Annotated in this window: 57 protein-coding genes (2 of these 57 running past the window's edge); 30 read left to right on the top strand and 27 right to left on the bottom strand. The window is 61.7% G+C overall.

The genetic code is table 11. From position 1 onward, the window contains the following. Nucleotides 1-314: the start of an MBL fold metallo-hydrolase gene (locus PAF12_RS15345; protein WP_271107887.1), read on the bottom strand. 736 nt of this gene lie to the left of the window's left edge; the window shows 314 of its 1,050 coding nt (coding positions 1-314); it begins with the start codon at nt 312-314; its stop codon lies beyond the left edge, outside the window. Beyond that, complete coding sequence (locus PAF12_RS15340) at nt 311-1,999, bottom strand: acyl-CoA dehydrogenase (RefSeq protein WP_271107886.1); 1,689 nt, start codon at nt 1,997-1,999, stop codon at nt 311-313. Before PAF12_RS15340 ends, PAF12_RS15345 begins: the two co-directional genes overlap by 4 nt. A 134-nt stretch (nt 2,000-2,133) precedes the next feature. On the opposite strand from PAF12_RS15340, the gene PAF12_RS15335 reads away from it, so the two are divergent. Next, on the top strand, nt 2,134-3,081 hold the full coding sequence (locus tag PAF12_RS15335) for an L-threonylcarbamoyladenylate synthase (RefSeq protein WP_271107885.1): 948 nt from the start codon (nt 2,134-2,136) through the stop codon (nt 3,079-3,081). Here the strand turns inward: PAF12_RS15335 and PAF12_RS15330 are convergent. Continuing rightward, complete coding sequence (locus PAF12_RS15330) at nt 3,078-3,641, bottom strand: YqgE/AlgH family protein (protein WP_271107884.1); 564 nt, start codon at nt 3,639-3,641, stop codon at nt 3,078-3,080. The genes PAF12_RS15335 and PAF12_RS15330 overlap by 4 nt on opposite strands. A 116-nt stretch (nt 3,642-3,757) precedes the next feature. Here PAF12_RS15330 and PAF12_RS15325 point away from each other — a divergent pair, with 116 nt between their 5' ends. Next, nucleotides 3,758-4,522 (top strand): protein-disulfide reductase DsbD domain-containing protein, encoded by a 765-nt coding sequence (locus PAF12_RS15325; protein ID WP_271107883.1) that lies wholly within the window; start codon nt 3,758-3,760, stop codon nt 4,520-4,522. Nucleotides 4,523-4,524: 2 nt separating this feature from the next. Here the strand turns inward: PAF12_RS15325 and argF are convergent, their stop codons facing one another. The 5 genes from argF to PAF12_RS15300 form a co-directional block, all read right to left on the bottom strand. Then, entirely contained in the window at nt 4,525-5,451 is a 927-nt protein-coding gene (gene argF, locus PAF12_RS15320; RefSeq protein ID WP_271107882.1) for an ornithine carbamoyltransferase, read from the bottom strand. A 123-nt stretch (nt 5,452-5,574) separates the two neighbouring features. Then, nucleotides 5,575-6,051, bottom strand: a complete 477-nt coding sequence (locus PAF12_RS15315) for a GNAT family N-acetyltransferase (protein ID WP_271107881.1) — start codon at nt 6,049-6,051, stop codon at nt 5,575-5,577. Next, nucleotides 6,044-7,222, bottom strand: a complete 1,179-nt coding sequence (locus PAF12_RS15310; RefSeq protein WP_271107880.1) for an aspartate aminotransferase family protein — start codon at nt 7,220-7,222, stop codon at nt 6,044-6,046. Before PAF12_RS15310 ends, PAF12_RS15315 begins: the two co-directional genes overlap by 8 nt. 167 nt (nt 7,223-7,389) lie before the next feature. After that, nucleotides 7,390-7,785: a VOC family protein gene (locus PAF12_RS15305; RefSeq protein ID WP_271107879.1), complete on the bottom strand. Its 396-nt coding sequence runs from the start codon at nt 7,783-7,785 to the stop codon at nt 7,390-7,392. Beyond that, nucleotides 7,782-8,600 carry an ABC transporter permease gene (locus tag PAF12_RS15300; protein WP_271107878.1) on the bottom strand — a complete coding sequence of 273 codons (819 nt, stop codon included), beginning with the start codon at nt 8,598-8,600 and terminating at the stop codon, nt 7,782-7,784. Before PAF12_RS15300 ends, PAF12_RS15305 begins: the two co-directional genes overlap by 4 nt. A 109-nt stretch (nt 8,601-8,709) precedes the next feature. Between PAF12_RS15300 and PAF12_RS15295 the strand changes: the two genes are divergently transcribed. After that, nucleotides 8,710-9,324 carry a GcrA family cell cycle regulator gene (locus PAF12_RS15295; protein ID WP_271107877.1) on the top strand — a complete coding sequence of 205 codons (615 nt, stop codon included), beginning with the start codon at nt 8,710-8,712 and terminating at the stop codon, nt 9,322-9,324. A 33-nt stretch (nt 9,325-9,357) separates the two neighbouring features. Continuing rightward, nucleotides 9,358-9,609 (top strand): sulfurtransferase TusA family protein, encoded by a 252-nt coding sequence (locus PAF12_RS15290; RefSeq protein ID WP_271107876.1) that lies wholly within the window; start codon nt 9,358-9,360, stop codon nt 9,607-9,609. 12 nt (nt 9,610-9,621) lie between these two features. Here PAF12_RS15290 and PAF12_RS15285 read toward each other — a convergent pair whose 3' ends face one another. Genes PAF12_RS15285 through PAF12_RS15270 form a run of 4 tightly spaced genes read right to left on the bottom strand, consistent with a single transcriptional unit; the run spans nt 9,622 to nt 17,130 of the window. Further along, nucleotides 9,622-11,901 (bottom strand): NADP-dependent malic enzyme, encoded by a 2,280-nt coding sequence (locus tag PAF12_RS15285; protein WP_271107875.1) that lies wholly within the window; start codon nt 11,899-11,901, stop codon nt 9,622-9,624. A 53-nt stretch (nt 11,902-11,954) separates the two neighbouring features. Next, nucleotides 11,955-15,017 carry an efflux RND transporter permease subunit gene (locus tag PAF12_RS15280; RefSeq protein WP_271107874.1) on the bottom strand — a complete coding sequence of 1,021 codons (3,063 nt, stop codon included), beginning with the start codon at nt 15,015-15,017 and terminating at the stop codon, nt 11,955-11,957. Then, nucleotides 15,014-16,108: an efflux RND transporter periplasmic adaptor subunit gene (locus PAF12_RS15275; RefSeq protein ID WP_271107873.1), complete on the bottom strand. Its 1,095-nt coding sequence runs from the start codon at nt 16,106-16,108 to the stop codon at nt 15,014-15,016. Before PAF12_RS15275 ends, PAF12_RS15280 begins: the two co-directional genes overlap by 4 nt. After that, nucleotides 16,105-17,130: an efflux RND transporter periplasmic adaptor subunit gene (locus PAF12_RS15270; RefSeq protein WP_271107872.1), complete on the bottom strand. Its 1,026-nt coding sequence runs from the start codon at nt 17,128-17,130 to the stop codon at nt 16,105-16,107. The genes PAF12_RS15275 and PAF12_RS15270 overlap by 4 nt, the downstream gene beginning before the upstream one ends. Before the next feature lie 331 nt (nt 17,131-17,461). Here PAF12_RS15270 and arfB point away from each other — a divergent pair, with 331 nt between their 5' ends. The 4 genes from arfB to PAF12_RS15250 all read left to right on the top strand — a co-directional run bounded on the left by arfB (nt 17,462) and on the right by PAF12_RS15250 (nt 20,433). Beyond that, on the top strand, nt 17,462-17,887 hold the full coding sequence (arfB, locus tag PAF12_RS15265) for an alternative ribosome rescue aminoacyl-tRNA hydrolase ArfB (RefSeq protein WP_271107871.1): 426 nt from the start codon (nt 17,462-17,464) through the stop codon (nt 17,885-17,887). Further along, nucleotides 17,880-18,320, top strand: a complete 441-nt coding sequence (locus tag PAF12_RS15260) for an NUDIX hydrolase (protein ID WP_271107869.1) — start codon at nt 17,880-17,882, stop codon at nt 18,318-18,320. The genes arfB and PAF12_RS15260 overlap by 8 nt, the downstream gene beginning before the upstream one ends. Before the next feature lie 68 nt (nt 18,321-18,388). Then, nucleotides 18,389-19,813 (top strand): inorganic phosphate transporter, encoded by a 1,425-nt coding sequence (locus PAF12_RS15255; protein WP_271107867.1) that lies wholly within the window; start codon nt 18,389-18,391, stop codon nt 19,811-19,813. Nucleotides 19,814-19,890: 77 nt separating this feature from the next. Next, nucleotides 19,891-20,433, top strand: coding sequence for a murein L,D-transpeptidase family protein (locus PAF12_RS15250; protein WP_271107866.1), 543 nt, complete (start codon nt 19,891-19,893; stop codon nt 20,431-20,433). A gap of 75 nt (nt 20,434-20,508) precedes the next feature. On the opposite strand, the gene dnaJ is transcribed toward PAF12_RS15250, so the two are convergent. The 3 genes from dnaJ to PAF12_RS15235 form a co-directional block, all read right to left on the bottom strand. Beyond that, on the bottom strand, nt 20,509-21,672 hold the full coding sequence (dnaJ, locus tag PAF12_RS15245; RefSeq protein ID WP_271107865.1) for a molecular chaperone DnaJ: 1,164 nt from the start codon (nt 21,670-21,672) through the stop codon (nt 20,509-20,511). A 67-nt stretch (nt 21,673-21,739) separates the two neighbouring features. After that, nucleotides 21,740-23,656: a molecular chaperone DnaK gene (gene dnaK, locus PAF12_RS15240; RefSeq protein ID WP_271107863.1), complete on the bottom strand. Its 1,917-nt coding sequence runs from the start codon at nt 23,654-23,656 to the stop codon at nt 21,740-21,742. Nucleotides 23,657-23,941: 285 nt separating this feature from the next. Continuing rightward, nucleotides 23,942-24,766: an ABC transporter permease gene (locus tag PAF12_RS15235; RefSeq protein WP_271107862.1), complete on the bottom strand. Its 825-nt coding sequence runs from the start codon at nt 24,764-24,766 to the stop codon at nt 23,942-23,944. Nucleotides 24,767-24,883: 117 nt separating this feature from the next. Between PAF12_RS15235 and cysQ the strand changes: the two genes are divergently transcribed. The 9 genes from cysQ (at nt 24,884) to PAF12_RS15190 (ending at nt 35,030) form a co-directional block, all read left to right on the top strand. Then, a complete protein-coding gene (cysQ, locus tag PAF12_RS15230; protein ID WP_271107861.1) occupies nt 24,884-25,687 on the top strand; it encodes a 3'(2'),5'-bisphosphate nucleotidase CysQ in 804 nt (267 codons plus the stop codon). Then, nucleotides 25,687-26,487 carry a 3-deoxy-manno-octulosonate cytidylyltransferase gene (locus PAF12_RS15225; RefSeq protein WP_271107860.1) on the top strand — a complete coding sequence of 267 codons (801 nt, stop codon included), beginning with the start codon at nt 25,687-25,689 and terminating at the stop codon, nt 26,485-26,487. Before cysQ ends, PAF12_RS15225 begins: the two co-directional genes overlap by 1 nt. Further along, on the top strand, nt 26,484-27,701 hold the full coding sequence (locus PAF12_RS15220; protein WP_271107859.1) for a glycosyltransferase family 2 protein: 1,218 nt from the start codon (nt 26,484-26,486) through the stop codon (nt 27,699-27,701). The genes PAF12_RS15225 and PAF12_RS15220 overlap by 4 nt, the downstream gene beginning before the upstream one ends. Nucleotides 27,702-27,796: 95 nt before the next feature. Beyond that, complete coding sequence (locus PAF12_RS15215) at nt 27,797-28,690, top strand: UTP--glucose-1-phosphate uridylyltransferase (protein WP_271107858.1); 894 nt, start codon at nt 27,797-27,799, stop codon at nt 28,688-28,690. Between the two features lie 5 nt (nt 28,691-28,695). Continuing rightward, nucleotides 28,696-29,697: a UDP-glucose 4-epimerase GalE gene (galE, locus tag PAF12_RS15210; protein WP_271107857.1), complete on the top strand. Its 1,002-nt coding sequence runs from the start codon at nt 28,696-28,698 to the stop codon at nt 29,695-29,697. Continuing rightward, nucleotides 29,687-30,925, top strand: a complete 1,239-nt coding sequence (locus PAF12_RS15205) for a glycosyltransferase family 1 protein (RefSeq protein ID WP_271107856.1) — start codon at nt 29,687-29,689, stop codon at nt 30,923-30,925. The genes galE and PAF12_RS15205 overlap by 11 nt, the downstream gene beginning before the upstream one ends. Nucleotides 30,926-30,947: 22 nt before the next feature. Next, nucleotides 30,948-31,967: a glycosyltransferase family 2 protein gene (locus tag PAF12_RS15200; RefSeq protein ID WP_271107854.1), complete on the top strand. Its 1,020-nt coding sequence runs from the start codon at nt 30,948-30,950 to the stop codon at nt 31,965-31,967. After that, on the top strand, nt 31,964-33,643 hold the full coding sequence (locus PAF12_RS15195; RefSeq protein WP_271107853.1) for a beta-1,6-N-acetylglucosaminyltransferase: 1,680 nt from the start codon (nt 31,964-31,966) through the stop codon (nt 33,641-33,643). The genes PAF12_RS15200 and PAF12_RS15195 overlap by 4 nt, the downstream gene beginning before the upstream one ends. Beyond that, entirely contained in the window at nt 33,636-35,030 is a 1,395-nt protein-coding gene (locus PAF12_RS15190; RefSeq protein WP_271107852.1) for a hypothetical protein, read from the top strand. The genes PAF12_RS15195 and PAF12_RS15190 overlap by 8 nt, the downstream gene beginning before the upstream one ends. A gap of 9 nt (nt 35,031-35,039) precedes the next feature. Here PAF12_RS15190 and PAF12_RS15185 read toward each other — a convergent pair whose 3' ends face one another. From PAF12_RS15185 to PAF12_RS15145, 9 genes are read right to left on the bottom strand one after another with little or no spacing between them, the layout of a single operon-like run. Then, a complete protein-coding gene (locus PAF12_RS15185) occupies nt 35,040-35,414 on the bottom strand; it encodes a hypothetical protein (protein ID WP_271107850.1) in 375 nt (124 codons plus the stop codon). Continuing rightward, entirely contained in the window at nt 35,408-36,475 is a 1,068-nt protein-coding gene (gene flhB / locus PAF12_RS15180) for a flagellar type III secretion system protein FlhB (protein ID WP_271107849.1), read from the bottom strand. The genes PAF12_RS15185 and flhB overlap by 7 nt, the downstream gene beginning before the upstream one ends. Then, complete coding sequence (locus PAF12_RS15175; RefSeq protein WP_271107848.1) at nt 36,475-37,230, bottom strand: flagellar biosynthetic protein FliR; 756 nt, start codon at nt 37,228-37,230, stop codon at nt 36,475-36,477. The genes flhB and PAF12_RS15175 overlap by 1 nt, the downstream gene beginning before the upstream one ends. Beyond that, on the bottom strand, nt 37,230-39,317 hold the full coding sequence (locus PAF12_RS15170; protein ID WP_271109717.1) for a flagellar biosynthesis protein FlhA: 2,088 nt from the start codon (nt 39,315-39,317) through the stop codon (nt 37,230-37,232). The genes PAF12_RS15175 and PAF12_RS15170 overlap by 1 nt, the downstream gene beginning before the upstream one ends. Nucleotides 39,318-39,319: 2 nt before the next feature. Beyond that, nucleotides 39,320-39,625: a hypothetical protein gene (locus tag PAF12_RS15165; protein WP_271107847.1), complete on the bottom strand. Its 306-nt coding sequence runs from the start codon at nt 39,623-39,625 to the stop codon at nt 39,320-39,322. After that, complete coding sequence (gene motA / locus PAF12_RS15160; protein ID WP_271107846.1) at nt 39,625-40,491, bottom strand: flagellar motor stator protein MotA; 867 nt, start codon at nt 40,489-40,491, stop codon at nt 39,625-39,627. The genes PAF12_RS15165 and motA overlap by 1 nt, the downstream gene beginning before the upstream one ends. A gap of 9 nt (nt 40,492-40,500) precedes the next feature. Then, entirely contained in the window at nt 40,501-41,034 is a 534-nt protein-coding gene (locus tag PAF12_RS15155; RefSeq protein ID WP_271107845.1) for a MotE family protein, read from the bottom strand. After that, on the bottom strand, nt 41,027-41,374 hold the full coding sequence (locus PAF12_RS15150; RefSeq protein ID WP_271107844.1) for a hypothetical protein: 348 nt from the start codon (nt 41,372-41,374) through the stop codon (nt 41,027-41,029). Before PAF12_RS15150 ends, PAF12_RS15155 begins: the two co-directional genes overlap by 8 nt. Continuing rightward, entirely contained in the window at nt 41,371-41,829 is a 459-nt protein-coding gene (locus PAF12_RS15145; RefSeq protein WP_271107843.1) for a flagellar basal body-associated FliL family protein, read from the bottom strand. Before PAF12_RS15145 ends, PAF12_RS15150 begins: the two co-directional genes overlap by 4 nt. Before the next feature lie 82 nt (nt 41,830-41,911). Here PAF12_RS15145 and fliF point away from each other — a divergent pair, with 82 nt between their 5' ends. The 10 genes from fliF to PAF12_RS15095 all read left to right on the top strand — a co-directional run bounded on the left by fliF (nt 41,912) and on the right by PAF12_RS15095 (nt 51,235). Further along, on the top strand, nt 41,912-43,543 hold the full coding sequence (gene fliF, locus PAF12_RS15140; RefSeq protein ID WP_271107842.1) for a flagellar basal-body MS-ring/collar protein FliF: 1,632 nt from the start codon (nt 41,912-41,914) through the stop codon (nt 43,541-43,543). Beyond that, nucleotides 43,540-44,085 carry a hypothetical protein gene (locus PAF12_RS15135; protein ID WP_271107841.1) on the top strand — a complete coding sequence of 182 codons (546 nt, stop codon included), beginning with the start codon at nt 43,540-43,542 and terminating at the stop codon, nt 44,083-44,085. Before fliF ends, PAF12_RS15135 begins: the two co-directional genes overlap by 4 nt. Then, nucleotides 44,086-44,343 (top strand): FliM/FliN family flagellar motor switch protein, encoded by a 258-nt coding sequence (locus PAF12_RS15130; RefSeq protein ID WP_271107840.1) that lies wholly within the window; start codon nt 44,086-44,088, stop codon nt 44,341-44,343. Further along, the gene (locus PAF12_RS15125) at nt 44,340-45,008 is read left to right on the top strand and encodes a flagellar type III secretion system pore protein FliP (protein ID WP_271107838.1); all 669 of its coding nucleotides are present in this window, start codon (nt 44,340-44,342) and stop codon (nt 45,006-45,008) included. Before PAF12_RS15130 ends, PAF12_RS15125 begins: the two co-directional genes overlap by 4 nt. Nucleotides 45,009-45,106: 98 nt before the next feature. Next, nucleotides 45,107-46,123, top strand: a complete 1,017-nt coding sequence (locus PAF12_RS15120; protein ID WP_271107837.1) for an Hsp33 family molecular chaperone HslO — start codon at nt 45,107-45,109, stop codon at nt 46,121-46,123. After that, nucleotides 46,120-46,794 (top strand): CoA pyrophosphatase, encoded by a 675-nt coding sequence (locus tag PAF12_RS15115; protein WP_271107836.1) that lies wholly within the window; start codon nt 46,120-46,122, stop codon nt 46,792-46,794. Before PAF12_RS15120 ends, PAF12_RS15115 begins: the two co-directional genes overlap by 4 nt. Then, nucleotides 46,791-47,948 carry a CCA tRNA nucleotidyltransferase gene (locus tag PAF12_RS15110; RefSeq protein ID WP_271107835.1) on the top strand — a complete coding sequence of 386 codons (1,158 nt, stop codon included), beginning with the start codon at nt 46,791-46,793 and terminating at the stop codon, nt 47,946-47,948. The genes PAF12_RS15115 and PAF12_RS15110 overlap by 4 nt, the downstream gene beginning before the upstream one ends. Further along, on the top strand, nt 47,945-49,819 hold the full coding sequence (locus PAF12_RS15105) for an ABC transporter ATP-binding protein (RefSeq protein WP_271107834.1): 1,875 nt from the start codon (nt 47,945-47,947) through the stop codon (nt 49,817-49,819). Before PAF12_RS15110 ends, PAF12_RS15105 begins: the two co-directional genes overlap by 4 nt. A 28-nt stretch (nt 49,820-49,847) precedes the next feature. Beyond that, nucleotides 49,848-50,006, top strand: coding sequence for a hypothetical protein (locus PAF12_RS15100; protein WP_271107833.1), 159 nt, complete (start codon nt 49,848-49,850; stop codon nt 50,004-50,006). After that, nucleotides 50,003-51,235, top strand: coding sequence for a class I SAM-dependent RNA methyltransferase (locus PAF12_RS15095; protein ID WP_271107832.1), 1,233 nt, complete (start codon nt 50,003-50,005; stop codon nt 51,233-51,235). The genes PAF12_RS15100 and PAF12_RS15095 overlap by 4 nt, the downstream gene beginning before the upstream one ends. Before the next feature lie 176 nt (nt 51,236-51,411). On the opposite strand, the gene pncB is transcribed toward PAF12_RS15095, so the two are convergent. Both pncB and pncA read right to left on the bottom strand, forming a co-directional pair. Next, nucleotides 51,412-52,728, bottom strand: a complete 1,317-nt coding sequence (gene pncB / locus PAF12_RS15090) for a nicotinate phosphoribosyltransferase (RefSeq protein ID WP_271107831.1) — start codon at nt 52,726-52,728, stop codon at nt 51,412-51,414. Continuing rightward, entirely contained in the window at nt 52,725-53,321 is a 597-nt protein-coding gene (gene pncA, locus PAF12_RS15085) for a bifunctional nicotinamidase/pyrazinamidase (RefSeq protein ID WP_271107830.1), read from the bottom strand. Before pncA ends, pncB begins: the two co-directional genes overlap by 4 nt. Before the next feature lie 151 nt (nt 53,322-53,472). Between pncA and PAF12_RS15080 the strand changes: the two genes are divergently transcribed. From PAF12_RS15080 to PAF12_RS15070, 3 genes are all read left to right on the top strand, one after another. Beyond that, nucleotides 53,473-54,393 (top strand): rhodanese-related sulfurtransferase, encoded by a 921-nt coding sequence (locus tag PAF12_RS15080; RefSeq protein ID WP_271107829.1) that lies wholly within the window; start codon nt 53,473-53,475, stop codon nt 54,391-54,393. A gap of 114 nt (nt 54,394-54,507) precedes the next feature. Continuing rightward, nucleotides 54,508-55,434, top strand: a complete 927-nt coding sequence (locus tag PAF12_RS15075) for an AEC family transporter (RefSeq protein ID WP_271107828.1) — start codon at nt 54,508-54,510, stop codon at nt 55,432-55,434. A gap of 243 nt (nt 55,435-55,677) precedes the next feature. Further along, nucleotides 55,678-56,295 carry a hypothetical protein gene (locus PAF12_RS15070; protein WP_271107827.1) on the top strand — a complete coding sequence of 206 codons (618 nt, stop codon included), beginning with the start codon at nt 55,678-55,680 and terminating at the stop codon, nt 56,293-56,295. Between the two features lie 31 nt (nt 56,296-56,326). On the opposite strand, the gene PAF12_RS15065 is transcribed toward PAF12_RS15070, so the two are convergent. Then, nucleotides 56,327-56,553, bottom strand: a protein-coding gene (locus PAF12_RS15065) for an IS5 family transposase (protein WP_271107826.1); it runs 531 nt beyond the window's last position. Within the gene, nt 56,327-56,553 belong to an annotated coding region that runs on past the window's edge; the region does not span the whole gene.

Below are 56,553 nucleotides of genomic sequence, written 5' to 3'. Positions count from 1 at the left end.
TGATCCATGAACCAGCCTGCCAGACCCAGATGATCCGGGTGGTGATGGGTCGCGATGACCCGGTGAACCGGACGCCCTTGCAGCGGTTCGTCCAGCAGAACCTGCCAGATCGCGCGGCTTTTGCGGCTGTCGAAGCCGGTATCGACGACCGTCCAGCCGTCACCGTCCTCGAACGCGTAGACATTGACATGGTCCAGCTTCATCGGCAGCGGCTGGCGCATCCACAGGACACCGTCCGCGACTTCTACAGCGTCACCCTGGGCAGGTGGCTCCGCCCAGGGGTGAGAGATGCCGTCTGCCACGCTGACGCTCACGCCAGTCCCAGTGCCGCATCGCTGACCGCGTTCAGATCGGCGACCCCGGCCTCCAGCTCGGCCAGATCGGCGGCATTACGCGGCAGAATGCGGTCGATATAGATGCGCGCCAGAAGCTGCTCATCCTCGCCGCCGGCCATCGCCGCTTTCATGTGGAAATGCCCGCCGAGTACGCGCGCAAAGGCAGACAGATACGCCATCGCCCCGGCGAAACGGTCATCCATATCCATCTCCACCAGTTTCGTGGTCGCTTCGGAGAGGTTTTGCGCCGCGCTCCACAGGGCTTCCGCCCGTTCCGGACAGATTTTGCTGTTGCCGCGCGCATTGTCCATGATCTCGTCCAGAAGCGCCTGCGCCGCCGTGCCGCCATCCATCATCTTGCGCCCGACGAGGTCCATCGCCTGAATGCCGTTGGTGCCTTCGTAGATCGGCGTGATCCGAACGTCCCGGAGATATTGGGAGGCTCCGGTTTCCTCGATATAGCCCATGCCGCCATGCACCTGCACAGCCGTATCTGCTACACGGCATCCCACATCCGTGCCGTGGGTCTTGGCGATCGGGGTCAGAAGTGCCGCACGCGCCGCCCAGTCGGCATCCCCGGTCGCATCGGCCATATCAAGGGCCGTCGCACAGGCGAGGCAGATCGCACGGGCCGCAAACACCTCTGCCCGCGAGGTGGCGAGCATCCGGCGCACATCGGCATGCCGGATGATCGGACCGAATTGTTCGCGCTCGGCGGCATATTCCGTCGCCTTCTGCAGCGCCGCCTCTGCAACGCCCACGCCTTGCACACCGACACCCAGCCGGGCGGCATTCATCATGGTGAACATCGCGGCCATGCCGCCATGCTCCTTGCCGATCAGCCAACCCTTCGCGCCCTCATAGCTCATCACGCATGTGGGCGAGCCGTGAATGCCCATCTTATGTTCCAGGCTGACGGTTTTCAGGCTGTTCGCCTCACCCGGATTGCCGTTCTCGTCCGGCAGGTATTTCGGGACCATGAACAGGCTGATCCCCTTGGTGCCCTGCACCCCGTCCGGCAAGCGGGCCAGCACGGCATGACAGGTGTTTTCCGTCACATCGCTGTCGCCCCAGGTGATGAAAATCTTCTGCCCGGTGATCGAATAGGTGCCATCGCCATTCGGTTCGGCCTTCGATTTCAGCGCACCGACATCCGAACCGGCCTGCGGCTCGGTCAGGTTCATGGTGCCGTTCCATTCGCCCGAGATCAGCTTGGGCAGATAAAGCGCCTTCAGTTCGTCGCTGGCATGATGCTCAAGCGCCTCGATCTGGCCTTGCGTCAGCAGCGGGTTCAGCTGCAACGCAAGACATGCCCCCGCCATCATGTCGGCAACCGACATATTGATCGCCTGCGGAAGCCCAGCCCCGCCATATTCCGGGTCGGCGGAAAGCCCGATCCAGCCGCCCTCGGCAATGGCCTGAAACCCTTTGTTGAAGCCGGGGGAAGAGCGCAGGACGCCATTCTCAAGCCGCGCGGGATGCTGATCGCCTGCCTCGTTCAGCGGGGCGAGCACTTCGGAGGTCATACGCCCCGCCTCCGTCAGAATGGCGTCAACCATGTCCGGCGAGGCTTCGGTGAATTTCTCCGTCCCGGAAACCTCGGGAAAGGAAACGACGCTGTTCAGGATAAAGCGAATCTGTTCGACTGGTGCGTGGTACGGCATCTGCTCCCCTCCCCGGCTTGCTCTGGCGAAAACCGGCGTCTATGACATCAAACGATCTGCACAGATTACAAGCCGGACGCGCCCCGGCAACCCATCCTGTCCCGAAACCCTGCGTAACTCCGCCCAGAAACCTGATGACCGAAGAAACCCGACTGCTCGCCCCGGAGGCCGAACATATAGCTTATGCGGCGATGATGCTGGCACGGGGCAAGCTGGTCGGGATGCCGACGGAGACGGTTTACGGGCTGGCGGCGGATGCCCGCAACGCACAGGCAGTGGCAGCGATATACGCGGCAAAGGGGCGGCCGAGCTTCAATCCGCTGATCGTCCACGCCCCCGATCTGGGGGTCGCTTCGCAGATCGGGGAATTCAGCGGCGAGGCATTGCGGGTAGCGGAGAGCTTCTGGCCGGGGGCGCTGACCCTCGTGGTTCCGCTTCGCCCCGATGCCGGGATTGCCTCGCTCGTGACCGCTGGGCTCGACACGGTCGCCATTCGCGTGCCCGCCCATCCGGTCGCGCAGGACCTGCTGCACAGCTTCGGTGGTGTCGTCGCCGCACCATCCGCCAACCCTTCCGGCAGGATCAGCCCCACGACCGCGCAGCATGTGCTGGATGGGCTGGGTAACAAGCTGGCAGTCATTCTGGATGCCGGGCCTTGTCCCGTCGGGCTGGAATCCACGATCATCGGCTGGCAGGACGGTGTCCCGGTTCTTCTGCGTCCGGGCGGTTTGCCGGCGGAGGTCATTGCAGACTGCCTCGGTCGCGCGCCTTTGCCCCCTGCCGCAAACCCCGACCGGCCTGCTGCACCGGGCATGCTGTCCAGCCACTACGCCCCCACTGCATCGGTACGGCTGAACGCTTTCGAGGCGGAAGCGGGAGAGTTTCTGATCGGCTTCGGCCCTGTTTCCGGCGATGCCAGCCTTTCGCCTTCGGGCGATCTGGTGGAGGCGGCGGCACGGCTGTTCGACATTCTGCATCTGGCGGATGCGGCCGGACAGCCGATTGCCGTGGCCCCGATTCCCGATCACGGCCTCGGCCGCGCCATCAACGACCGGCTGAGGCGCGCCGCCGCGCCCCGTTAGGCCCGGCCTGCCGCGCCTGACAATAGCAGCGGATCGACGCCAAGCGCCCGCAAAGCCCTGAGCCAGACCGTGTCCGGATCACCGAAAGCATAATCCGGGTCCATTTCCCCGGTCAGCCAGCCATTCGCTCGGATTTCGCTGTCAAGCTGACCCGGTCCCCAACCGGCATAGCCAAGCGCCAGCATCGCACGCTCCGGGCCCCGCCCCCTTGCCAGTTCAAGCAGGATGCCGCGCGTCGTCGTCACCTCAAGCCCGGAGCCGACCTGTATGGAGCCCTCCTGTGTCTCATCGCGCTCAGGATGCAGGACAAAACCACGCACGGGCTCGACCGGACCGCCGGTCCGCACTGACAGATCGGGGGCGTTTGCGGCGTCCTTGATTTCCAGCATCTCCAGAAGCTGTGCGAACTTCATGCCCTTGATCGGCTGGTTCAGAACGATTCCCATTGCCCCGTCATCGCCATAGGCGCAGATCAGCACGACCGAATGCGCGAAACGCGGATCGGCCATGTCTGGCATGGCAATCAGGATCTTGCCGGTCAGGTCGCTGTCGGGGTTCATATCGTTCTCCTGCCCTCTAAGATCAGTTGCGCGGACCGGATCTGCAACCCCGCTGGACTTCGCCCGTACCGAAAAGGTGATTTCAGCCGACACCCGAGACGGGGTAATCAGGCGGCATGAGATATGCGCTGATCCTGTCCGTTCTTGTCGCCTTGCCCGCCCATGCTGCGGACGATCTTCCGCAAGGGCTGCAATCGGCGCGCCTGCTGCCGGGCTGGACCGACACCGACGGAAACCGCATCGCGGCGCTTGAACTGGTGCTGGAACCCGGATGGAAAACCTATTGGCGCAGCCCCGGCGATACCGGGCTGCCGCCGGAATTCGACTGGCAGGGCAGCAATATCGGCGACGTCGCGTTTCACTGGCCCGCCCCGGAGGAGATCGAATCGGCGGGGCTCAGAACGCTTGGTTATCACGACCGGCTGGTGCTGCCGTTTACCGTGACCCCCGCCGAGAGTAACGCGCCGGTCGGGCTTTCGGCCGAAGTGACCTTCGGTCTGTGCGAGAATATCTGTATCCCGGCGAAGCTGACCCTTGCTGCACCCTCTGCCGGTAACGCGCCCGATCCGGTGATCGAGACCGCAATCGCGCGCGCGCCAACTCCCGGCACGCCGCTGCCCGCCTGCACCATCGGCGAGATCGAGGATGGCATGGTCGTCACCCTTTCCTTGCCCGATCCCGATGCGCTTGTCGCCGTGGAATATACCGGCGATCCCGATATCTGGATCTCTGCCCCGCAAATATCGGCGGACGGGACCGAGGCGGCGGCGGATCTCGTCGCGCCCAGCGGCAAACCCTTCCCGCTCGATCCCACGCAGATCGTGCTGACCAGCATCACCGATGACGGCGCGACCGAGTATCAGGGCTGCGCCGCCGGATAGGCTCAGACGCCGAGACACCACCTGACGACGGCCTTCTGCGCGTGCAGACGGTTTTCGGCTTCGTCGAAGATCACCGAATGCGGGCCATCCATGACCGCGCTCGTCGCCTCATCATTGCGATGCGCGGGCAGGCAATGCATGAACAACGCATCCGGCTTTGCCTTCGCCATCAGTTCCTCATTGACCTGATAGCCGCGAAGCTGGTTGTGCCGCCGCTCCTTCGCGGATTCTGGGTCGTGCATCGAGACCCATGTATCGGTCACAACCAGATCGGCGCCGTTCACTGCTTTATAAGGATCACGCTCGATCTCGGCTTTGACGCCCTGATCGCGTGCGAAATCGACCCACTCCCGCTCCGGGTCCAGCGTCTGCGGCCCGGTGAAGGTGAAATCGAAGCCGAACTGCCCTGCCGCCTGAAGATAGCTTGCGCAGACATTGTTGCCGTCGCCCGACCAGACGACTTTCTTGCCGGCAATCGGGCCGCGATGCTCTTCATAGGTCAGCACATCGGCCATGATCTGACAGGGATGGGTGCGGTTGGTCAGCCCGTTGATGACCGGCACCGTGGCGTATTCGGCCATTTCCAGCAGCGTCGCTTCCTCGAAGGTGCGGATCATGATCAGATCGACATAGCGCGACAGGACACGGGCGGTATCGGCAATCGTCTCCCCATGACCAAGCTGCATTTCCTTGCCCGACAGCACCATCGTCTGCCCGCCCATCTGACGCACACCGACATCGAAGCTGACGCGGGTCCGGGTGGAGGGCTTTTCGAAGATCAGCGCGACCATGCGTCCGGCCAGCGGCGTGTCATCGTCAACCGTCCCTTTGGGGCGACCGTTGCGCGCCGCCTTCATGGCATGGGCTTTGTCGATGATGCTGCGAAGTTCTTCTTTGGGCGTCGTATGGATATCGAGGAAATGGTTCATTTGCATGTCTTTCAGCGTGTCGGGCCAGCAAGCCCGGATCGGGGGGCGGGGTCAAGGGGGCCATAGCCCCGGCCGCATATTCGCGCGGCTTCCCGTCATGTTTCGGAGATGGTCAGCGCGACCCTATCGTCGCCGGGTCATGACGCGGACAGGCTGACCCTCGGCATCGGGGCGGATCGCATCGCCCTGAAAACCTGCCTTTTCATAGGCCCGGACAGCGCGAAGGTTGTGCGGTGCAGGATCAATGGCGAGCGTCGAGGCATCGGCCAGAAGCAGATCCCCAAGTGCGCGCAACCAGGCCCCGCCATGACCTTGTCCCTGCGGACCACCAAAGACGTCGATGGCCAGCGTATCCTCAGGCAGATCGGTAAAATGCGGCGCAGGCCAGTGATTGGCCGGGTAATACTGGGCGTAACCCAAATCGATCCCATCCCGGCAGGCGATGACCTGATGCATGACCGGGTTTTCCATATCCTCACCCATCAAGGCGATCTGGCGATCCGGACCCGGCCACCATTCCGCCACCAGCGGTTGCCGCAGCCATTCCGCCAGCATTGGCAGATCGGCCGCGACGACGGGTCTGAAGCTGTAATCAGCCATCGAGGCTCCCTGCCGCCTTGTCGAGCCGCGCGACTGCCTCGGTAATCTCCTCATCCGTGATATTCAGCGGCGGCAACAGACGCAGCGTGTTGTCGGCAGCGGCGACAGTCAGGATATGCTGCGCATAACCCGCATTCACCATATCGCCCGGCGCGACCTTGCATTTCAGGCCCAGCATAAGCCCCTGCCCCCGCACCGCGTCAAACACATCAGGATGCGCGTCCACCAGCCCTTCCAGCTTCTGCCGCATCAGCGACGCCTTGCGCCCCACCTCCGCCAGAAACGCATCTTCTGCCACGATCTCCATCACCCGAGCGCCCACGGCACAGGCGAGCGGATTGCCGCCATAGGTGGACCCGTGAGAGCCCGCGACCATTCCCGAAGCGGCGTCTTCCGTCGCCAGAACCGCACCGAGCGGGAAGCCGCCGCCGATCCCTTTCGCAACCATCATGATATCCGGCGCGATCCCGGCATATTCATGCGCAAACAGCCGCCCGGTCCGGCCCATGCCGCATTGCACCTCGTCCAGGATCAGCAATGCGCCGACTTCATCACACAGTCTGCGGATTTCCTTGAGGTCGCTGTCCTCAAGCGGGCGAATGCCGCCTTCACCCTGTATAGGCTCCAGCATGACGGCACAGGTCTGATCGCTGATCGCTGCTTTGAGCGCCTCCATATCCCCCCACGGCAATTGCCTGAAACCGGGCATCAACGGGCCGAAACCCTTCACCATCTTCTCCGACCCCGCAGCCGCAATCGCCCCGGTGGAGCGGCCGTGAAAAGCCCCTTCAAACGTCAGGATCTCGATCCGCTCGGGCTGACCCCGGTGATCCCAGAACTTCCGCGCCATCTTGATCGCAAGCTCGGCGGCCTCCGTCCCGGAATTGGTAAAGAAAACCGTATCGGCAAAGCTGTGCGCAACCAGAAGATCAGCCAGCCGTTCCTGCTGCGGGATCTTGTAAAGGTTCGAGACATGCCAGATCTTGCCCGCCTGATCGGTCAGCGCAGCCACCAGATCGGGGTTCGCATGACCCAGCACGTTCACCGCAATCCCCGCACCCAGATCGAGATATCGCGTCCCGTCCGCCGTGATCGCCCATGAGCCTTCGCCACGCTCGAACGCCATCGGCGCGCGGTTATAAGTCGGCAGAACATGCGGAAAGTCGGACATCGGAAGGCTCCTTCAACTGGCCTTGAACGGATTAGCAGATGGAATTGCCACGTTTAGCCGCCGGACATGCGGGATCGCGCGCCTCAGCGGCGTCGGGGACGGGAAAAAAGGGCGGTCCGTACGATCATGGAATGTTGAATGCGTCAAAACCGCCCGCCGGGCAAGGGTTATTTTCGCTGCCAGAGATCCCAGCGATTGCCCCAGAGGTCGCGGAACTTGGCGACCCGGCCATATTCGGTCTCGCGCGGCGCTTCCTCGAAACGGACCCCAGCGGCGATCATCCGGCCGTAATCCGCCTGATAATCATCGCTGTGCAGAAAGAACCCGACCCGCCCGCCGGTCTGATCCCCGATCCGGTCCGCCTGCGCCTGCCCGTCCGCGCGCGCCAGCAGGATCGCACAGCCGCCACTTTTCGGCGCGACGACAACCCATCGTTTCGGGCGGCCATCATCGGTCAGCGACGGCACATCCTCGACCAGCCGGAAATCGAGCGCGGTCTGAAACCACCCAATCGCCCGGTCATAATCATCGACAACAAGCGTGACGAGGGCGAGATGACTCACGGTTTCATCCGATACCCGCTGCGCAGCAGATACAGGCAGGTGCCGCAGACCAGCAGCACGGAGAACAGGCAGATCGCGAACCCCAGCACGGGGCTCGAATCACTGACCCCGGTGAAACCGTAGCGGGCACCGTCGATCAGGTAGAAAATCGGATTCGCATGGCTGATTGCGCGGAAAAACGGCGGCAGCGCCTGAATGGAATAGAACGTGCCGGACAGAAAGCTCAGCGGGGTGACAACGAAATTCGTCAGCGCCGCCATCTGGTCAAATTTCTGCGCCATGATCCCGCCGATCAGCCCCAGCCCGCCCATCAGCAGCGCACCCAGCCCGATGAACACCGCAGCCACCAGCGGATGCTGCGGCAACTGCCCGATCATGACCATCATCCCGATCCCGATCACCAGCGCCACAAGCGCCGCCCGTGCAACCGCGCCGATCAGATAACCCGTCAGGATCTCCCCTGCCGACAAAGGCGGCATCAGCGTATCGATGATATTCCCCTGCATTTTCGAGCTGATCATGCTGGAGGAGGTGTTGGCAAAGCTGTTCTGGATTACCGTCATCATCAGGATACCCGGCCCGAGAAAGGCGATATAGGGCAGGCCCATGATCTCCCGGTCGCCCCGGCCAAGCGCTATGGAAAACACGACCACGAACAGCCCCGCCGTCATCAGCGGCGCGAACACCGTCTGTTGCCAGACGGACATGAAACGGCTGATCTCACGTTGGGCGAGTGTCCATAGCCCAAGCCAGTTGATACGGCCAAAGCGGCGCGCGCCCATAGGCCGGCGGATAATCGGATCGATTTCTGTCATGGCTCGCTTCTTGAATTGGCAGGCGTGGCAGGATATTTCACGGTATTCCCGGTGTGACCGGGCAAGTCTGGAATTGCAAGATGGGCGGGGGACCGCCGGAAAGGCTGAAATGTCCTGGACCGACGAGCGCGTGGAAACCCTGAAGCGGATGTGGGGCGAAGGCCAGTCTGCCAGCCAGATCGCGAAAGAGCTGGGCGGCGTCACCCGCAATGCGGTGATCGGCAAGGTTCACCGGCTCGGCCTGTCGAATCGGGACGAGGGCGAATCGGATGCCGCAGCTTCCGCCGAACCGGCAAAGGCAGAGGCGAAGGCCAAGCCCGCTGCAAAGGCCAAAGCGAAGGCGGAGCCTGCAAAGGCGGAGGCAAAGCCGAAAGCCGCTGAGCCGGAGCCCGAGCCCGCGACGGAATCGGCCTCTCCGCCGCCGCAGCCTTCGTTCAACGCGCGCCGCCAGATCGTGCCCGCCGGCCAACCCCTGCCGCCGCAGCCCTCGGCCAATGAAATCAGCCCGGAAGCCTTGGCCAATGTCCGCGAGGTCGAGAAGAAGGCCCGCAAGCTCTCGCTGATGGAACTGACGGAGCGGACCTGCAAATGGCCCATCGGTGACCCGGCGACGGAGAAATTCTGGTTCTGCGGCCTGCCCTCACAGGCAGGGAAGCCTTATTGCGAGGCGCATGTCGGCGTAGCCTTCCAGCCGATGAGCTCTCGCCGCGACCGCCGTCGCTGAGCGACGACTGGCCGCGTGGCAGGCGGGTGCAGCATGACAGAGATTGACGCGCGCGGTCTGCTCTGCCCGCTTCCGGTGCTCCGGCTGCGCAAGGTGTTGCTGGGGCTCGAACCCGGCGCGCGTGTGGCGCTGATCGCCACGGACAAGATGGCGATGGTCGATGTTCCGCATTTCTGCGCCGAGGCCGGGCATATTTTGATCGCATCGACTGCCCAACCCGACGGCGCCACACGGTTCGAGGTTCAGCGCGGCGACCCGATGGATTGCCGCGCGAGACCAGCGTAGCGTAAGCGCGGCCTAACGCACCTGCCCCAAACGACCAGCCGCAATCGCTGCCATATTCAGAATGTCGTTCACGGTAGAGGAGGTCGAGCAGATCTGGATCGGCTGATCCACCCCCGTCAGGATCGGCCCGATGACCGTAGCACCCGCCATTTCCTGCATCAGCTTCACGGAGATGGAGGCAGAGTGCCGCGCCGGGACAACCAGCACATTGGCCGGTCCGGTCAGGCGGGAGAACGGGTATTTCGCCGCCTGCTCCATATTCAGCGCGACATCCACGGTCATCTCGCCCTCATACTCGAAATCGATCCGGCGGGCGTCGAGGACATGGGTCGCCTCGGCCATCTTCTCGGCCCGCTCACTGACCGGGTAGCCGAAATTCGAGAAGGACAGGAACGCCACGCGCGGCTCCAGCCCCAGATGGCGGGCGACATGCGCGCCGCGCACGGCAATATCGGCAAGGTCCTCCGCTTCCGGCCATTCATGGACCAGCGTATCCCCGATCAACACGATCCGGCCCTTATGCAGCACGGCGGTAATCCCGACGGTCCCATCCTGCGGGCGCACGTCGAAAACCTGCCCGATCTGCGACAGCACATGGGCGTTCTTCCGCGTCGCCCCCGTCACCAGCCCGTCGCCATGACCATGCGCCAGCATCAGCGAGGCGAAGACATGGCGGTCGCGATTGACCTCCTTATGCGCGTCCTCGCGGTCCACCCCCTTGCGCTGCAAACGCGCGTAGAGAAAATCGTGATAGGCGTCGAGGTGGCGGGTGTTGGCGGCGTTGACAACTGTCAACTCTCGAACCGCCTCGCCAAGACCCGCAGCCTCCAGCTTCTTGCGCACATCGTCGTCGCGCCCAACAACGATGGACGAGCCCATCCCGCCACGCTGCCAAGCCACAGCGGCGCGAAGCACGCGCGGATCGTCGCCCTCGGCAAAGATCATGCGGGCCTGATGCTGCCGGGCGCGGGCATGGATGCCTTGCAGGATCGCGGCGGTCGGGTCCATACGGGCCTGAAGCGCGTCGCGATATGCCTCCATGTCGATGATCGGACGGCGCGCGACGCCGGTGTCCATCCCGGCTTTTGCCACGGCAGGCGGTACGACATGGATCAGGCGCGGGTCGAACGGCGTCGGAATGATATAGTCGCGCCCGAATTGCAGCTTGCGCCCATAGGCCACGGCGACCTCGTCCGGGACGTCCTCGCGGGCCAATTCGGCCAAAGCCTGCGCGCAGGCGATCTTCATCTCGTCATTGATCGCGCGGGCATGGATATCGAGCGCGCCGCGGAACAGATAGGGAAAGCCCAGCACATTATTCACCTGATTGGGATAATCGCTGCGACCCGTCGCCACGATGGCATCGGCGCGCACGGCATGGGCGTCTTCCGGCGTAATTTCGGGGTCGGGGTTGGCCATGGCGAAGATGACCGGGTTATCGGCCATGCTCTCCACCATCTCAGGCGTTACCGCGCCCTTGGCTGAAACGCCCAGAAACACGTCCGCGCTCTTCATCGCCTCGTCCAGCGTGCGGGCCTCGGTCACGACGGCATGGGCCGATTTCCACTGGTTCATCCCTTCGGTGCGGCCCTGATAGATCACGCCCTTGGTGTCGCAGATGATGCAGTTGTCGTGCCGCGCGCCCATGGCTTTCAGCAGTTCCAGACAGGCGATGCCCGCAGCACCAGCGCCGTTCAGCACGATCCGCACATCCTCGATCCGCTTGCCCGACAACTCCAGCGCATTGATCAGCCCTGCCGCACAGATCACCGCGGTGCCGTGCTGGTCATCGTGAAAGACGGGGATGTCCATCAGCTCTTTCAGGCGGCTTTCGATGATGAAGCACTCAGGCGCCTTGATATCCTCAAGATTGATGCCGCCGAAACTCGGCCCCATCAGCTTGACCGCGTTGATGATCTCATCGGGGTCTTCGGTGTCGAGTTCGATATCAATCGCGTTCACATCGGCAAAGCGCTTGAACAGAACCGCCTTGCCTTCCATCACCGGCTTGGAGGCGAGCGCGCCAAGGTTCCCCAGCCCCAGAATCGCGGTCCCGTTCGAGACGACGGCGACGAGATTGCCCTTGGTCGTGTAGTCATACGCGGTCTCGGGCCGCTCCGCGATGGCCTCTACCGGCACGGCCACACCCGGCGAATAGGCCAGCGACAAATCCCGCTGTGTCGCCATCGGCGTCGAAGGCACGACGTCGAATTTCCCCGGACGCGGCTCCATATGATAGGAAAGCGCCTCTTCCGACGTGATACGGGCGGTGCGGGGTTTGTTGTCGCTCATCGGTCCTCCGGCCTTGGTGGGCCATGTCTACGCAAGCACCGGGGAAGCCTCAATCACTTTGCCGGTTTTGCCTGCGGAAGCCGCACGCGATAAACCGCGCAGTACAGCGCCGGGACAAACAGCAGCGTAATCAGCGTCCCGACGATAATCCCGCCCATCATCGAAAACGCCATCGGTCCCCAGAACACCTGCCGCGAAATCGGAATGAGCGCGAGGCTGGCGGCAGCGGCGGTCAGCAGGATCGGACGGGCGCGGCTGTCGGATGCCTCGAACACAGCGTCCCACTGGCTGCGGCCCTTTTCCAGCAGGCTCTGGATTTCATGGACAAGGATGATCGAATTGCGGATCAGAATACCGGCAAGCGCCAGAATGCCCAGGATCGCAACGAACCCCATTGGCACAGCGAATCCGACCAGAACCGCAACGACGCCGATCAGACCCAGCGGGGCGGCGGTGAACACGATCAGCGACAGGCGGAAGCTCTGCATCTGCGCCATGATCAGAAACGCCATCGAAAGCAGCATGAGCGGCACGACCGCCGCAATCGGCTCCTGACTTTCAGCGGAGGTTTCGACGGTGCCGCCGACCTCGATGCGGATGGTTGGCGGCAGGGTATCCCCAAACGCCGCGACCCGCTCCGCCATAGCGGCCACCAGCGTGGCGGGCTGGTCGCTGCCGTCAATATCCGCCTTGACGGTGACCGTTGGCAGGCCGTTTCGCTGCATGATAAGCGGCTGCTCGGTCCCGTATTCCAGCGCCGCAAGGCTGGCGAGCGGTATCGCCTCACCGTTGCCCATAGCGAATTGCAGGTTGCGCAGCGTGTCGATGGAGTTACGCTCATCCTCATCCCCCCTCGCGATCACGTCGATCAGGTATTCGCCATCCCGCAACTGCGTGATTGTCACACCTGAGAACATCAACGCCAGCGCCCCGGAAATATCCGAAGAGCTGATGCCAAGCCGACGCATCTGATCCTGCCGCACCAGCAGTTTCACCACCCGGGCCGGTTCGTTCCAGTCGAGCGTCAGATCCCGCAGACGCGGCTCTTCCGCCAGAACGGCGGCCAGTTCACGGGCGGCGTCCCGCGTTTCCTCTATGTCCGGTCCACTGACACGGTACTGAACGGGCTTGCCGACCGGCGGGCCGACCTCCAGATTTTTGACGTAGAGGTCTTCGCCCAGAAACTCATCTGACGCGAGTTGGTTGATCTTGTCGCGCAACCTGTCACGCGCATCAAGACCCGGCGTCTGTATGACGATCTGGCCCATATACGGCCCCGCAGTCGGCACGTCCAAAGCCAGCACGAAGCGCGGCGCCCCCATCCCGACATATGAGGTCCAGAAGCTGACGTCCTCCTCCTCAGCCAGATAGCGTTCGAGCCGGTCCATGACCTCCCGTGTCGCTTCGATCGAGGAGTTATGGCGCAGTGAGACATCAACAATCAGCTCAGGCCGGTCCGAGGTCGGGAAAAACTGCTGCTCGACAAAGCGCATGCCCCAGATCGAGGCACCGAAGGCAATCGCGGTGATCAGGATCGTGACCCATTTGAACCGCATCGCGACGCGCAATGTGCGCCGGAATCCTCGCCGCATCCAGCCGATTTTCTCGGCATCGTGGTGCATTTTCTTCGGCAGGAAAGTCACGCCCAAAAGCGGGGCGAACAGCACGGCGACGATCCAGCTTATGACCAGCGACACGGCGATCACCACGAACAGTGAGAACGTAAATTCCCCCGCATCGGAGTTGTTCAGCCCAATCGGAATGAAACCCGCGACCGTGACCAGCGTGCCCGACAGCATCGGAAACGCGATTGAGGTCCACGCATAGGAGGCAGCGTCGCTGAGCGTTTCGCCGAGCTCCAGCCGGGAAATCATCGTCTCGATCGCGATCATTGCATCGTCGACCAGCAACCCAAGTGCGATGATCAGCGCCCCGAGCGAGACGCGTTGAAGCGTGATCCCGAACTGTTCCATGATGACAAAGGTGATCGCCAGCACCAGCGGGATTGTCATGGTCACAACCATTCCGGCGCGAAAGCCGAGGCTGATGAAGCTGACCAGCAGAACAATGGCGACCGCCTCAACAAGCGCCCGGACGAAATGGCCCACAGCCTCGTCAACCACATGCGGCTGATCGGCGACCTTCGCCATCTCGATCCCGATGGGCAGGTCGGCGGCGATGTCGGTCATCAGCGTATCGACCTGCTCGCCGAATGTCAGGATATTGCCGCCCTCTTTCATGCCGATCTGTAGCCCGATGGCAGGCTGGCCATTGTAGCGGAACAGCGACTGCGGCGGATCCTCATATCCCCGCCGTACCTCCGCGACATCGGCAAGGTTGAAGAACCGGTCGCCGACACGAAGATTGACCGCCGCAATGGCACCCGCATCGTCAAACTGGCCGCCAACCCTGACCAGAATCTGCTCGGGGCCGGAGACGATCATCCCCGCGGGCGAGATTGCGTTCTGCCCGCTGAGCGTGGCGACCACCTGCTCCTGATTAAGACCCAGCGATGCGAGGCGGGAAGGAGAGAATTCGAGATAGATTTCCTCGTCCTGTTCGCCCAGAAGCTCGACCTTCCCGGCAAGCGGCAGTGCCTGAACCTGATCGCGAATATCCTCCACCCGATCGCGCAATTCTCGCGGCGTGAAGCCATCCGATGTGAAGGCATAAATATTGCCAAACACGTCACCGAAATTGTCATTGAACTGGAACCCGGCAAATTCGGGCGGGAAATCCGGCCTGATATCGGCCATCATTTCCCGGACCCGCTGCCAGACTTCCGGCACGTCACCGCCGTTCACATCCGGGTTGAGTTCAACGTAAACGACCGCCTGACCCGGCACGGTGACCGAGCGGGTGAATTTCAGTTCATCAAGCTCTTCCAGCTTGCTCTCGATCCGTTTGGTTACCTGATCCAGCGTATCGTCGATTGTGGCGCCCGGCATCGACGCACCGATAACCATGACCTTGATGGTGAAGTTCGGGTCTTCCTCACGGCCGAGATTGAGATAGGACATCGTGCCAGCCAGCATCGACACGACCAGCAGGAACCAGACGAAGCTGCGATGCCGCAGCGCCCAGTCGGAGAGGTTGAAGCCGGACGCATGCTTCATGGATCGACCTGCCTTCCGACCTCTTGGCCCTCGCTGAGTGAGTTGACGCCACGGGTGACAACCTCCTCCCCAACCTCGATGCCGGAATCGATGACCGCGAAACCACCCAGCTTCAGCCCGACCGAGACACGTCGCATGGTCACCGTCGCAGAAGCACCGCTGCGTTTGACGATCCAAACCGCCGGGTCATCGTCATCGCCGGTCAGCGCGGATGCAGGCAGGGTCACCACGCTGCCCTCGCCACCGCCATATTGCGCACGGACCAGTGAATTCAGACGAAACTCGGATGAGTCCTCCATCGTCAGATGCACACGACGCGTCCGCGTTGCGGCATCGGCAAGCGGATCTATCCGGTGAATGAACCCGCTGGTGCGCGTGTCCGGATCGGCTTCCAGCCAGATCGATACGGGCGTTCCGACAGACAGCGTGGCCAGAATGGCTTCGGGCAGGTCGATGATCGCCTCGCGCGTATCGACCTCCGACAGCGTCAGAACAGGCGTCCCGGCAGCAACGACGGTGCCCGGATTCTCGAAAACCGCGGACACGACGCCGTCAAACGGCGCGGCGAGCTTGGCGAAACCTTCCGCATCCTGAGCACGGGCAAGGTCAGATTTTGCCTGCTCCAGCCCCGCTTCGGCGGCTTTAAGTCCCCGCTCCGCCTGCTCCAGCTGCGCTGTGCTGGCGACGTTGTTTCGCGCCAGATCGCGCGTTCTGTCCGCCGCCGCACGCGCGGTCTCAAGCGTCACCTCCGCATTATCTACCGCCGCGCGCGCTGCCCTGACATTATCCTGCAGATCGTCGGGCCTGAGGGTTGCCAGCACGTCACCAGCCGAGACCTCGTCCCCAACCTCGACCGGGCGCGACGACAACCGTCCCAATGTCTGAAAACCGAGCTGCACCTCCGTCCCGGAAATGACAACGCCGGGGAAGCTGCGCCGCTCCGACGGGACATCTTCGACGACGACCGACACGACCGGGCGCGGCAAGGGTGGTGCCGCAGGATCGTCATCGCTGTCTGACCACGGCAGATCAATCGCCGCGGCTGGTCCGGCGACGAACATCGACGCGATCAGGATCAGCCGAGGGATCACTGGCGTCCCCCATCCAACACCCGGCGACCGGGATAGAGAAGCTGCGAGCCCGCACCGACGACGATCTCGTTTGCATCAAGACCGCCGCTGAGCAGCACAGAGCCATTGTCAAAACGCTCCAGTTCAACCTCGCGAAGCTGGGCCTTACCATCGGCATCAACCACCCAGACTGCTGGCGATCCATTGGTGGAGCTCAGCGCCGTCCAAGGGATCTCAACCGCCTCTCCCGTGCTGAGTTCGATCACGCCACGCACCGCCGCCCCCAGCAATGCCACGTCATCCGGCGCGTCCTGCACAACCGCCCTGACCCGCACCGAGCCGGAAACCTCATCCACCAGCGGCGAAATCTCCGTCACCTGCCCCACCATCGGGGGGGCATCGACCTCCAGCGTGGTCAGGTCCACGCGCGCATCCTTCGCGGCATCAAGATGTGGCAGGTCCGGGGACAGAAACTGAGCCTCGATCCCGCCACTCGCCGCGAGTGACAGGATCGCTTGCGCCGCGCCCACCACCTGCCCCGGCTCTCCGGTTCGCGCGGTCACCACGCCTTCGAACGGTGCGCGCAGTTCGGTATCCTCCAGCGAACGTCTGGCCTGATCAAGCGCGGTCTGCGCCTGTCGTGCCCGGGTTTCCGCCGAACTGAGTAACTGACGCGCATCGTCGCGCGCCGCACGCGTTCCAACCCCACGATCAAGCATCGCCTGCGCACGGTTGGCCGCTTGCCGGGCCTGTTCTTCCGCTGCCCGCGCCGCATCCAGTGATGCCCGTGCCGCGTTGAATGCCTGCTGCTTTTGTAAGGGATCAATCCGTCCGAGCACCTCGTCCCGGCGGACCTCATCCCCCTCATCAACAAAAATATCGGTGATCCGGCCGCCCTCGCGGAACCCCAGATCGACACTGTCGAGCGCCTCAAGCGTTCCGGTCAGACGCACATCCAACCCGATCTGCGTCGGCTTCGCTTCGATGAATTCGACCCGGATGGGCTGCGCATAAGCAGGACCAAGACAAAAACCTGTCGCCAAAACTGCCGAAAACGCGGCGGCGACACGCGCAATAGCGTGATGGGCCAAAATTATGCCTCCAAATCGTGGGAGCGACACTCGCGCGATTTTGTAGGATATGAAAGCCGTGGCGACCTTACTTGACGCATGGGAAACCGGCAAAATCACTACAAATTTATGTGCGCAGCAACGGCATTGCATCCATTGGTAGAATGACCGACAAGAATGTCACGTAAATGTTGTTTTGATCATATAGGATAATCTTCATAACCCCGATGAGAAATTTGTGAGGAAACAATTTGTCGCGGTTCGAGTTAGGGATATTGAACAAAAGATCGAGCACTGCCGCAGAATGCTGCATATCAACCATCAGATCGCCGTCGAGGAATGGGAACTCAGCGAGAATTTCACCCGCTCCCAAGGTCCCGGCGGACAAAACGTGAATAAGGTTTCAACAGCCGTCGAGTTGCGATTCGAAGCGGAACGGTCGCCCAACCTGCCTGATCCCGTGAAACGGCGCCTCAGGCGGATTGCCGGTCGCCGATGGACGCAGGATGGTGCGGTCCTGATCGTCGCGCAGGACACCCGCAGTCAGGCACGGAACCGGGAGATTGCACGCGAGAGGCTGGCGGATCTGATCCGCCGCGCAACTGTCGCGCCCAAACCGCGTGTCCCGACTAGGCCGACACTTGGCAGTCAGCGGCGACGGCTCAAGGCCAAGACGGAACGGGGACAGGTCAAGGCACTACGGGGCCGGGTGAGGACAAACGATGAATGACATGATGCGGGACGTGCTCGATCTGGTGCTGGGGCGGCGTCCGCCAGCACTTCAGGTCGGCGCGATTTGCGTACAACCCAAAACCGGGCGCGTGCTGCTGATTACCAGCCGCGATACCGGGCGCTGGATCATCCCGAAGGGCTGGCCAATGAGCGGGCGCAGCGCCGCAAACGCCGCCCTGCAGGAAGCCTGGGAGGAAGCAGGCGTGCGCGGCGAGGTGGAGGCCAGTTCCTGCGGTCGTTACGCCTATGACAAGAAACAGGATAACGGGCTGAGCATTCCGGTCGATGTGCAGGTCCATATCGTGAATGTCGATCGCCTTGAGGCCGACTATCCCGAACGCCACCAGCGCGAAAGGCAATGGTTCTCGCCCGAGAAAGCTGCCGAGCTTGTGAACGAAGAAGGTTTGAAGGCGCTTCTGCGCAGTTTTTAAGTTGTTCTTTTGTTTATTTGCAGGTCATCAGGGCTTGCTTAGCTATAGCGGAGGCCTATCTTCCCGCAATGCAGACAGGCCGCGACTACCGTATTCTTGACAAGGACCTCTCCCGGATCGGCAACAGCGAAGGGGCCGGCTGGATCGCCGGTCGCCCGCTGCAGCGAGCCGGGCTGGTTCTTGGCGCGCTGTCGCTGGTGGTGTTTGTCGTTTCGCTGGCAGGTGCCGGGCTTCCGTTCAACGGGCCGATCATGGCGGGCTGCATTGCCGCCGCTTATCTGGGCCTGAATATCGGTGCAAACGACGTTGCCAACTCCGCCGGTCCGGCTTTCGGGGCGGGTGCGCTGCCAATCGGGCTAGGCCTCGCAGCGGTGGCGGCGGCTCAGCTTGCCGGTGCGCTGCTGGCGGGTGATCGCGTGACGCATACCGTCGCCTATGAAATCGTGAATTATGGCGGCGGCGCTGCAAACGCGGCATCGCCTGCAAAGATCATGGTCGCGGCGCTGACCGGGGCTGCAATCTGGATCACCTTCGCGAACTGGGTCCGCGCGCCGGTTTCCGCCACGCATAGCATCGTGGGGGCGGTCACCGGGGCCGGGATCGTCGGGATTGGCGCTGGTGCGGTCAACTGGCAGAATGTCATGCAGATCACGCTGGGCTGGGTCGGCGCCCCGCTGATCTCCGGGCTTCTGGCATCCCTGATCCTCGGATTGCTGCGCTGGCGCGTTCATTTCGCAAAGCAGAGAGAGGAAGCAGCCCGGCTCTGGCTACCGCTGCTGCTCGCGACGGCAGCGACCATTTTCGCGCTTTATATTCTGAACCTGTCCGAGACACGAAGCCTCAGCGTCCGGCAGTTCCTGCTGGCCCTGACCCTTGGCACAGCCGCGTTCTTCGGTGCGCGGTTGCAGATCAACCGTCAGGTCGCGGCCAGAAAGGGCGAAAAGCAAACGCTGAAAGACATGCTTTCCGGACCGCTTGTGATCACGGCCCTTCTGTCCGGCTTTGCCCACGGGGCGAACGACGTCGCCAATGTCGCCGGGCCGCTGACGATTATATTCGCCGACGTTCGCGGCGCAGAATTGCCGCTTTCGGTCATCGGGCTTTCCGGGCTGAGCATCGCGCTCGGCTCCGTCATCTTCGGGCGCAGGCTGGTCCGCATGGTGGGCAGTTCTATCACACGGCTGAACCCGCTGCGTGCTTTCTGTGCCACCCTCGCCGGGTCAACAACGGTACTGGCGTTTTCCTCAGTAGGACTGCCCGTCTCGACCACTCATTGCGTGGTCGGCGGCATATTCGGCCTAGGCTTCTACCGCGAATGGGAGGATCGTTTCCGCCGCAAATCGCGCGAGCGCCTGCCGGTCGAGGAGTTGCAGCGCAGAAGGCTGGTGCGCCGCAGCCATGTCTGGACCACCCTGGCGGCATGGGCGGTCACCGTCCCGGCATCGGGGGCGGTCGCGGCGTCCATCTTCGCCATTATGTCATTGATCGACTGAGCGATCTGCCTAGCGAGAATCCGTCGACTATGCTAGGTATGTGTGCATAACGCGACCAACAGCGTAACGAGGCGATGATGATTCGAGCAATCCGGGCCACCCTGGGCGTGGTTTTCCTGACTATTCTGGCAGCATGTGGCGGCAGTGACAGCGCGTCCACCGGGCCTGCGGCTCCGCGGTTCCTCAGCTATGACGGGCCGAAAGTGACGCAGATCGTGGTGAACAAATCCGACCGGATGATGTTCCTGCTGAACGACCGTACCGTCCTGAAGGCGTACAAGATCGGCCTGGGCAATGAACCGATTGGCGCGAAGCAATTCGAAGGCGATGGCAAGACGCCCGAGGGGATTTTCTTCGTCGACCGCTACAATCCGCGCAGCCAGTATCACCTCTCCGTCGGGATCAATTATCCCCGACCGGAGGACGAGGCGCGTGCGATGGCGGCAGGACGAAAGCCGGGCGGCGATATTTTCTTCCACGGTCGCGGTCCGGATGGCTGGAAGGCGCTGCGCGAAGGCAAAGAAGACTGGACCGCAGGCTGCATCGCGGTTGAGGATTCCGACATCGAAGAAATCTATGCGATGGTGCAAAAAGGCACTCAGGTCGTCATCAACCCATAAGATACGGCGTGACATTATGCAAAAAGGGCCCGGAAACCGGACCCTTTTTTGTTTTCATACCGGTGATGGCGCAGATCAGGTGCCGGTCATTCCATCCCAGAAATGGCGGACCTTATCGAAAAATCCGCTGGATTGGGGGGAATTATCCGCCTTGATCTCATCAAACTCACGCAGCAGTTCACGCTGCCTCGCGGTCAGATTGACCGGGGTTTCCACAACCAACTCAATCAGCATATCACCCGGCTCAGCCGCAGCACGCGAACCGTGCCGCAGCGGCGGCATACCCTTGCCGCGCAGGCGCATCTGACGTCCCGACTGGCTTCCCGCAGGCACCTTCACACGGCTGCACCCGCCGTCGATTGTCGGCACCTCGACCTCGCCGCCGAGCGCGGCTGTCGCCATGCTCACCGGGACCTGACAAGCCAGCATCTTGCCGTCGCGCAGGAATATCTCATGTTCGCTGACGCTGACGAAAATATATAGGTCTCCGGGCGGCCCACCACGCAGACCCGCCTCCCCCTCACCAGCAAGCCGGATGCGGGTGCCGGTTTCGACACCGGCCGGAATATTCACCTGAAGTGAGCGGCGGGTTTCGACGCGGCCTTCGCCATGACAGGCTTTGCACGGGTTCTTGACCATCTGGCCGGCGCCATTACAGGTCGGGCAGGTCCGCTCGACCGTGAAAAAGCCCTGCGTCGCGCGCACCTTTCCCATGCCGGAGCAGGTCGGGCAGGTCGTGGGCTCAACCGCCCCTTCCGCGCCCGTGCCTTCGCATTCGTCACAGGTAACAGAACCGGGGACATTGATCGCTTTTTGCAGGCCAGAAAATGCCTCTTCAAGCGACACTGACAGGTTATATCGCAGATCCTGCCCGCGCGTCGCGCGCTGCCGCGCCCCGCCCTGACCGGCCCTACCGCCCATGAAGTCGCCGAACAGGTCTTCGAACACATCCGCAAAAGCCGCACCGAAATCACCCTGCCCCGCCGGACCGCCACGACCGAACCCGGCCGAGCCGTCAAAAGCAGCATGACCGAACCGGTCATAAGCCGCTTTCTTCTGCGGATCTTTCAGGCAATCATAGGCCTCGTTGACCTCTTTGAACTGCGCCTCGGCATTCGGGTCGGACCCATTCCGGTCTGGATGCAGCTCTTTCGCCTTGCGGCGATAGGCCTTCTTGATCTCGTCACCCTCAGCCCCTTTGGACAGGCCTAGCGTCTCATAATAACAGCGTTTCGCCATTCCGTGCCCCTTATGCAAAGGCCGGTTCGAGCGCGATGCCCGAACCGGCCCCGCCAGTCATCGGCGCTTACTTGCGCTTGTCGTCGTCGAGATCTTCGAAATCGGCGTCAACGATGTCATCATCCACCCCACGCGGGCCATCTTCAGACGCGGCATCTGCTGCCTCGCCTTCTTCGGCCTGCGCCTTGTAGATCGCTTCGCCCAGCTTCATCGAGGCATCCATGAGGTTCTGGATACCGCCCTTGATCTTGCCGGCATCGTCCGACTTCAGGGTTTCTTCCAGAGCGTTCACGGCCAGTTCGATTGCCTCAACCGTCGATTCATCGACCTTGTCGCCATGTTCTTCCAGCGACTTCTTGGTCGTGTGGATCAGGTTTTCTGCCTGGTTCTTGACCTCGACCAGCTCACGACGTTCCTTGTCGGCGTCGGCATTGGCTTCAGCGTCCTTCACCATCCGTTCGATATCCTCGTCGGACAGACCGCCCGAGGCTTGAATGGTGATCTTCTGCTCCTTGCCGGTGCCCTTGTCCTTCGCGGAGACGTTGACGATACCGTTGGCGTCGATGTCGAACGTCACCTCGATCTGCGGCATACCGCGCGGCGCTGGCGGGATATGCTCCAGATTGAACTGACCAAGCATCTTGTTATCCGCCGCCATCTCGCGCTCACCCTGGAAGACCCGGATGGTCACGGCGTTCTGGTTATCCTCGGCGGTCGAGAAGGTCTCCGACTTCTTGGTCGGGATGGTGGTGTTGCGGTCGATCAGGCGGGTGAACACGCCGCCGAGCGTTTCGATCCCCAGCGAAAGCGGGGTCACGTCGAGCAGAACCACGTCCTTCACATCACCCTGAAGCACGCCGCCCTGAACCGCAGCACCAAGCGCCACGACCTCGTCGGGGTTCACGCCCTTATGGGGTTCTTTATCGAAGAACTTGGTCACTTCCTCGATCACCAGCGGCATGCGGGTCTGGCCACCGACAAGGATCACCTCGTCAATGTCACCCTTGCTGATGCCAGCGTCTTTCAGCGCGTCCTGACAGGGTTTCATGGTTTTCTTGACCAGATCGCCAACCAGGCTGTTCAGCTTGGCACGGGTCAGCTTGACGACCATGTGCAGCGGGGTGCCGGTGTCCTTGTCCATCGAGATGAACGGCTGGTTGATCTCCGTCTGGCTGGAGGAGGACAGTTCGATCTTGGCCTTTTCCGCCGCCTCTTTCAGGCGCTGCAGGGCCATCTTGTCCTTGGTCAGATCGACGCCGTGTTCCTTTTTGAACTCTTCAGCGAGATAATTGACGATCCGCATGTCGAAATCTTCACCGCCGAGGAACGTGTCCCCGTTGGTCGACTTCACCTCGAACAGCCCGTCATCGATTTCAAGGATGGTGATATCGAACGTACCGCCGCCAAGGTCATAGACCGCAATGGTTTTCGATTCTTTCTTGTCGAGACCGTAGGCGAGTGCGGCCGCCGTCGGCTCGTTCACGATGCGCAGAACCTCAAGCCCCGCGATCTTGCCAGCGTCCTTGGTGGCCTGACGCTGGGCGTCGTTGAAATAGGCGGGGACGGTGATGACGGCCTGCGTGACCTCTTCACCGAGATAGGATTCCGCGGTCTCTTTCATCTTGCCGAGGATCATGGCGCTAATCTGTGCCGGCGAATATTTCTCGCCCCGGGCTTCGACCCAAGCATCACCATTGCCGCCATCGACAATGTCGTAGGGGACAAGCTTCTTGTCCTTCTCGACGGCCTCATCACCGAACCGGCGCCCGATCAGGCGCTTCACGGCGAAAATCGTGTTGTTCGGGTTGGTCACAGCCTGCCGCTTCGCGGACTGGCCGACCAGACGTTCATTCTCGGTAAAGGCAACGATCGACGGCGTGGTGCGCGCTCCCTCGCTGTTTTCCACGACCTTCGGCTGGCTGCCGTCCATGATCGCGATACAGCTGTTGGTGGTTCCCAGGTCGATTCCGATGACTTTTGACATATTCAAACCTCTCTTCCGGCGATGTCGGCGGCCTGCGGGTCCGTAAACGGCCCCCGAAAGCCTGATCCCATTGTCTGAACCGCCGACCCCATAGCCGGCTTCGCAGGGCTATATAGGTAGGGGTTCAGGGGGCTGCAAGAACCGCAGGGCATCGTAACGCGACAGTTTTTTGTCATTATTTGGTTGCGGCGATTCATGATGTGATCATACCCGGCCGAAAGTTCGACGCAGCCCCAGCTCTCCCGTAGCTCAATCAAATTATAGGACAGGAACAGTCTTCTTGATCTACAGACGACGAATAGACCAGCTGAGGGAAATGTAATGTCTGTTAACAAAATCCCAAACCAGGCCAATCATGAGAAAGGTAAGCGCGACAGAGATGGGATAAAGGAGATCGGAATTGCGAGGAGTGTAGTTAACGAACGCAAAGCCACGCGCTTGGTCAATCGTATGGAAGAGCGGGTTCCACGTGAACAGTGGTAGCATTGTCGACGGCAAAGCATTAGCTACAAAAATCTTGCCGGATGTAAACATGTTGGCCCGCATGTAAAACTGGCTAATAATGGTAATTCCCCCCGGCCACCACGGCTTTGCGGCGCGGAACATCAAACCAATGCAACAGCCGGTGAACCAAGCTAGCAAAAATATCCCGAGACAGATGAAAGGATACTCCAGCTTTACAGGCTCAATAAGGGCATGAGTCAAAAGAAGAAGCGTCAAGCAAGCAAAGGTCTGCTGGAACAAAGCCGCCAGAGCCGACGATACAATCGCGATGCTTGGATTAAGCGGCCCATGCTTCATGAGCGGAGAGACAGGACCATCTGCCCCTAAGACTGCACCCATAGCTTTATTCTGCGTGAGAAATAGGAAAATTCCCGACATTATATAAAGTATGAAGTTACCTCGTATCGGTGAACTCCTCATCTGAAGGAAGTAAAACATCAGATACAAAATAGCGACCATCAGCAGAGACTTAACAACCGACATCGCCAAACCAAATACGGCATTACGGTCGCCCTTTCGAATCTTATAGACCGTCATGTGGTAGATCAGGGCCAGCGTCGTCAGGGCCGCGCCGCCCATCGTGCGGGTTTGTCGTTGTTCGAACATCGTGGCCCTTTCCGTCGGTACTGCTTGCCCTGACCTCAAGGCGGTATCATAAGGGGTTGAAGATGGCTGGACAATCATTGCTGCCAGCAAACAACCAATTGATCGACGGGTGACGAGATGGATTTCGAAAAGCTTGCCAGTGCCATGCGGCGCCTCGCGCTTGAAGCCGGCGAAAAGATCATGGAGATCTACGGGGCCGATGACTTCGAGGTCCGGGCCAAATCCGATGCCTCGCCTGTCACGGAGGCCGATGAGGCCGCTGATGCGATGATTTCCGCCGGGTTGCTGGCCGAGTTTCCCGACGTCACACTGATCACCGAGGAGCAGGCGGCGACCCATGCCCAGAACGCAAGCACGTTTCTGATCGTCGATCCGCTCGACGGGACGAAGGAATTCGTGAAGCGTCGTGGCGATTTCACGGTGAACATTGCCTATGTCGAAAACGGCGTCCCTCTGCGCGGCATCGTCTACGCCCCGGCGAAGGAGCGTCTGTTCTACACCACGGCAGATGGTCGCTCCGTCGAGGAAAAGGGGCCGTTCGGCGATCAGCCCGGGGTGACAAGTCCGATTGGTGTCAACCCGCTGCCGGATAATCGCGGCCTGATGGTTGTTGCATCGAAATCTCATCGGGACGAAGCGACAGATCAGTATATCGCCCGCTACAAGACCCGCGACATGGCCTCCGCCGGATCTTCGCTTAAATTCTGCCTGATCGCGACCGGCGAAGCTGATCTCTATCCCCGCCTTGGCCGGACGATGGAATGGGATACGGCGGCAGGCGATGCCGTGCTGCGCGGTGCCGGGGGCGAAGTGGTCCGGTTTGATGACCACACCGAACTCACCTACGGCAAACCCGGCTTTGAAAACCCGTTCTTCATCGCCTATGCGCCCGGCGTTTTGCTGGTCAAGCAAGAGGCCTGATGTCCGTTCTGATCGTCATCCCGGCCCGATATGCCTCATCCCGCTATCCCGGAAAACCGCTGGCCATGCTGCGCGGCGCAACCGGCGAGGCAGTTTCCCTGATCGAGCGGAGCTGGCGTGCGGCCAGAGCCGTCGAAGGGGCAGACAGGGCGGTCGTCGCAACGGATGATGATCGCATCCGCGATGCTGCCGAAGCCTTCGGAGCGGAAGTCGTGATGACCTCCCCTGACTGTCGGAACGGGACGGAGCGTTGTGCAGAAGCGGTAAAAAATCTGGGCGCAACACCAGAAATCGTCGTCAACCTGCAAGGCGACGCCCCCCTCACCCCGGCCTGGTTTATCGAAGATCTTGTTCGCGGCCTTCGCGCCGATGCTGAGGCAGAGCTGGCGACCCCGGTGCTGCGATGCACCGGACAGATGCGCGCCGACCTCATCGCGGAAAGAATGGCTGGCAGGGTTGGCGGGACAACGGCGGTTTTCGGCGCGGAGATGCAGGGACTCTATTTTTCCAAGGAAGTGATACCCTTCGCCGCCCGCGATTTCGCGCCGGACGAGCCCACGCCGGTTTATCATCATGTCGGTGTCTACGCCTATCGACCGAACGCATTGGCGGATTACCCGACCTGGCCAGAGGGCAAGCTGGAACGTCTGGAAGGGCTGGAGCAGCTTCGTTTTCTGGAGAATGGCCGCCGCGTGCTTTGCGTGGAAGTGGAAGCACGGGGGCGGCAATTCTGGGAGTTGAACAACCCGGAAGATATTCCACGCATCGAGGCGATGCTGGCGGAGATGGGACAAGCGTGAGCCCACCCCGGACGAGCGTCGTGATCGCCTCGCGCGGTCGCCCGGTGCATTTGCGCATGTGCCTGCAGTCCCTCAGCCTTCAGGATCATCAAGATTTCGAAGTGGTTCTGGTGGCAGACCGCGAAGGATTGGCGCAGTCGCCTTCATTGCCGATCAAGCGCATCGCATTCGACGCCCCGAACATCTCTGCGGCGCGCAATCTCGGCCTTTCTCAGGCTGCGGGCGAGGTCATCGCCTTTATCGACGACGATGCCATTGCCGAGCCGACATGGCTTTCCCGACTGACGGTCCCCTTCAACGAACCTGATGTGATCGCCGCGACAGGCTGGACGCGCGAGGGTGACGGCTTTCGTTGGCAGACCCGGTCACAATTGATGACCGCATCGGGTCGCGCGGAAGACATCGAACTTCCGGAAAGCGGCATATATCTGCGCGCTGCCAGCGAAGGTAAAGCTGTCAGCACCATCGGGACCAACTGCGCATTCCGCAGCACGGCACTGCACCGGATCGGCGGCTTCGATCCGGCTTTTGCCTTCCATCTGGACGAATCGGATGTGAATATGCGGCTTTCACGCAGATTCCCCGGATCGTTGACAGCGATCGTCCCGCAGGCTCAGGTCATACACGCAAGGGCACAGAGCACGAGACGCAGTCGCTCCGGCGTGTCCAGGGATCTGACCGCACAAGGCCGGTCTCTGGCACTTTTTCAACGGCGCTACTCAGGCACGCCGGTTCGACCGGGACTGAAAGAGGTAAGGCAGCGGCTTTTGCGAAACATGGTGGACGGCGCGCTCGACCCACTGCACATCCCCGCGGTTCTCGGCAGCTTCCGGCGCGGCGCGAAACAGGGCAGCCAGACGTCGCTGCCAGAAGAGCCATCCCCCCGGAACGACGATCCTGACCCGTTTTTGCCTTTTTTGTCGGCAAGTTGTAACCAAAATGACAGCATCATACTGGCGGGCTGGTATTGGCAGGCAAAAAACCTTCGTGATAAAGCACAACAACAAGTCAGGTTTAACCGGGTCGTCACAATTATTCTGTTCACCCCGACATTCCTTCCGCATCGGGTGCGTCTGACAAAGGGTGGATGGTTTGAACAAACAGGAGGGGTATGGGGCAAATCAGATCCTGATGATCCGCCTGCGATGATGTCACGGTTTCGTGACAGATGCGATCTGGAGATTTCCCGGGCGAAGCGCCGCAGAATCCGCTAGAACATAGACCAACCTGTACCAAAAGCAGTTTTGAAACAAGTTTTACCGCATTTAAGATATATGCCAATATTTCCACAAGGATTAGGAACAACGCGATGAACCAGAAAGTGACCAAGGCCATCTTCCCGGTGGCTGGACTCGGAACACGCTTCCTGCCCGCCACCAAGTCGATTCCGAAGGAAATCATGACGCTGGTGGACCGTCCACTGATTCAATATGCGATTGACGAAGCGCGCGCAGCGGGGATTGAAGAGTTTATTTTCGTGACCTCGCGGGGCAAGGGCGCTTTGGAGGATTATTTCGATCACGCGCATGAGCTTGAGGCGAATCTGAAACGCACCAACAAGACCGCGCTTCTGGATCTGCTCCGGTCGACCAATATGGATTCCGGTGCCATCGCCTATGTCCGCCAGCACAAGGCAATGGGTCTGGGCCACGCAGTATGGTGCGCGCGGCGTTTGATCCCGGTTGACGAACCTGTCGCTGTCATCCTGACCGACGACGTGATCATGGGTGAGCCGCCCTGCCTTCAGCAGATGATAGAAGCCCATGCCGAAACCGGCGGCACGATGGTCGCAACGATGGAAGTGCCGGCCGAAAAGACCAGCTCTTACGGTGTGCTCGACGTGGCCGAAGATATGGGCGCCATCGTCAAGGCCAAGGGGCTGGTTGAAAAGCCGAAGGAGAACCCGCCCTCTAATCTCGCTGTGATCGGGCGCTATATCCTTGCCCCGACCGTTTTGCAGAACCTCAACAAGCTCCGCGAGGGCGCGGGCGGAGAGATCCAGTTGACCGACGCCATCGCCGACGAAATCGTGGAAGGCCGCGACGTGTTCGGTTTGCGCTTCCGTGGCCAGCGCTATGATTGCGGCTCGAAAGCGGGCTTCCTGCAAGCCACCGTCGCCTACGGCCTTGAACGCGAGGAATTGCGTGGCGAGTTTCTCGAATACCTGAACGAGATCATGGCGCTGCAACGCGCGGCGGAATAGCAAGAATGTCCGAAAAGGTTTTGGTGACCGGCGGGGCCGGGTATATCGGCTCGCATGCCTGCAAGGTTCTCAAGGCGGCAGGCTATGTGCCGGTCACCTATGACAGCCTCGTCACCGGCTGGCGCGGCGCTGTGAAGTTCGGCCCGTTCGAGCAGGGCGACCTGATGGACCGGGGACGTCTGGACGAAGTTTTCGCCGCGCATCAACCCGTGGCCGTCATGCATTTCGCCGCACTCAGCCAGGTGGGCGAGGCGATGTCAGAACCCGGAAAATACTGGCGCGGCAATGTCTGCGCCTCACTGAACCTGATCGAGGCAACGCTGGCCGCCGGGGTGCGGGATTTCGTGTTCAGTTCGACCTGCGCGACCTATGGCGATCATGACGGCGTCGTGCTGGACGAGGACACGCCGCAACTGCCGCTGAACGCTTACGGCGCATCCAAGCGGGCGATTGAGGATATGCTGGTGGATTTCGGCAACTCCGACGGGTTGAACAGCGTGATCTTCCGATATTTCAACGTCGCCGGGGCCGATCCGGACACCGAGGTCGGTGAGTTCCACCAGCCGGAGACCCATCTGGTACCGCTGATCCTCGACGCCATTGACGGGGGGCGCGATGCACTGACGATTTACGGCACGGATTATCCGACGGAGGATGGCACCTGTATCCGCGACTATGTGCATGTGATGGATCTGGTGGATGCGCATGTGCAGGGGCTGAACTGGCTGCGGGCTGGGAACGGTCCGACCAAGGGCGGGACCGAGCGGTTTTGCCTTGGCACCGGAAAGGGGTTCTCTGTCCGTGAGGTGGTGGCCGCAGCTGGCAGCGTCACCAACCGGGCCGTACCGATGAAGGACGGCGAACGGCGCGCCGGTGACGCCGTGAAGCTGGTGTCGGGCAGCGCGAAAGCGGGGCGGGTGCTCGGCTGGTCGCCGGATCGTTCGACAATGCCCCAGATGATCCGCGACGCGTGGCGCTGGCATCAGAATGGCGGTTATGAGCAATAAGCAGCCGGTCCTGCTGGACGTCTCCCGGTTGGTATCGCGCATCGGACGAGGGCCGCTGACCGGGATAGACCGGGTCGAAGATGCGTGGCTGGATCATGTTCAGTCTCGCGATCATCTGCTGTTGTGCCGCGTCACCAGCGGGCAGGCATTGCTGCCGCCCGAGGCAGGGCCTGCGATAAAACGATGGATGGCCGGTGAGCTGGACGAACTGCCCTCTCGCCCCGGCTGGCGGGAAAGGCTGGCAGGCCGGAACGACCTCCGCGCGCTGGTAAAGACGGCGCTGCGCCGGATGGCGCTTGATATCGGTCGCCCCTCCGGTCGCGGGCTGGGCGATACACTGGCGAAACAATTTCCCGATGGCGCGGTCTATCTCAATATCGGGCACAGCAATCTGACGCCTGCACTGCTGAACCGACTGTCGGGGCTGACGCGGACCGTCATGATCCACGACACCATCCCGCTCGACCATCCGGAATATACGCGCGACGGCCAGACGGAGGTCTTCCGCGATCGCTTCATGGCGGCCATGTCGCTTGCAGACGCGATCATCGCGATCTCGGAAGACACGGCGGAACGGATCGACCTGTGGCGACGCCGTCTGGCCGTCAAGTCGAACCCGAAAATCATCGTCGCGCATATCGGTACGCAGCTTTCGGAGCCGGATTTCGATGCCATTCCGAAGCAACTGGATTTGTCGAACCCCTACTTCGTTACAATCGGAACGATAGAGCCCCGCAAGAACCATGCATTGCTGCTCGATACCTGGGAAGAACTGTCGCGCCGCAATCCACAAGCGGAGGCGCCACAGCTTTTCATTATCGGAAAACGCGGCTGGAAAAACGAAGCGTTGTTCAGGCGCCTGGATCAACTTCCCAAAAACGGCCGGATCGTTGAATGTGGCGGACTGCCTGACCCTGCCGTCGCGGCGATCATCGCTGGCAGCCACGGCTTACTGATGCCTTCCCATGCGGAGGGTTTCGGCATTCCTCTGACAGAGGCGGCGGGCCGGGGTATTCCGGTGGTGAGCGCGCCGCTTCCCTCCGCAAAAGAGGTGCTCGGAGATTACCCGACCTATCTGCCACCCGACGACCCTATAGCTTGGGCGGATACCGCCGGCGATCTCGCCCCGGCCAAGCCGTTACGTCGTGATCCGTATCCCACACCCACGTGGGAGGCGCATTTCGGTGTTGTCGATACCGCTTTAAGTGGTATGAAACGCGAACGGTAAGCGACAGCATCGGCATTTGCCCTTGGGACTGAAATCCAATTGGAACGCGCTTCAGCTACGCGCGATCAGACAGTGGTATCTCGGCCGGGCAATCCGGCGGCGCGGACAGGTCGTGCCCGTAAGGCCACAAACCAGCCTGATCCAGCCGCACAGTCTTCTCTGCTTCGTCACATTGCGCAATGAGCGTGTCCGGCTGCCCTTCTTTCTTGATTACTATCGGCAAATGGGCATCGATCATTTTCTGGTCGTCGATAATAACTCCGGGGATGGCAGCGACGAATATCTGAAGCGGCAGGACGATGTCTCGCTCTGGCGGACCAAAACCAGCTACAAGGCTGCGCGCTTCGGGATGGACTGGATAAACTGGCTGCTGTTCCGCTACGGCAGTGGTCATTGGTGCCTGACGGTCGATCCTGACGAGTTTCTGGTGTTTCCGCATTGCGACACCCGACCGTTGCAGGCCCTGACCCATTGGATGAAAACCTCTGGTCAGCGATCCTTTCCGGCCATGCTGCTGGATGTGTACCCCAAGGGCCGCATCGGGGACGAACCCTATCACGAAGGGCAAAATCCATTGGAGACCGCACGGTATTTCGATCCTGCAAACTATATGATCCACAAGAACGGGCGCTTCGGCAATCTGTGGATACAGGGCGGGCCACGGGCACGCAGTTTCTTCGCCTCGACCCCGGAACTGGCGCCTGCATTGAACAAGATTCCGCTGATCCACTGGCAGCGGAGATACTGCTACATCTCCTCCACCCATATGGCGCTGCCTCGAAGCCTGAACCTGGTTTATGACGAAGATGGCGGCGAAAGGACCTCCGGCGCGCTTTTGCACGCGAAGTTTCTGTCCACCTTCATCGAGAAATCCAGCGAAGAGATGGAGCGGGGCGAGCATTATGCCAACAGTCAGGAATACCGCGCCTATAACGCCTCGCTTCAGGACGATCTGGTCCTGCTGACGCCCGAGTCCCGCGCCTATGAAGATTGGCGGCAACTGGAAGAACTGGGGCTGATCTCGCAGGGGAACTGGGTATGAGGGTCCCCGCACGGCTCGGCATCATTTTCCTGTGCCACGACGAATTGGATGTCGCGTCCCAGATGGTGCGGGTCTGGCGAGAGGGCGGCGCCGCCGTAGCGATCCACGTTGATCGGCGCACCTCTGCGGCCCAGTTCGAAACGCTGAAATCCTCTCTCTCCGATCTCGATGACCTTCTGTGGGTCAGGCGGCAGGCATGCGATTGGGGTCAGTTCTCGATGGTCGAGGCAACGCAGAGGGCGGCAGAGAACCTGCTGGAGAATTTCGGCGATGTCACGCATCTGTTCGTTGCCTCCGGCAGTTGCCTGCCGCTGCGCCCGGTCTCCGAATTGCAAGACTACCTTGCCCGCCATCCCGGCGTCGATTTCATCGAAAGCGTCAGCGCCTATGATGTGGGCTGGACCGTTGGCGGGCTGAATATCGAGCGGTTTCAGCAATATTTCCCGGTTTCATGGCGGAAGCGCCGGAAGCTGTTCGATCATCTGGTCGAGTTTCAACGCAGGTTCCGGGTCAGGCGCCGGGTGCCTACGGGGATCGCCCCCCATCTCGGCTCTCAATGGTGGTGCCTCACCCGCGAAACCATCGCGGCAATCCTGTATGATCCACGCCGGACGGAATTCGATAAATTCTTCAAATGGGTCTGGATCCCGGATGAAAGCTATTTTCAGACTTTGGTGCGCCGTCACTCGACCCGCATCGAAAGCCGGTCGCTGACACTTTCGAATTTCGATAATCAGGGCAAACCATATATTCTCTACGGCGATCATGGCGACGTGCTTGCCGCATCGCGTTGCTTCGTCGCGCGGAAGATCTGGCCCGGTGCCCAGGACCTGCTGAGCCGGTTTCCCGAGGATTGGGGCCCCGACCACGCCCGCGACGAGCCGAACCCGATCACGATGGAACGCATTATCGCGGCAGCAGCCACCCGTCGACGACTGGGACGGCCGGGCCTTTACATGCAAAGCCGCTTTCCCGCCAAGGATCGCGAGAACGGCAAGACGGCAAAGCCCTATGTGGTTCTGCAAGGGTTTTCGGACATCTTTCAGAATTTCGAAGGCTGGCTCGCCTCCCACATCGAGGGCGAGGTTCACGGTCATCTGTTCGGGCCGGATTCGGTAGAATTCGCCGGACGCCCGAACCTGGGTCCCGGTGTCTTGTCCAGCCAGCCCGAATGCCGCGACTATGACCCCTCCGGTTTCCTGACCAGCCTGATCCGTATCAGCGACAAGCGGCAAATTTTTCAGTACGGACCCCGCGACCAGCAACAACTGAACTGGTTCATGGTCACCGATCCAAACGCGACCTTTCGCGTCGTTACGGGTGCATGGGTGATCCCACTGATGCAGTCGGACATGCCTTTTGACGACATCCGCCGCGTTGCTGCCCGCCTGCAACGGATCGAGCTTCAGCAACTCGACATCATGCGCTCGGTCTGGGTGAAGGCGGATACGGAAATCTGGGAGCTTTCGGATTTCCTTGCCCGGCCAGCAGATGTGCTGCAACGCATCATTGCCGACCTCTCGGTCGGACAGCCGCCACAGATCGAAACGCTGCCACCGATGCGCGAGCTGGATCATGTCGGGCGCTTCCTGCAACGTTTGCGGAACGCGGGCCTTCAGCCCCGGCTGATGGGGGATTTCCCCGCGACACGTTCAGAAGAGGAATGGAATGTCTGACATCAGCAGCTTCGTGATTTTCGCTGAAATGCGGACAGGCAGCAATTTGCTGGAGGCCTCGCTGAACGCGATAAAGGGCGTGACCTGCTTCGGCGAGGCGTTCAATCCGTATATGCTGGGCTGGCCAGACGTCGACAAAATCCGCAATGTCACGATGGCCGAGCGCGAGGCCGATCCGCTGCAACTGCTCAGCGCCATCACCGACCGCGAAGGGCATTTGTCGGGGTTTCGTTATTTCCACGACCATGATCCACGGGTCTTCGATGCCATCATGCGGAACCGCAATTGCGCGAAGATCGTTTTGACCCGCAACCCGGTCGACAGCTACGTCTCGACCGAGCTTGCACGTCAGACCAACCAATGGAAGCTGAACCAGACCGAAACCCCGATCCCGGCCAGCATCGCCTATGACGGGGACGCATTTCGGGATCTGCTCTCTGGCATTCAGGCTTTTCAGGCGCGCGTCCTGCGCGGGCTTCAGATCAGCGGTCAAAGCGCGTTCTGGCTGAATTATGACGATCTGCGCGATGCGGATATTCTGACCGGGCTGCTGCATTGGCTGGGCCGGACGGACCTGCAAAAGGTAACACCCGCCTCCGATCAGGTGCCGCAGAACCCGCGGGAGATGTCGGAGAAGGTCACGAATATCGACGAGATGCGGTCCGATCTGGCCCGGCTCGATCCGTTTGGCCTGTCGCGCATCCCGACATTCGAGCCCAGGCGGGGTCCGGCGGTGCCCAGTTTCGTCGCGACCGAGCGGGGCGGGGGGCTGATTTTCATGCCGGTGCGTGGCGGGCCGGTTAGCCCGGTGAAAGACTGGCTGGCGGCTGGCGGCGCCTTGGAAGGCAGTTTCACGCAAAACACGCTGAAAGCATGGCTGCGGACACATGCGAACCATCGCAGTTTCACCGTGCTGCGCCATCCGCTGCGCCGTGCATGGGCCGCGTTTTCGCATCTTATCAACGGCGCGCCAGCCGAATTGCGCCAGACGCTTCGTGATATTCACCGGGTTTCCCTGCCCGAGGACGAGGCCCTGCCTTCCCTGACCGAGGACGATCAGGCCAAGCTGTTTGCGGAACTCCTGTCCTTCCTGCGCCGCAATCTGAACGGCCAGACCAGCCTTCCGGTGCTGCCGATCTGGGCCACTCAGACGGAGGTGCTGGCGGGGTTCTCCCACTTCATGACGCCCGATCTGGTTTTGCGCGAGGAAACGCTTGCGCGTGATCTGTCCTGGCTCGCCGAGGCCGCCAGACTGACCGACTGCCCGCCCCTCCCGGCACCCGAAGCGATGCCTGCATTTCTGAACGATAACACCCTGCAAAAAGCGGCACGGGCGGCCTATCTGCGCGACTATATCCAGTTCGGGTTCAGCAATCCCCCTTCATAACTGGTTCTGCTAATCCGTGACCCGCCGCCGGTTCCTGCAGCGCTCCTGTTCGGCCAGAACCTCGAGAACCTGTCGTCGTCCAAACGCAGCGACCGCCTTTTGCCGCGCGGTTTCAAAGCCCGGGCGCATGCATTGCTGCTCTTGGTGCAGTCTCGCGATCTCCACGGCAATCCCGGAGGCTTCGTGGACACGCAACCGGGCCTCGCTGACCGAAAAAGCCGTGCCATGCGGAAATATCCCGGCCAACCGCGATTGCTGATCCCGGCGCTGCGTATCGAGCAGATCGAAATGTTGCCGGAACGCCGCAAAGCGTTTCAACTCCGCATCCGCACGGATCTTCGCCACGCGCGCGAGCATATCCAGCTGCCCGGCCCGGCTTACCATCCCCGTTTTGCCTTCTGTCGCATGGTTTCGGCAAAGCGGATCGCCGCCGCCACTGGCGCGAAATGATCATAACTGATCTCCGCCCCGATATTGACAGTCGCGTGGATCGCACGGGCGCACGGCGGATCGGGCCAGATCGGCACGTCATGCTGCCCCGCCCGCGCCCTGATGCGCAGTGCAATCTCATCCACACCCTTTGCCACGCAAACCGGCGCGCGCCCGCTGCCCCGCTTCCACCGGAGCGCGACGGCGAAGTGCGTCGGGTTGACGATGACCACATCCGCGGCCGCGACATCCGCGAGCATCGAACTCATCACGATTTCCGTCGCCCGCCGCCGCCGCGCGGCTTTCAGATGCGGATCGCCTTCGCTTTCCTTCATCTCATCCTTCAGTTCTTTAAGCGTCATGCGATTGCGTCGTCGGAAATCGAAATGCTTCCAGGCGAGGTGCGCAATTGCGAAAATGATTGAAACAGCAAGCGCCAGCAGAAGCACCCGCGTGATTACGGGTTCAAGCCCGGCGATCCATCCGATGCCGCCGCGTCGCACCCCAAGATCAGACAGCGATGCGCGAAACAGCAACCAACCGCCGAGGCCGACGGCAAACGCCTTCCCCGTTGAGATCAGAAACGTAACAAATCCGGATTTGCCGAATTTCTGCTTCGCATTCTGGACAGGATTTATCCTGGACGGTTTGATCGCAATCTTGCTCGGCACGAAGACGATGCCACGCTGAACAATCAAGCCGAGCAGGATAACAAGCGCAGGCACCACGATCAGCACCAGCGTCAGCAGGGCCGCCGCCAATCCGACACGTCCACCCAGATCCGGCAACGCCCCGACAGATGGTGCCAAGCCAATCTCACGCCACATCTGAACGGTGCGGCTGAGCCAATCCGGTACAGCCCAGGCCGTCGCCAGCCCCCCCGCTGCCAACACACCGAGATAGGCAAGTGCGGCATTGACCTCCGTCGAGCGGGGAAAATCACCCTTCTCACGCGCCTTCCGCAGCTTCTGCTCCGTCGCCGGAAACTGCTTGTCGTCATTGTCGTCGTCGCTCATCACGGCCATCCACTGTCGAAAACGGCATCCATCCAACCCGCCAAAATCGCGGGCGACAGGACCGAAAGCCCGACAAGCGCCAGCATGACCAGCGCCGGTGCCGCGACGAAGATCACTGGCAACTGCGGCATGACACGGTTGACGACCCCGCTGAGAAGCTGAAACAGCAGCCCGCCCAGAATGAAAGGCGAGGCCAGCGCCATCGCCAGCATGAAAGACCGCGCGATCAGCCCGACGATTGCAATCGCCCTGACCTGCCCGAACTGATATGTGCCGCTGGGAAAAACCGCATAGCTGTCGGCGATCACGTCCATCAGCAGCAGCGGCAGCCCCGCAGCCATCAGCACGGCCAGCCCGGCGAGATGCAGCAGATTGCCAACAGGATGCGGCGGCGCGTCCGCCGAGCCGCCGAGCATCTGCGAGAGCGAGACATTGGCCGCGATCGCCGAACTCGCCATATGCAGCGACAGGGCGGCAATCCGTGCCGGGATAACGATAAGCGCCCCGACCAGAAATTCCCGCAACGAAAGCAGCATCAACGATGGCAGATCAATGTCCGATCGCGGGGACATATCCGATAGTGAGGCCGCTATGGGCGTCAGCATCATCGCCACGCTGACCCGGACGCGCATCGGCAGGATGCGTTCGGAAAAGACCGGAAATATCAGCACCGCCGCCTGAACCCGCAGATAGGCCAGTATCAGCGGCAGGATTTGCGCCGCCAGTTCATCAGGGAGGGCCGAAAAGGACGGCATCAACCCGTTTCGACCGTTGCAAGCAATTTCACGTCGACCGAAGGATCGATCTCACCCAATGCCATTACCGGCATTGAAACCCCATGCGCCAGCAAGACCTCGCGGATCTGACGCCGGCGATGATCCGGCGCGGCAAGAACGGGGCTTTCAGCCGGGTCTATTCCGGCGATCTGACTGCGCAACTGTGTCACCAGTTTTCGCGTCAGATCGATCAGCGGCAGGTTGCCTTGCCCCTGTCCGGAAGGCGCTGTTTCCAACGCGGCAAACTCTGCCTCCCACGCCGGATGCAGTTGGACGATCCCCAGCCCGCCCGTCTCGCCACACATGGCCTGCGTGATCTGACCGCGAAGCCGCCTGCGCACCGCCTCGAACACGGCGTCGACACTGCCTGCGGCGCGGCATTCGTGAACCGCATCAGTAATCAGCGTCAGGTTGCGGATCGATAACCCCTCTGCCAGCATCTGCCGCAGCACGCCGAGCAACAGTTCCGGCGAGACCTTTTCGGGCAGCATATTATCGAAGTAGCTCTGATAGGTTTTCGCGCGTGCCGGGTCTGAAATGTCCTTCAGCTCCGCGATCAACCGCTGAAGCGCCGTCAATGTCAGCAGGTCGGGCAGGTTCGTCTTCACGACCTCCATCAGATGCGTTGACAACACCTCCATCGGCGAGACGACAGTGGCGCCCGACTGTGTCGCGCTTTCGCGATCTTCAGCCGCGATCCAGCAGGCCTGCGAGGCAAAGACTGGCTCACGAATGATCTGCCCGCCAAGGCGCGCCAGCATTTCCCCGTCCCCAAGCGCCAGCAGCGACCCCGGTTGCAGCGCGCCCCGGCCGCGCGCTACGCCATGCACCCGGATGACATAGTCATTCGTACCGCATCCGACATCGTCAGCAATGCGGACCTCGGGCAGGATAATCCCATAGCTGCGTGCGACATGTTTCCGCAGATTGGCGATGCGCGGCGCGAGCCCGCGACCGGGGTCAAGCGCGTCCATGACCAACCCGGTGCCAAGCTCCACGATAATGTCATCCATATCCAGATCATCCCCGATGCGGGGCGGCAGGGTTTCAGGGACAAGTTCGTCCTCAGCGGCCACCTCCGGTTCAGCGGGGCGATGACGCCTGATCCGCCACGCATACAGACCCAGCCCGCAGGCAAGGGCCATAAAAACCGGCCCCGGCATTCCCGGCACCAGCGCCATGAGCAGCATCGTCGCCGCAACCACGGCGGGCGCGCGCCAATCCGATCCGGCCTGTCCAAGGATCAGGCTGGATGTCTCCTCCGTAGCTCCGCCGCGAGACAGCAGCAGGGCGGCTGCCATCGAGGTGATCAGCGACGGCACCTGACTGACCAGCCCGTCACCGATGGTCAGGCGGGAGTAATTTTGCAGCGCGTCACCCACGGCCATGTCATGTGCGACCACCCCCATGCCGATCCCGACCAGCAGATTGATAAGCGTGATCACAATTCCCGCAATCGCGTCGCCCTTGACGAATTTCGACGCCCCGTCGAGCGAGCCGAAGAAGCTGATCTCCTTCTGATCGCTTTCCCGCCTGCGCTTCGCCTCCGTGTGGTCAATCGCGCCAGAACTCAGATCACCGTCAATCGCAAGCTGTTTGCCCGGCAGGCTGTCCAGTGCAAACCGGGCAGAGACTTCGGCCATGCGGCCAGCACCTTTTGTGATCACAATGAAATTCACGGCGGAGATGACCGCGAAAATCGTCAGCCCGATCATCAGCGAGCCACCAGCGGCGAATTGCGAGAATCCGCTGATCACATGACCCGCAGCGCCCGCGCCCGTATGCCCCTCGGACAGGATCAGCCGCGTCGAGGAGACATTCAGCGACAGCCGGATAATCAGCGACAGCAGCAGCAGAACCGGGAAGGCCTGAAAATCCGTCGGCTTTTCGACCGTCGACGCCATCACGAGAATCATCGTCGCGCTTGCAATCGAAATCGCGATGCCGAAATCCAGCAGACCTGCTGGGATCGGGATCACCATCGTCAGAACAATCAGCACCAGACCGGCGGTGACCATCGTTCCGCGTGCCGCGCCCGCTGGCGTGGCATCATGCGCCGCCGCCACTTTCAACGCCCAGCCTCGTCTGCCACCAGCTTCTCTTCCGAACCCGACGGATCCTTAAAAGCGGGCGTGTCCAGCACATAGCGATCCAGCGAAACTGCTGGCCCGGTCATCAACCCGGAACGCCGCAGATAGACCACAGCGTCCATCCTGTCAGCAGGATCGTCCAGCCGCTGAACCCGCAGAAGGAAATCGGGCGGGATAGAGGCCCCCGCCAGTACCAGCCGGTTAACCTCTGACTTGATCGTATCGAGGTCTTCTGCCGGTTCGACAGAAACCAATGCCGATGACAGGATCGCGGCCAGAATCATCACGCTGCCCTTTTGATCTCACGCAGGGTGGTTTCCAGCGCCACGAAGCTGGGCCGCAATGTCTCCGGTGCCGATTGCCGTCCCACTTCGACACATAGATTGGTTGCATGCTGATGAAGGCCCGCGACCAGAACCGACTTGATGACATCGTAGAACGCCATGTCGTGCTTCCTCACCCCGCTCAGCCGCTGCGCAAAGGGTGCGACAAATCCATAGGCAAGGAAGACGCCAAGGAAGGTCCCGACAAGGGCCGAGCCGATCATCTTGCCCAGCACCTCCGGCGGCTCGGCGATAGAGCCCATCGTCTTAATGACCCCCAGAACCGCTGCCACGATACCAAGCGCAGGAAGCGCATCGGCCATGCTTTGCAAGGCGTGCGGCACATGCATCTGTTCTTCCTTGATCAACGCGATGCGTTTTTCCAGCATCGTCTCCACCTGATAGGGGTCGTCGTAATTCAGGCTGGCGGAGCGGAGCGTGTCGGCAATGATCGCAACCGCCTCATGATCGGTGAGAATTCTGGGATAAGCCGCGAAAATGGCGCTTTCTGCCGGGTTCTCGATATGCTCCTCCAACTCGACCGGGCTGGTCCGGGCAAGCCGCAAAAGCTGGAACATGAGGCACAGCAGATCCTGATGATCCTGCCCGGTCCATGCCGGCCCCCGGAAGGCCCTGACAATACCTGCACCTGTCTGTTTCAGCACCGCCCCGCTGTTCGACAACACATAAGATCCAGCTGCGGCGCCGCCGATAATCATCATTTCGAAGGGCAGCGCGTGCAGGATGACCGCCATATGTCCGCCCGACAGCAAGTAGCCGCCAAACACCATGAGAAATGTGACGACGATACCAATCGCACCGAACATGGTTCCCCCTTACTGCGTGGTGACGCTGCGCGCGCCCATATAGGTGGTCAGGATCGCGGCCCGCTGCGGGTCAATCGCCGCCATGATCCGCGCGCCCGTTTCGGGGCTGAGGCGCATCAGGATCTCCGCCGAATATGTCTCCGGCAGACCGGAAATGACCTTGGCGGCATCCTTTGGTTTCATCGATTCATAGATCGCAACCATGCGGGCAATATCGTCCTGTTTGGTTTCGTCCCGATGGCTGCGGGACCGTGCCACCCCGTCCGACGCCGCCTTCAGCCGGGTCAGTTCGGCCTTCAGCGTCTCGCGCGCCGCCGTGATCTCCACCCTGCGACGATCCAGATCGCCGAGCGCCTGATGGATCCGCGCCTCCCGGATGCGAAGCTCGTGGACAAGCGCCACGACCTCGGGAACATCGCCGCAACCGGCGAGCAGCGCGCCACCGGCTTCGGGCACCGGCTGTTCCGTCGTTTCGGAGGACAGCGAGAGCGCCGCAACCGGCAACATCCCCGCCAACAGCAACAAACCAAACAGTCTAGGCATCCCATTCCTCCCGCAGCTCACGCATACGCGGACGCAGACGTCCCGATCCGGGCCTTACATGCTGTGTCAGTTCGGATTGCAGCGCCCAGTAAGCCTTTTCCTCGCGCGCCTGATCCATCACACGGCCCAGTTCCGCCGCAGCCTCCGCCGCCTCGGTCCTCGCCTGACGGATCGCCGCGTCAAGGCGTGAGACTTCGGAACACATGACCGCAATTGCGCCGCCCAGCCCGCCCTCAAGATCATTCAGTCGCCGCAGTCTGCGCGACAGCAAAAGACAATAGACCGACTGCGCAACCGAGGCCGCGAGGCAAAGCATAATCAACGCAGTATTCCAACTCATCGGATAGCGAACTCCGTAATCATCAGATCGTCGATCAGACCCGGATCGACCACGGCATCAACGCGACCGTGCAATTCCATCCGGATGATCTCCAACACCCCACGCCGATCCAGCGCATCGGGGGAGATGGCGCTGAGGAACTCCGTCACTGTCGCCGTGATCCGTGGCATCAGCTTTTCAAGCTCCGGGGCGCGCGAGGCCGAGCTTTCCAGCCCGACCGTCACCGAAATCCGGCGCGCACCACCTGCCAGCGGCACGGTGACAGCCGGAACTTCGACGAAGGCAAGCGTATCCGCCGCATTATCCATCCTGAATGCGATCAGGTCCCGGGGGCTGATCTTTCCCAGATAGCTTGCAGCGAAGCCACCAGCGGCAAGCGTCAGCACCATAAGCACCAACAAATATTTGCGTCGACCCGTGCGGGGCCCATCCTCGGTGACGGTCATTTCAGACATGGCGATTCTCCTCATCTGTAGCGATGAGATAGCAACCGCAGGCTAACCAATAATTAACGCCAGCCGTGCCAAAGATGGCGGCATGGCGCGGACGAATCGAGCGGGTGGCACATTGCAGGACATAAGAAATTTCTGGTCAACGCGCAGCAGGACCCAGCAATTCGCGATCATTGGCGGGTTTCTCGTCAGCCTGCTCGCGACGCTGGCTTTCGTGCTGCTGGCCGGGCGCGCACCGATGGCGCTTCTCTATTCCGGGCTGGACGATGCGCGCGCGGCCCCGGTCGTGGCCCAGCTTGAGCAAAGCGGCGTCAGCTACGAACTCCGCAACGGCTCGATCTGGGTCGACCGGGGTCAGCGGGACCGGGTGCGGATGGATCTGGCGGCGCAGAACCTGCCGCAGCAGGGCGGCGCTGGTTACGAGATCCTTGACGGCATGTCCGGTTTCTCTGCCACCTCACAGATGTTCGACGCAGCCTATTGGCGCGCGAAGGAGGGGGAGCTGGCGCGCACCATCCTGTCGATCCCGGTCGTATCATCCGCGCGCGTACACCTGACCGCCCCGCAATCACGCGGCTATCGCAACAGCCAGCCCGGATCGGCATCGGTCACGGTCGTCACCAATGGCACGCCGCTGAGCCCGGCACAGGCCGATGCGATGCGGTTTCTGATTTCCTCCGCCGTGCCGCAACTCGCCCCGGACGCCGTGTCCGTGATCGACAGCGCGCATGGCATCGTCAGGCCCTCGGCGGATCAGACAGCCTCCGACCGCGAAACCAGAATGAAGGAGAACGTGGAGCGTATCCTCGCCCCCCATGTTGGCGCCGGCAACGCAATCGTCGAGTTGAGCATTGATCTGGTGACGCAGACCGAGCAGCTGACGGAACGCAGCTTCGACCCGACCCAGCGGGCGCTGATTTCCGAGGAGAATGAGGAGGTCACCGACGAAACCAGCGGCTCGACCAACCCGGCTGTCACCGCCGCCTCCAACCTGCCGGAGCAAGGGTCCGAAAGCGGCGACCGCCAGCAGGCACAGCGGGCGGAGACGCGGCAGCGGGCGAATTACGAGGTCGGCAGCGTCACCCGGCAGGTGGAAAAGCGCCCCGGTGCTGTGCGGCGGTTAAGCGTTGCAGTCCTGCTCAACGGGGTCGAACAGCAAAAACCGGATGGCACCGTCGAAATCCAGCCGAGGGCAGAGCCGGAACTGGCCGCGATCCGCGAACTCGTCGCGGCGGCAGTCGGCTATGACGAGGCGCGCGGCGATGAAATCACCGTCAAGTCGATGCCATTCGTGACCAGCGCCGGGCAGGGCACGTTGGCCGACCGTTCGCAGGGACTGCTGGACCGGCTGGCCGTGGATTCGCTGGCAAAACTGGCCCTGATCGGCATCATCGCCCTGATCGCGCTCGCCCTGGCTCTGCGCGGCCTGCGCGTGCGGCAGAAAACGGCGGGGTCTCCCGCGATGTTGGATGACAGCGGACCAGCAGGTCCAGCCAATCATTCCGAACAGACCGCGATCCAGATGGCGGATGCCCTTGCCGACAGTCCCGAGATGCCGATGTTGCCAATGGCGGCAGCGGAATTCGACTTCGATTCCCCGGCAGGAAGCACCAGCGACCCGGCGGAGCGGCTGAAGAGACTGATGAAAGAGCGTCGGGAGGAAACGCTGAAACTGCTGAACGGCTGGATCGGGGCAGATGAGAGGTCGCTGCCATGACCTCCGTCCTCCGCCTCGAAGATTTCGCCGCACCGCTGCCGGAGCCAGCTAACCCACAGGATGAGCGTCTTGCAGCGGAATATCAGCGTGGCCTTACGGATGGCGAGACACGCGCGCGCGACCTTGCGATCTCCGAACTGACCGATGCCCTCCATGCGGTGATGGAGGCGCTTGAGACAGGGGATGCGCTGCGACAGCGGATCATCGATGAGACGCTGAACGCGGTTACCCCGGTCTTGCAGGCCATCGTCGTCCAACTTGCCGCCAGTGCCGATGACCGGCTCGTCGCAGCGATCATGTCGGAGTTGCGGCGGCTCGGCACCGGCGGGGAAAAGACCACCTGCCGCATCTCCGCACCGGCGCGGCTCACCGAACGGATCACCGATCAGCTCGATGCTGCATCGCTTGGCAGGATCACGCTTCTGCCCGGTCCGGATACCGAAATCTGCTTCGAGGGCGGGCGGATCACGATCAACCCCGACGAATTGACCCGCGATATCAGCGAAACTCTGTCGGAAATCACCCGGAGGGAGGAAAACTAATTGGACCTTCAAGGCAATATGATCACCGATAACATCCCGGTCGACATCTCCGTCCGCATCGGGCACCGCCGCATGACGGTCGCGGAACTCTCGGCTGTCAGGGAGAACGATATCCTGCCGCTGGACCAACCCATCGACGAAGGGGTCGAGATCTGCGTCGGCGAATATGTCGTCGCCTATGGCGAGCTTGTCGCGGATGAAGAAGACGACACGCGGCTGATGGTGAAAATCACGCGCACAGCCGCAGACAAACCATGATAGAACAGGCGATCGGCGAGGGCATCCGAACGGCCCAGCAGGCAGGCGGGGTCGGCCAGACCTCGATCCTGCTGTTTCTCGGGCTGACGGTGCTGTCGCTGGCGCCTGCGATAGCCATCACCGTTACCTGCTTTCCGTTCATGGTCACGGTGCTGTCGATCCTGCGCCAGTCGCTCGGCCTGCAGCAATCGCCGCCGAATATGCTGATCGTCAGCCTCGCCCTGTTCCTGACATGGTTCGTCATGGACCCGGTGCTGCGAGAGGCATGGGCAGCAACCGCCCCGGCCCTGCAATCGGGCGATATCGGCATCGCAGAGGCCATTCCACGCGCCATCGGCCCGTTCGAGCGTTTCATGTCCGCGCGCACCAACCCCGATGTGCTCGACCACATGCGCGGACTGGTACACAGCGACCCGGCACAGGACGGGCTGCGCCTTCTGGTCCCGTCCTTCATGCTCTCGGAACTGCAACGCGCCTTCGAGATCGGATTTCTGATTGCATTGCCGTTTCTGATTATAGATCTGGTCGTCTCCGCGATCCTGATGGCAATGGGAATGATGATGCTGCCCCCGGTCGTCGTCTCCCTGCCCTTCAAGCTGGCATTCTTCGTCGTCGTGGATGGCTGGGCGCTCGTCTCCGCAGCCTTGGTGCGCGGCTATCAATAGCTCCGCCAGCATCGCGCCCCCTTGGGATCGCGGCGCAGAGTTATATATTGGGGCCTGACGCGCCGAAGCCGGCGCAAACGGAAACCCGAAGGAACACCATGACCAGTATCAACCAGATCGCGTGGGACGACACCGTCCTGCCGTTCCAGCTCGACCGCTCTTCGATACGCGGCCGGGTGGTGCGGCTTGATGGTGTCCTCGACCACATTCTGACCCGTCACGATTACCCCGCCCCCGTCGCCGCTGCCGTGGCAGAGCTTGCGCTGCTGACCGCGCTCATCGGCCCGACGATCAAGCTGCGCTGGAAGCTGTCCTTGCAGGTCCGCGGAAAGGGCGCGATCCGTACCATTGCTGCGGATTACTACGCCCCGGAAAGCGAAAACGCCCCGGCCCGGATTCGCGGCTGGGCCAGCTTTGACGAGGATCGGCTGACCGACGCCCCCCATTTCGACCAGATCGGCGAGGGGTATTTCGCCATCCTGATCGATCAGGGCAGCGGCACGACGCCATATCAGGGCATAACCCCGCTGGCGGGCGGCTCGCTCTCGACCTGTGCGGGTACTTATTTCGCGCAGTCTGAGCAGCTTCCAACCAGCTTCACCCTGTCTTACGGCCAATCCGCCGCGCCGGGACAGGAAACAAGCTGGCGCGCGGGCGGTATCATGCTGCAGACCCTACCCGCTCAGCCGATGCCCGGCGATAGCGAGGGCAGCGCGGACGGGCTCATTCAGGCGGCGGATATTCTGCAAGGTGCCGAATCAGAGGACTGGAACCGCGCGAACCATCTGCTCTCCACCGTCGAAGAACTGGAGTTGATCGGCCCCTCCGTCAGCCCGACCGATCTTCTGGTGCGGCTGTTCCACGAGGAAACCCCGCGCGTCTTCGATCCGCAGCGGGTGGAATTCGGTTGTTCGTGCGATTCAGACCGCGTGCGCAACACCCTGTCGATCTATTCGCAGAAGGATATCGGCCACATGACCACCGATGAGGGGATCGTGACCGCCGACTGCCAGTTCTGCGGCGCGCATTACGAATTCGACCCCCGCTCGCTGGGGTTCGAGGCAACCGTGGATGAAGACGGGAAACCGTTGCCGCAGGACGAAGCCGCAGAATGAGCGGCGCGGCCGGATCTGATCCGGCACTGTCACGGGCGTCGCAAGATATTGCGGCGTCCGCTTCTGCTCGTGCCGGGATCGGCGGGGCGGAGCTGGCAGCAAGGCTCCGTGCCGCACTCGCCCGCCCGGCGGAGCCGAGTTCGGATTTCGATCTGCTGCCCGACCCGAAACCCCCAGCATCGGCCCTGCGGGACGCGGGCGTCCTGGCCGCATTTCACGAAGATGACGGGCGGCTCTATCTCACCACGCGTGCCGCGACCATGCGCCATCACCCCGGCCAGATCGCCCTGCCCGGCGGCAAGAAAGACCCCGGCGACAAGGACGTCATCGCCGCAGCCCTGCGCGAGGCGCGCGAGGAAATCGGCCTCGACCCGGACCAACTCGATCTGCTCGGCACGCTGCCGCCGCACCACACGATCACTCAGTTCAGCATCACCCCGCTGGTGGCCATCATTCGCGGCCCCTTCACCCCGATCGCGGAGCCGGGCGAGGTGGCGGAGGTGTTCACCCTGCCCTTCTCCCATATCGCCAACCCGGCGAATTACCGCATCGAAGGCAGGCATTGGCGCGGTTTGTGGCGCGCCTATCGCGTGGCCCCCTACGGACCCTATTATCTGTGGGGCGCGACCGCGCGCATCCTGCTCGGGCTGGCACAAAGGCTGTCGGCATGAGGCTGGACGCCGCGTTCCTGCAAGACCCGTCTCTGCGCCGTGTGCTGGAGGTGCTGGAGCATGGCGGGCACCGCGCCCTGATTGTCGGCGGCGCGGTCCGTAATGCGCTCATCGGGCAGGACACGGGCGATGTGGACATCGCGACAAGCGCCACGCCGGAACAGGTGGTGTCGCTGGCCGAAGCGGCAGGCCTCAGAACCATCCCGACCGGGATCGAACATGGCACCGTCACGGTCCTGTCGGATCACCAGCCTTTCGAGGTCACGACATTCCGCCGTGACGTCGAAACCGATGGCCGCCGCGCGGTCGTCGCCTTTTCCGACCGGATCGAGGACGACGCGATGCGGCGCGATTTCACCATGAACGCGCTCTACGCGACCCCGGGCGGGGAGGTGCTGGACCCGGTCGGCGGCCTGCCCGATCTGCACAGCCGCACGCTGCGCTTTGTCGGTGATGCCGATCAGCGGATCGCGGAGGATTACCTGCGCATCCTGAGGTTTTTCCGCTTCCTCGCGTGGTACGGCGAAAACTCCGCCCCCGGTACGGTCGAGGCAATCATCGCCGGTCGCGACGGCTTGGCTCAGGTCTCCAAGGAGCGTATCGGCGCGGAATTCCGCAAGCTGCTTGCCGCGCCCGATCCGTCCAACTCCATACGGCTGATGCAGGAAACCGGCGTGCTCGAACGCCTGCTGCCCGGCGCCGACCCACAGATCCTGCCGGATCTGATCGCGGTCGAGCGGGAATATGCAGCACCCCCCGACTGGCGGCGGCGACTGGCGGTTCTGGGTGGCCGTTCGGTGCCCGACATGTTGCGCCTGTCACGCCCGGAAGCGGGCTGGCTTGCAGCGCTCGCCGCCGGAACGGAGATGCCGCTGGAGGAGTTCGCCTACCGGCACGGCAAAGACCAAGCCCAGCACCTTGCGCTGATCCGGCTGGCGGGCGGCGACGAGACACCCCCGGACTGGACCACCCGCATCGCCAAAGCCGCCGCATCGCCACTTCCGATTGTCGCGGCGGACCTGATGCCGGCACTGACAGGGCCTGCGCTTGGTCAGGGGCTGAAGGCCGCCGAAGGCCACTGGATCGCCTCCGGCTTCACAGCACCGAAATCCACGCTTATCGCCGCCGCCCTGAAGGCAGGAGAGGACAGATGAACCTGCACGCCCCATTCGCACGCATGATCGACGCGTTCCGCCCCGCCGACGGGCCGCCGCCGCAATCGCTGCTGCGCTTTACCGGCTGGGCGCTGAAAGGCTCAGGCCGGGGACTGACATTTGCCGCCATTGCATCTGCGGCGGCTGGTACAGCCGACATCGTCTCAGCCATGCTGCTGGGCCGCGTCATCGATGCGGTCGCAGGTGGCGGGCGCGACAGTTTCTGGGCGGAAAGCTGGCCGGTCTTCGCCGGGTTCGTGCTGTTCTTCCTCGTGATCCGGCCCATCATCCTCGGGCTTTCGACCGCCTCGACCAATGTCATCATCGGCCCGAATATCCTGCCACTGGTGCTGTCGCGGCTGCATCGCTGGACAATGGGACACTCGGTCAGTTTCTTCGACAATGATTTCGCCGGACGGCTGGCGCAGAAACAGATGCAGACCGCCCGCGCCATCACCGATGTCGCATCAGAAATGGTGAACGTGGTCGCCTTCGGGCTGGCTGCGGTTCTGGGTTCCGCCTTCTATCTGGCCTCCATCGACGCGTGGGGAACGGTCGCGCTTCTGCTGTGGCTGGCCTGTTACGGGTTCCTGATCCGCTATTTCCTGCCCCGCATCCGCAGCCACTCCGCCGCACGCGCCTCCGCCCGCGCGATGGTGACGGGACAGGTCGTCGACACGATCACCAATATCAAGACTGTCAAGCTGTTCGCCCATGACGAACATGAGGACCGCGCCGCGCTGTCGGCAATGGCCGGGTTCCGGGAACGCGCGGTCGATTTCGGCGTGGTTTCGACATGGTTCCGCACCTCGCTGATGACACTCTCCGGCGCGCTTCCGGTGATCCTGATCGGCGGCGCGGTCATCCTGTGGCAGCAAGGTCAGGCGACACCGGGAGAGATCGCAGCAACCGGGGCCATCGCGCTGCGCCTGTCGCAAATGAGCGGCTGGCTCAGCATGGCGCTCATGTCGATCTGGGGCTCGGTCGGTGAGATCGAGGACGGGATGGAAACTCTGTCACCCCCGCACACCCTGACCGACGACCCCGATGCCAAGCCGCTGCCAGCGGTTAAGGGGCAGATCCGCTTCGACAATGTCAGCTTCAACTATGGCCGGGACGACGGACATGGCGGCGTCACCGGAATCAACCTGACCATCGCACCGGGCGAGCGTGTCGGGCTGGTCGGCGCGTCAGGCGCAGGCAAATCCACGCTCGTTGGCCTGCTGCTGCGCCTCTACGATGTCGAACAGGGCCGGATCGAGATCGACGGCCACGACATCCGCAATGTCACGCAGGAAAGCCTGCGCCGTCAGATCGGCATGGTCACGCAGGAAACCGCGATGTTCAACCGCTCCGCCCGCGACAATATCGGCTATGGCAGCCCCGGCGCGAGCGAGGCGGATATCGCCGCCGCCGCAGAGGCCGCGGAGGCCGGAAGCTTCATCCACGACATGCAGGATAACGAGGGCCGCATCGGCTACGACGCCTATCTGGGCGAGCGCGGCGTCAAGCTGTCCGGCGGTCAGCGCCAGCGGATCGCACTGGCCCGCGCCTTCCTGAAAGACGCCCCGATCCTGATCCTCGACGAGGCGACATCGGCGCTCGACAGCGAAGTGGAGGCGGCGATCCAGGGCTCGCTCGACCGCGTGATGAAGGGCAAGACGGTGCTGGCCATTGCGCACAGGCTGTCCACGATTGCCGAAATGGATCGGATCGTGGTGCTGGAGGAAGGCCGGATCGTCGAGGAAGGCACGCATGACGCACTTCTCGCGCAGAGCGGGACATATGCACGCTACTGGAACCGGCAGTCGGGTGGCTTTTTGGGTACAGAAGTTGAGAACCAGGTTACGAATCAACCCAAGATAGCGTAAATTCCCTCCGTTCTATCAGGAGGATATTATGCGTCTCTATCTTATTGCTCTTACGTCTGTCTTTGCTATCACAGCCTGCGCAACCACAGAGCAGCAGGCTTCATTGGAAAACTTAAACGAAACCCTTTCGACAGCGAACCAGACGGCAGCAAATATTCGCTCGCTCAAGGTTCTGACCGACTTTTGACCGTATCGCCGTGGCGCATCGAGCGGCTCGGCCGCCACGGCAACGCAATCGCGCGCGGGCCAGATGGCCAAAAAGCCCTCGCGCCGCGCCTTCTCCCGGGCGAGTTGGTGACGGCAGAGGCCAGCGACGGCCATCTGCTCAACCCGAAAATTATCGAGCCCTCCTCTGACCGTGTCCGACCACCCTGCCGCCATTACGCAACCTGCGGCGGCTGCGCGCTCATGCACGCATCGGATGATTTCGTCGCCCGCTGGAAATCGGAACTGGTCGCATCGGCACTCGCCGCACATCGGATCGAGACGAAGATCGCAGGCATCGCCACATCTCCGTCGCATTCACGACGCAGGGCGGTTCTGTCGGGTCGGCGGACAAAGAAGGGTGCTCTTCTTGGGTTTCATGGCCGCGCGTCGGATCAGATCGTGGATATTACGAATTGTCACGTTCTGCGGCCCGGGATCGTCGCCGCACTGCCGGCGCTCAGGCAGGTCGTATCGGCAGGGGCCTCCCGCAGCGGGGAATTGTCACTGACCGTCACGGAAACCCGCTCCGGGCTGGATGTGGCCGTATCCGGGGGAAAGCCCCTCGATCCAGCGCTGACCGAGCAACTCTCCGCCCTCATGCGCAAAGCAGATCTGGCACGATTGGACTGGGACGGCACACCCCTGACCCGCCGACAACCGCTGCTGAATATGGGGCAAACGCGCGTGACACCCCCGCCCGGCGGGTTCCTGCAAGCCACTGCGGAAGGTGAGGCGGCACTTCTCAGCGTGGTTCGCAAGACGACCGAGGGCGCGACAAGCATCGTCGATCTGTTCGCCGGATGCGGCACGTTTTCCCTGCCGCTCGCCGCGCATGCGGATATTCACGCGGTCGAAGGCCTGTCCGCGCCGCTCCACGCGCTCGACGCCGCGTGGCGCACGACGCCCGGCCTGCACCGGATCACGACAGAAATCCGAGACCTCGCCTCCCGCCCCCTCATGCCAGATGAACTCGCCCGTTTCGACGCCGCGGTGATCGACCCGCCCCGGAGCGGAGCGGCCGCGCAGGCGGAACATCTCGCCGCCTCTGCCCTTGCCCGCATCGCATGGGTCAGTTGCAACCCGGTAACCTTCGCCCGCGACGCCGCCACCATGATCAAAGCCGGCTGGCGCATGGGACCGGTCTACGTCGTCGATCAGTTCCGCTGGTCCACCCATGTCGAAACGGTGACGAGCTTCACGCGCAACTGAAACCGCTTTGGCTTCCAGCCGAAATTCCAGCGATTGCGGAGTATCAGGGCAGGCGCTCGCCCGGCGGGGCTGCGTCCCTTGTTCCGGGCCGGGTCAACAAGAAGACGCTAAGTCGGAACCGTGACGGCGAGAACCGCGAAAAGCTACGCGAGACCGCCCACCGAACCACTTGCCGATCAGACGTAAAGCTCCACCCGTTCCTGCTCGCCCACGCCGAAAACCCGCTTGTAGCGCGCCACCTCGTCTGCCGGTCCCATTGCCTTGGCCGGGTTGTCCGACAGCTTCACCGTGGGCCGCCCCTCGGCCTCGACCGCCTTGCAGACGAGGCTCAGCGGGTCCAGACCGTCACCCTCGACGAAGCCACGGAAATCATTGGTCAGCAGCGTACCCCAGCCGAAGCTGACCTTCACCCGACCGTTGAAGCGCTGATACAGATCCTTGATTTCCGCCACATCCAACCCGTCCGAGAAGATCACCAGCTTCTGCGTCGGATCCTCGCCGCGATCCTTCCACCACTGGATCGCGATCTCCGTGTTCTCGACCGGATCGCCGCTGTCGACGCGAATGCCCGTCCAGCCCGCCAGCCAGTCCGGCGCGCCCTCCAGAAAGCCCTTCGTGCCATAGGTGTCGGGCAGGATCATCCGCAGATTGCCGTCATGTTCCTCATGCCAATCCGCAAGCACGCGATAGGGCGCCCGCTTCAGCTCTTCATCCGTATCGGCAAGTGCTGCGTAAACCATCGGCAATTCATGCGCATTGGTCCCGATCGCCTCCAGATCGCGGCGCATGGCGATCAGGCAGTTCGAGGTTCCGATGAACTTCCCGTCCGGCGCGTGGCCCAGCCCCTCGCCCATAGCCTGCACACACCAGTCCTGCCACAGATAGGAATGCCGCCGCCGCGTCCCGAAATCGGCAATCTTCAGATCGGGCAGCGTGTTCAATGCGGTAATCTTCTCCCACACCCGCGTCATCGCGCGGGCATAGAGCACCTGCAATTCGAACCGGCCCATATCCTTGGTCACAGCGCGGGATCGCAACTCCATGATGATCGCAAGCGCCGGGATCTCCCACAGCATGACCTCGGGCCACTTACCCTCAAAGCGCAGCTCGTACTGGCCATCCTTCTTGGTGAGTTCGTATTCCGGAAGCTGGACATTCTCCAGCCACTCCATGAAGTCGGGGCGGAACATCTGCCGCTTGCCGTAGAACGTATTGCCCCGCAGCCAGGTCGATTCGCCGCGCGTCAGCCGCAACGCCCGCACCTGATCGAGCTGCTCGCGCAATTCGCCCTCATCGACCATCTCGGCCAGCTTTACCGATTTCGTCCGGTTGATAAGCTGAAACGTGACATTCGTGTCCGGCTTGTTGCGGAACACCGACTGGCACATCAGCAGCTTGTAGAAATCCGTGTCCAGCAGCGAGCGCACAATCGGGTCGATCTTCCATCGATGATTATAGACCCGGCTCGCAATATCGACATTCGGCATCATCATATCAGCGTCACCCCTGCCGCGCGCATATTATCCTGCGCCGCTTTTTTTGAGCCGTTCAGGTCTATCGCCCGCGTCGCGCCCTCGATCACACGCACGGAGAAACCCAGCTTCGCCGCGTCAACAGCACTCCACGCGACGCAGAAATCATGGGCAAGGCCGACGAAATCGATCTGCAACAGCCCCCGCTCACGCAGATACCCTTCCAGACCGGTGCGGGTCCGGTGGTCATTCTCGAAAAACGCCGAATAACTGTCGATATCCGGCCGGTATCCCTTGCGCAGCACCATATCCGCCACATCGACCGCAAGTGCCGGATGAAACCGCGCCCCGGGGGAGCCGATCACGCAATGCCGCGGCCACAACACCTGCGGACCATAATCCATCTCGATGGTAGAGAACGGCTCCGCCCCGTCATGGTTATCGGCAAAGCTGGAATGATCCTCCGGATGCCAGTCCTGAGTCAGCACGACCGCATCGTAATCCGCCATCAGATCGTTGATCGGCGCGATGATCTCATCCCCGCCATCCACGGCCAGCCGCCCGCCGGGGCAGAAATCGACCTGTGCATCGATGACAATCAGGGCTCTGGGCATAAGAAAATCCTCCGTTCAGCTTTGGTAACAGTTGCTGGGCGGGCGTCAATGGCGGCGGGTTCCCTTAACGTCGCGCAAGTGCCGCACTCGCCAGCTTGCAATAACCACGCCATGATTTGACGACACGCTCCGCCGGGGCTATGGGCTGAACATGCTGACCGTCGCCGCACTTTATCATTTCACCCCTTTCCCCGATCCGGAGGCCATCAAGGCCCCGCTGGCCAAAACCGCCTGCGCGAATGGCGTCAAGGGCACGTTGCTGCTGGCCCGTGAAGGGATCAACGGCACCATCGCCGGCACCCGCGAAGGCATTGATGCCGTGCTTGCCCATATCCGCGCGCTGCCGGGCTGTGCCGATCTGATCTGGAAGGAAAGCACCGCTGCGGACATGCCGTTCGGGCGCATGAAAGTCCGGATCAAGCGTGAGATCGTGACAATGGGTCAACCCGATGTCGACCCGACCGCCGCCGTCGGCCACTACGTCGAGCCTGCGGCATGGAACGATCTTATCGCCGCCGAGGATGTGGCCATCATCGACACCCGCAACGACTACGAAGTCGAAATCGGCACGTTCGAGGGCGCGGTAAACCCCAACACAAAAAGCTTCCGCGACTTCCCCGCATGGTGGCAGGACAACGCGCACCGCTTTCACAACAAGCGCGTCGCCATGTTCTGTACCGGCGGCATACGCTGCGAGAAATCCACCAACTACCTTCTGTCACAGGGCGTAGAGGACGTGTTCCACCTGAAAGGCGGCATCCTGAAATATCTGGAAGAGGTGCCGGAACAGGACTCCCGCTGGAACGGCGAATGCTTCGTGTTCGATCAGCGCGTCAGCCTCGGTCACGGTCTGAAACAGGGCGACTACACTCTGTGCCACGCCTGCCGCCGCCCGCTCTCCCCACAGGACAAGACCCGCCCGGAATATGAGGACGGCGTATCCTGTCATCGCTGCATCGGTGAATATTCCGACGCCGACCGCGCGCGCTTCCGCGAACGCCAGCATCAGGTCGAACTCGCCGAACAACGGGGCGAGGATCATATCGGCGCGGATCACGGCAAGGACAGATAAGCCGCAATATCGGTTTGCCACCGGCAACACAGCCCCGCTTGCAACCCGCCCCGCCCGGTGATTTGGTCGACCCAGCGAAACCGGCGCAGCCTCTGCGCCCCGTCGGAGCGGGTCATGCTGGCGATTTTCCTCAAGACGCTGCCATTTTTCATGCTGATCGGCCTCGGCTGGGCCGCCGCCCGCACGCGGTTCTTCCCTCCGGAAGCCGCCGCCTGGCTGACGAAATTCGTCTTCTACTTCCCGCTCTCGGCCATGCTCTTCCGCTTCGCCGCCACGCTAGAGATCAACGCGATCTGGGATCCACGCTTCGTTGCCGCCTATCTGGCCGGCTCGCTGCTGATCTGGGCGCTCGGCGTCGCCGTCGGCAAATGGCGCGGCCTGCCCATATCCGAGGCAGCGATGGAGGCGCATTGCTGCGTCATCGGCAATACCGGCTTCCTCGGCGTCCCCATGCTGGTCGCCCTGATGGGCGAAGCCGCCGCCGGTCCGGTGCTGATGGTGCTGATCATCGACCTTGTGGTATTCTCCACCCTCATCACCGTCATCATCACCGCCGCACGTCAGGGCGGGCTGCGGCTGTCCATTGCAGGCCGCCTGCTCCGCGGTCTGATCGCCAACCCGATGATCGTCTCGATGGGGCTGGGCCTGATCTGGTCGGCATGGTCCCTGCCGCTGCCCGATCCCGCCTATGAGTTCCTGACCATCCTCTCCGCCGCCGCCACTCCCGGCGCACTTTTCGCCATCGGCGCGAGCCTTGTCGGACGGAAGGCCGAACGTCCCGTAGCCGCAATCTGGCTCAGCTTCGCCAAGCTGATCCTCCACCCCGCCTCCGTCGCCATCGCCGCCCTGTCGCTCGGCGTCGCCCCCTTCCCCGCAGGCGTCATGATCGCAGCCGCTTCACTGCCGGTCGCAGGCAATGTCTACATGCTCGCCCAATATTTCGGCATCGCCGTGCAGCGCGTCTCCTCCTCCATCCTGATCTCAACCGCCGCGAGCATCCTGACGGTGACGGTGGTGCTGCATTTGATTGAGCGGTTTTAGATTACAACGTCCCGGACAAGCATATCAGCTTGCAGGAGAAGTGAATCAGGCGAGCACGCGTGGAACTGTCAATGATGGGACCAATATCCCACCTCAACTCACTTTAGATAAACATGTATTTGCTCAATTTCCACTTATATAAGTATCCCCCATACCTGCAGTCGCAGCTTTCGCTCTGGTAACGACTCAAAATCTGCTTTAAGCTGTGTAATTATATTTTATGCGCCTTAAGAGAGAGATTGAATGAGCGAAAATTGGTATCCGCCGGAGCTGAAGGTCAACCCAGAGGGTACGGCATCAACCTACGAAATGCTCGCACAGATTTATCAGCCTGATGCATATTTCAGCTATGCGGAGTTCGGCATTTACAAAGCTGATACCTCCAGGCATATTTGCGAAAAATTTCCAAATGCCACGCTGTTCCTCTTTGATTTTGAAGATGCAATCTCTACAGCAAAAGAGAAGTTAAGCAATTATGGAAATAAAATTCATTATTTCCCCAACTCGCAAAAATATAATGATTCCTATAACTGGTCATTGATGAAACTGATCGAGCAGAATCATGCCCCAATTTTCGATTACTGCTTTCTGGACGGCGCCCACACCGTCGCGCTGGATGCTCTAAATTTCTTCCTCTGTGACAAACTCCTGCGCCCCGGCGGGCACATGGACTTTGATGACTATAGCTGGCGGCTTCGAGGATCGAGTCTCGACCCCTCCAAAGTGAGCGACATTTCTTTGCAGTACACAGAGGAGCAGATCGATGCTTATCAGGTCAAAATGATTGTCGATCTTCTGGTGAAACGAGATGACGGATATTCAGAAGTAATTCAAAACAAAGTTTATCGTAAAATGCCCTAAGATATTCACTAGGGTCAGGACTCGTTCCCGATCATAACCAGAAGATGACGGTGGCGGCGAGCAGGATTGCAGAGAAGAATGTTTCGGGGCATCGGTCGTATCGAGTGGCCACGCGGCGCCAGTCCTTGAGGCGACCGAACATGATCTCGATGCGGTTGCGACGTTTGTAGCGCCGCTTGTCGTATTTGATCGCCTTCTTGCGGGACTTTCGGCCGGGGATGCAAACCTTTATCCCCTTGTCTTTCAACGCTTCCCGAA

The sequence above is a fragment of the Paracoccus sp. SCSIO 75233 genome, assembly GCF_027912675.1.
Taxonomy (GTDB): Bacteria; Pseudomonadota; Alphaproteobacteria; order Rhodobacterales; family Rhodobacteraceae; genus Paracoccus.
Note: the sequence above shows the minus strand (reverse complement) of the source record. Positions and strands in the feature narration are given on the sequence as shown.

Coding starts and splice junctions, on each gene's coding strand:
- PAF12_RS15340 (WP_271107886.1), bottom strand. CDS start 1,999: ATGCCGTACCACGCACCAGTCGAACAGATTCGCTTTATCCTGAACAGC.
- PAF12_RS15335 (WP_271107885.1), top strand. CDS start 2,134: ATGACCGAAGAAACCCGACTGCTCGCCCCGGAGGCCGAACATATAGCT.
- PAF12_RS15330 (WP_271107884.1), bottom strand. CDS start 3,641: ATGAACCCCGACAGCGACCTGACCGGCAAGATCCTGATTGCCATGCCA.
- PAF12_RS15325 (WP_271107883.1), top strand. CDS start 3,758: ATGAGATATGCGCTGATCCTGTCCGTTCTTGTCGCCTTGCCCGCCCAT.
- argF (WP_271107882.1), bottom strand. CDS start 5,451: ATGAACCATTTCCTCGATATCCATACGACGCCCAAAGAAGAACTTCGC.
- PAF12_RS15315 (WP_271107881.1), bottom strand. CDS start 6,051: ATGGCTGATTACAGCTTCAGACCCGTCGTCGCGGCCGATCTGCCAATG.
- PAF12_RS15310 (WP_271107880.1), bottom strand. CDS start 7,222: ATGTCCGACTTTCCGCATGTTCTGCCGACTTATAACCGCGCGCCGATG.
- PAF12_RS15300 (WP_271107878.1), bottom strand. CDS start 8,600: ATGACAGAAATCGATCCGATTATCCGCCGGCCTATGGGCGCGCGCCGC.
- PAF12_RS15295 (WP_271107877.1), top strand. CDS start 8,710: ATGTCCTGGACCGACGAGCGCGTGGAAACCCTGAAGCGGATGTGGGGC.
- PAF12_RS15290 (WP_271107876.1), top strand. CDS start 9,358: ATGACAGAGATTGACGCGCGCGGTCTGCTCTGCCCGCTTCCGGTGCTC.
- PAF12_RS15285 (WP_271107875.1), bottom strand. CDS start 11,901: ATGAGCGACAACAAACCCCGCACCGCCCGTATCACGTCGGAAGAGGCG.
- PAF12_RS15280 (WP_271107874.1), bottom strand. CDS start 15,017: ATGAAGCATGCGTCCGGCTTCAACCTCTCCGACTGGGCGCTGCGGCAT.
- arfB (WP_271107871.1), top strand. CDS start 17,462: ATGCTGCATATCAACCATCAGATCGCCGTCGAGGAATGGGAACTCAGC.
- PAF12_RS15260 (WP_271107869.1), top strand. CDS start 17,880: ATGAATGACATGATGCGGGACGTGCTCGATCTGGTGCTGGGGCGGCGT.
- PAF12_RS15255 (WP_271107867.1), top strand. CDS start 18,389: ATGCAGACAGGCCGCGACTACCGTATTCTTGACAAGGACCTCTCCCGG.
- PAF12_RS15250 (WP_271107866.1), top strand. CDS start 19,891: ATGATTCGAGCAATCCGGGCCACCCTGGGCGTGGTTTTCCTGACTATT.
- dnaJ (WP_271107865.1), bottom strand. CDS start 21,672: ATGGCGAAACGCTGTTATTATGAGACGCTAGGCCTGTCCAAAGGGGCT.
- dnaK (WP_271107863.1), bottom strand. CDS start 23,656: ATGTCAAAAGTCATCGGAATCGACCTGGGAACCACCAACAGCTGTATC.
- PAF12_RS15235 (WP_271107862.1), bottom strand. CDS start 24,766: ATGTTCGAACAACGACAAACCCGCACGATGGGCGGCGCGGCCCTGACG.
- cysQ (WP_271107861.1), top strand. CDS start 24,884: ATGGATTTCGAAAAGCTTGCCAGTGCCATGCGGCGCCTCGCGCTTGAA.
- PAF12_RS15225 (WP_271107860.1), top strand. CDS start 25,687: ATGTCCGTTCTGATCGTCATCCCGGCCCGATATGCCTCATCCCGCTAT.
- PAF12_RS15215 (WP_271107858.1), top strand. CDS start 27,797: ATGAACCAGAAAGTGACCAAGGCCATCTTCCCGGTGGCTGGACTCGGA.
- galE (WP_271107857.1), top strand. CDS start 28,696: ATGTCCGAAAAGGTTTTGGTGACCGGCGGGGCCGGGTATATCGGCTCG.
- PAF12_RS15205 (WP_271107856.1), top strand. CDS start 29,687: ATGAGCAATAAGCAGCCGGTCCTGCTGGACGTCTCCCGGTTGGTATCG.
- PAF12_RS15195 (WP_271107853.1), top strand. CDS start 31,964: ATGAGGGTCCCCGCACGGCTCGGCATCATTTTCCTGTGCCACGACGAA.
- PAF12_RS15190 (WP_271107852.1), top strand. CDS start 33,636: ATGTCTGACATCAGCAGCTTCGTGATTTTCGCTGAAATGCGGACAGGC.
- PAF12_RS15185 (WP_271107850.1), bottom strand. CDS start 35,414: ATGGTAAGCCGGGCCGGGCAGCTGGATATGCTCGCGCGCGTGGCGAAG.
- flhB (WP_271107849.1), bottom strand. CDS start 36,475: ATGAGCGACGACGACAATGACGACAAGCAGTTTCCGGCGACGGAGCAG.
- PAF12_RS15175 (WP_271107848.1), bottom strand. CDS start 37,230: ATGCCGTCCTTTTCGGCCCTCCCTGATGAACTGGCGGCGCAAATCCTG.
- PAF12_RS15165 (WP_271107847.1), bottom strand. CDS start 39,625: ATGATTCTGGCCGCGATCCTGTCATCGGCATTGGTTTCTGTCGAACCG.
- motA (WP_271107846.1), bottom strand. CDS start 40,491: ATGTTCGGTGCGATTGGTATCGTCGTCACATTTCTCATGGTGTTTGGC.
- PAF12_RS15155 (WP_271107845.1), bottom strand. CDS start 41,034: ATGCCTAGACTGTTTGGTTTGTTGCTGTTGGCGGGGATGTTGCCGGTT.
- PAF12_RS15150 (WP_271107844.1), bottom strand. CDS start 41,374: ATGAGTTGGAATACTGCGTTGATTATGCTTTGCCTCGCGGCCTCGGTT.
- PAF12_RS15145 (WP_271107843.1), bottom strand. CDS start 41,829: ATGTCTGAAATGACCGTCACCGAGGATGGGCCCCGCACGGGTCGACGC.
- fliF (WP_271107842.1), top strand. CDS start 41,912: ATGGCGCGGACGAATCGAGCGGGTGGCACATTGCAGGACATAAGAAAT.
- PAF12_RS15135 (WP_271107841.1), top strand. CDS start 43,540: ATGACCTCCGTCCTCCGCCTCGAAGATTTCGCCGCACCGCTGCCGGAG.
- PAF12_RS15125 (WP_271107838.1), top strand. CDS start 44,340: ATGATAGAACAGGCGATCGGCGAGGGCATCCGAACGGCCCAGCAGGCA.
- PAF12_RS15120 (WP_271107837.1), top strand. CDS start 45,107: ATGACCAGTATCAACCAGATCGCGTGGGACGACACCGTCCTGCCGTTC.
- PAF12_RS15115 (WP_271107836.1), top strand. CDS start 46,120: ATGAGCGGCGCGGCCGGATCTGATCCGGCACTGTCACGGGCGTCGCAA.
- PAF12_RS15110 (WP_271107835.1), top strand. CDS start 46,791: ATGAGGCTGGACGCCGCGTTCCTGCAAGACCCGTCTCTGCGCCGTGTG.
- PAF12_RS15105 (WP_271107834.1), top strand. CDS start 47,945: ATGAACCTGCACGCCCCATTCGCACGCATGATCGACGCGTTCCGCCCC.
- PAF12_RS15100 (WP_271107833.1), top strand. CDS start 49,848: ATGCGTCTCTATCTTATTGCTCTTACGTCTGTCTTTGCTATCACAGCC.
- pncB (WP_271107831.1), bottom strand. CDS start 52,728: ATGATGATGCCGAATGTCGATATTGCGAGCCGGGTCTATAATCATCGA.
- pncA (WP_271107830.1), bottom strand. CDS start 53,321: ATGCCCAGAGCCCTGATTGTCATCGATGCACAGGTCGATTTCTGCCCC.
- PAF12_RS15080 (WP_271107829.1), top strand. CDS start 53,473: ATGCTGACCGTCGCCGCACTTTATCATTTCACCCCTTTCCCCGATCCG.
- PAF12_RS15075 (WP_271107828.1), top strand. CDS start 54,508: ATGCTGGCGATTTTCCTCAAGACGCTGCCATTTTTCATGCTGATCGGC.
- PAF12_RS15070 (WP_271107827.1), top strand. CDS start 55,678: ATGAGCGAAAATTGGTATCCGCCGGAGCTGAAGGTCAACCCAGAGGGT.